Consider the following 47,622-nt stretch of genomic DNA (forward strand, 5'->3'; position numbering starts at 1 on the left):
GGGCATCCACGCTGCGCAGCAGCACGTCCGGGCGCACGCTGATGTCCACGCCCGCCAGCGCCAGCGGCGGCAGGTCCGCGTCCACGGGGCTGGCAATCGCGTGGGTCGCCAGGTCCCCCGCGGACACCAGGCAACGCTGGAGCGCCTCCGCGCACAGGGCCAACCGGTGCGCGTCGTAGTCGGATTCCGGCTGGGCGTTGAGGAGCCGCCGCTGGTGGTAGCGGAGGATGACCTCGTCCCGGCCTTCGCACAGGAACTCGATGATGGCCTGGGCGGCGGCGGGGTAGCGCAGGTACTGCGGGTCCACCGGGTGCTTCTGGCCCTGGATGATGCGCTTTCGCAGTGACGGCGTCGCGGTGAGGTACTGGCCCAGCTTGTTGACGGAAACGCGCGGACTCTCACGGGTGACGGTCATGGTTCGGCCTTCCTTTCCGGCTTCGGGAATGAAGGCAGACTACCGGAAGGGTCTGACATTCCCGGGGCGGCCAGACGGGCCGGCCGCCCCATGGAAATCACACCCGTGGGGTAGGTCATGTCAGGCCCGTCGTGGTGGGCCCCGGTTGGACATGGAGGCGATGACGGCCATCAGCTCCACCGGTTCGATGGGTTTGGGCACGTGGGTGGTGAAGCCCGCGAGCAGCGCGCGCGTCCGGTCCTCCATGCGGGTGTAGGCCGTGAGGGCCACCGCGGGGATGCCGCCACCCTGTTCCTCGGGCAGGGCCCGGACGCGGGCAATGAAGCGGTACCCGTCCTCCTCGGGCATGCCGACGTCGGAGACGAGCACATCGAACGATGCCTCGCGGAGCTCGGCCAGCGCATCCTCCGAAGAGCTGGCCGTGGTGACGATGCCGCCACACGTCTCGATGATGCTGCGAAGCAGCTCGCGCGTGTCCTCCTCGTCGTCCACCACGAGCACCCGCAGGCTCGCGAGCTGGGGCGGGCAGGGGATGTCCTGCTCCTGCAACGGGCCGCGGAGGGTGGAAGGCACCAGCACCTCCCGCCTCAGCGCCACGGCCTGCGGCAGGCTGACGATGAAGGTGGCCCCCCGGCCCTCGCCCTCGCTGGTGGCCATCACGGTGCCGCCGTGCAGCTCCACCAGGTGCCGGACGATGGCCAGTCCCAGCCCGAGCCCACCGGCCTTGCGCGTGGTGCTGCCGTCGGCCTGTCGGAAGCGCTCGAACACGTGCGGCAGGAACTGCGGGGAGATGCCCTGGCCCGTGTCGGCCACCGTGATTTCCACCGAGGAGTTCCGCCGCTCCACCAGCACCTGGACGCGGCCTCCCTTGGGGGTGAATTTCACGGCGTTGGACAGCAGGTTCCACACCACCTGCTGCAGGCGGCTCATGTCGCCCATGATGGTGCCGCCCGAGTCGAGCGCGGCCTGGATGCGGATGCCCTTCGCCTCGGCGGCGGGCCGCAGTGACTCGAGCGCGGCCTCCACGACCTGGCTCACGTCGACGGACGACACCTCCAGCTTCAGCTTGCCCGTCATGATGCGGCTCACGTCGAGCAGGTCCTCGACGAGCTGCCCCTGGGCGCGGGCATTGCGCTCCACGGTGGCCAGCGCCCGCTCCCGCTTCTCTGGCGGCAGCATGCCGGTCCGCAGCATCTGCACCCAGCCGAGCACCGCCGTGAGCGGCGTGCGCAGCTCGTGGGAGACGGTGGCGAGGAACTCGTCCTTGAGCCGGTTGGCCTCCTCCGCCTCCTCGCGCGCCACGCGCTCCCGGGCGAGCAACCGCTCCCGCTCCGCTTCCAGCCGCTTCTGTGCGCGGATGTCGCGGCCGACGGTGGCGATGCCCATCTGCCGCTGGGTGTCGTGCTCCACCAGGGCGAAGGTGTGGTACTGCGCCGCGATGGGCTCGCCCGTTGGGAAGTGCCGGAAGCGGAACTCTCCTTCCCGCCGGCCGCCCTGGAGGATGGCGGCCGCGATGTGTTCGTCGACGTAGGTCTGGTCTTCGGCCAGGAAGAAGTCCCGCAGGTGGTACCGGGTGATGTCTTCATCGCGCTCCAGGCCCAGCAGACGCCGCCCCGCATCGTTCACCCACACCGCCCGGCCGGATGGGTCTCCCACGCCGATGACGTCGGGGGATTGCTCGACGATGGTGGCCAGCCGCTCGCGTTCCCGTTCAGCGCTCCGCTGCTCCGTCACGTCCTGCAGGGCGCCGACGACGCGGTCAGGCTGCCCCTGGGCGTCGAAGTGCGTCTTCACCATGGCCAGCAGGAAGCGCTGCACGCCATCCCAGCCCTGCACGCGGCACTCCAGGCGAATCGCCCCCGCGCCCGGATGCAGCGCCTGTTCGATGGTGCGCCGTGCGCGGTTCACGTCGTCGGGATGAATACGGGCCGCGGCTTCCGTCAGCGTCGGAGACTTGCCGGGGGGAAGTCCCAGGTGCTGCAGGGCCCGCTCGTCCCACGACAGCACGCCGCGCTCATACTGAAATTCCACGACGCCCAGCTGACCGGCGGCCAGGGCCATCCGCAGGCGTTCCTCGCTGGCCCGGAGCGCGGCCTCCGCCTGGGCCCGCCGGGCCACCTCCGCTTCGGCCTGGGCCCGGGCTTGCTTGGCGTGTGTGTAGGCCTCGCGCTCGGCGCGCTTCTCCTGCTCCACGGCCAGGTGGGTGGCCAGCTCGCGCGCCAGGTCCTCGAAGAACTGGCGATAGGTGTCGTCGAAGCGCAGCCGGGGGCTGATGCCCAGGATGACCACGCCCCGGAGGCTGTCCGTGCTGGTGCGGCGCAGGGGCAGCACCAGCGCCTTCTCCGTCGGCTCGGGCCAGGGGCCGAACTGGCGGGCTCCCAGGATGGATGGCACCGACTCCAGGAGGACCGGGACGTTCGCCGCCACGGCCTGCTTCGAGGCCTCCGTGATTCGTCCCAGGTCCACGACGGCGTGCTGCGCCAGCCCGTCGAGCCCCGTGGACTCCGTCAGCTCCAGCCGCTGTTCGCCCTCGTCCCAGTGGTAGATGAGGGCGAAGGGGATGTCCTTGGGGTTGTCCGCCAGGGCCCGGATGGCATCCGTGGTGGCGCTCTCGGAAGGCCCGTTCACTCGGGGCGCCAGCGCGCGAATCGTGGCCAGCCGGCGTTCGCTGAGCACGACGTCGGTGACCTCGAAGACGACCTGGAGGATGCCCGCGATGGTGCCCGCGTCGTCCCGCAGGGGACTGAAGTCGAAGGTGAAGTAGGCCTCTTCATTGAACCCGTAACGGGTGAGCATGAAAAAAGTCTTCGCCACCTGCGTCACTTCGCCCGTCGCCAGGAGCTTGCGCATCCAGGGCGAGATGACGGGATAGGTGTCGGGCCAGCACTCGCGGTAGGTGGCGCCCAGGTAACGGGGATGGCGCGGGCCCATGATGACCGCGTAGCCGTCGTTGTAGAGCTGGATGAGCTCGTGCCCCCAGAAGATGATGGCCGGAGCCGGCATCTCCAGAATCATGGCGACGAAGGTCTTCAGCGGGCGGGGCCACGATTCGTAGGGGCCAAGTTGGGTGCGGCTCCAATCGTGCGAGCGCAGCAGTTCGCCCAGTTCGCCACCAGGGACAGGGAGTTCAGTCTGGGAAGTGAGTTGTTTCACGCGGTCGGTGGGGTGCAGGGCGGGTGCGTAATCTAGGGATGCAGCCTGCCGCGTCCTGGCTGTATGCGTTCGGCCGAATCGCGGTGAAGCGGGGTGGCAAGCGCTTGAGCCACGCCCAGCGTCGTGCCGTGAACAGCCCTCCGCCGCCCGGGCGCCATCCGTCCCCAGGGCAAGTTGATGGTGGATTCACGACGCGATGCGCTGTGCAATGTCCTGACAGTCTCTGGCTGGACTTTGTACTTTTTATGCAAGGGAGCCATTCGTAGCTTTCGCGAGTGGAGGCGCTCCCGACCACGGGGCGCTTTGGCGACTCGCGCGGGCCGTGAAGGCCCGCGCCCCAGCAACGCACGGAGGCGGCGTCATGGCGGATACGGCAGAGAACCCTCTTGGGCTGAATGGCTTCGAGTTCGTGGAGTTCACCAGCCCCCAGCCCGAGGTGATGGAGCGCCTCTTCGAGCGGCTGGGGTTCACCGCGTACTCCAAGCACCCGTCCAAGGAGCTGGTCCGCTACAAGCAGGGCGGTATCAACCTGCTCATCAACCGCGAGGCTTCCGGGCAGGCCGCTGAGTTCCGCGCGGAGCACGGTCCGTCCGCCAGCGGCATGGCCTTCCGCGTGGCGAATGCGCGCACCGCCTACGAGATGGCCCTGGAGCGCGGCGCCAAGGCGGCGGACCCGGAGCGGGGCTCGCTGGGCGAGGGCTCCTATGTCCTGGAGGGCATCGGTGGCAGCCTGCTGTATCTGGTGGACCGCCACGGGGAGAAGGGGGCGCTCTATGACACCTGGCAGGAGATTCCTGGCGCCGAGGCGGCCGAGGCGAAGAACAGCGTGGGCCTGGAGACGCTGGACCACCTGACCCACAACGTGCGCCGCGGGCAGATGCGCACCTGGTCGTCCTTCTACAACCGCATCTTCGGCTTCACCGAGCAGAAGTACTTCGACATCAAGGGCCAGGCCACGGGCCTGTTCAGCCAGGCGATGATCGCTCCGGACAAGGCCATCCGGATTCCGCTCAACGAGAGCCAGGACGACAAGTCGCAGATTGAAGAGTTCATCCGCCAGTACAAGGGCGAGGGCATCCAGCACCTGGCGCTCACCACGCCGGACATCTACGACACCGTGGAGCGGCTGCGCGCGCGCGGCGTGGTGCTGCAGGACACGCTGGAAACCTACTACGACCTGGTCGAAAAGCGCGTCCCCAACCACGGCGAGGACCTGGCGCGGATGCGCAAGAACCGCATCCTCATCGACGGCAGCGAGGAAGAGGGCCTGCTGCTCCAGATCTTCACCGAGAATCTCTTCGGGCCCATCTTCTTCGAAGTCATCCAGCGCAAGGGCAACGAGGGTTTCGGGAACGGCAACTTCCAGGCGCTCTTCGAGTCCATTGAACTGGACCAGATTCGCCGCGGCGTCATCAAGGTCGACTAGTCCGCTCGCTGCGCTTGTGAGGAGAATCCGGTGACTACCCAGCCTTCCTCCGAGGTGTCGCCGGGGAGCGTCCTCAAGACGGCTCCCGGCGCCTATCAGTCTGGCTTCGGCAACGAGTTCGCCACCGAGGCGGTGCCCGGCGCACTGCCCGAGGGACAGAACTCACCCCAGCGGGCGCCGTTCGGCCTCTATGCCGAGCAGCTGTCGGGCTCGGCCTTCACGGCCCCGCGCCGGGAGAACCGGCGCTCGTGGCTGTACCGCCTCCGGCCCAGCGCCAACCACCCTGCGTTCCAGCCGCTGGCGCAGGGGCTCTTGCGCAGCGGGCCCTTCGACGAGGTGCCCGCCTCGCCCAACCGGCTGCGGTGGAGTCCTCAGCCTCCGCCGGCCCAGCCCACTGATTTCGTGGACGGGCTCGTCACCTACGCGGGCAACGGGGACGCGGCGTCGGGCGCGGGCATCAGCATCCACCTGTACGCGGCCAACCGCTCCATGGTGGACCGGGTGTTCTTCGACGCGGACGGCGAGCTGCTCATCGTCCCGCAGGCGGGGCGGCTGCGGCTGGTGACGGAGCTGGGCGTGCTGGACGTGGCGCCGGGCGAAATCGCGGTGGTGCCGCGCGGGGTTCGTTTCCGCGCGGAGCTGCCGGAGGGCCAGGCCGCCGGCTACGTCTGTGAGAACCACGGTGCGTTCTTCCGCCTGCCGGACCTGGGGCCCATTGGCGCCAATGGACTGGCCAACCCGCGCGACTTCCTGACGCCGGTGGCGGCCTTCGAGGACGTGGACCGGCCCACGGAGGTGGTGCAGAAGTTCCTGGGGCGGCTGTGGTCGGCGCGGTACGCGTACTCACCGCTGGACGTGGTGGCGTGGCACGGGAACCTGGTGCCGTACAAGTACGACCTGGCCCGCTTCAACACCATCAACACGGTGAGCTTCGACCATCCGGACCCGTCCATCTTCACGGTCCTCACGTCGCCCAGCGAGGTGCTGGGCACGGCCAACTGCGACTTCGTCATCTTCCCGCCGCGCTGGATGGTGGCCGAGCACACCTTCCGGCCGCCCTGGTTCCACCGCAACGTGATGAGCGAGTTCATGGGGCTGGTGCACGGCGTCTACGACGCGAAGGCGGGCGGCTTCGCCCCGGGCGGCGGCTCGCTGCACAACTGCATGAGCGGCCATGGCCCGGACCGGACCAGCTACGAGCAGGCCGTCCAGGCGGACCTGAAGCCTCATAAAATCAAGGACACGCTGGCCTTCATGTTCGAGTCGCGCTGGGTCATCCGTCCCACGCGTTTCGCCATGGAGTCGCCGGCGCTTCAGCAGGACTACGACGCGTGCTGGGCGGGCTTCCAGAAGGCGAAGTTGCCTTGAGGGCCGCGTGAGCACGGGTGGTGAGACGGCGGGGCGCAAGCGCGTCTGGTCGACGCCGGCCAACGTGAAGCTGCTCCCGGTGAGCGCCCTGGAGGACCCCGGGGCGCGCAACCTCGTCCTCCAGATTGGGGACGCCTTCTTCCACGGCTTCCTGGTGCGCAAGGGTGACGCGGTCCACGGCTACGTGGACCGGTGTCCCCACGCGGGTCTGCCGCTCGCGCGCGAACTGGACCGCTACCTGACGCCGGACAAGGGGCTCATCGTCTGTGCCTGGCACGGAGCCCTGTTCCAGGTGGAGGACGGGCTGTGCGTGGGCGGGCCGTGTTCGGGTGGCCGGCTCACGCCGTGGCCGGTGACGGTGCGCGACGGCATGGTCGTCACCGGCTGAGCACGCGGCTCAGGCGGGCGCGGCGACGGGCGTGGCTTCCGCCTCCGCGACGGGGGAGACCAGGGCCTGCTTCTCCCAGGCGCGGCTCTTCCAGCGCAGCCACATGGTGATGCCGCGCACCCATTCGTCCGCGGCCACCGCCATCCACACGCCGGCCAGTCCCAGGCCCATGTGGAAGACGAGGTAGTAGCCCAGCGGCAGGCTCATGCAGACCATGGACGCGATGCCCATGTAGACGGTGAACGTCGCGTCACCCGCGGCGCGCAGGGCGTTGATGAGCACCAGGTTGAAGCAGCGGCCCGTCTCCAGGGCCAGCCCGATGACGATGACCTGCGCTGTCAGCCGGACGATGTCGGCGTTCTCGGTGAAGAGCGAGACGATGGGGACGCGGAGGAGGACGACGGCCACGTCCACGACCAGGGTGATGGCCAGGCCCCACTTCAGGCTGCGCAGGGCCTGCTGGAACGCGTCGTCGGCGCGGTTGGCGCCCACCAGCCTGCCCACGATGATGGACGTCCCCATGCCAATGGCCAGGCTGCACAGGAAGACATACTGGGAGATGGCGTGTGCGTACTGCCGGGACGCTAGCGCCACCGCGCCCAGGAACGTCACGTAGTACAGGAACACCGTCTGGCAGCCCTGGTACGTGGCCTGCTCGAAGGCGGAGGGCAGGCCGACCTTGAGAATCTTGCGGACGTAGTCCTTGGAGAACGTCACGTAGTCGCGCGGCGCCATCTTCACCGGCATCACCCGGTACAGGACGTAGACGAAGACGCCCAGCGCGATGGCCCGACTCACCACGGTGGAGATGGCCGCGCCCGCCACGCCCATCGCGGGGAAGCCGAAGTGGCCGGCGATGAGCACGTAGTTGCCACCCACGTGCAGCACGTTCATTCCCAGCGAGACGAACATGGACGCGCGCGTGAAGCCGTAGGTGCGCAGCAGCCCGGCGAAGACGTTGATGAGGGCCTGGAGGAACAGGAAGCCGCCGACGATGTGCAGGTACGTCTTGGCGTACGCCAGCATGTGGCCCTGAAGGTTCATCCCGCCCAGGATGGCATCCCCGCTGAGAAGCAGCCCCGCGCTGACGGTGATGCCGAGCGCGAGGTTCAGGGTGACGGCGATGGCGGAGATGCGCGCGGCCTCTGTCTGCCTGCGCGCGCCCAGGTACTGGGCCACGACGATGGCCGCGCCGTGACCCACGACCTCCATGATGAGGATGCAGATGAAGACGTACTGATTGACGACGCCCACCGAGGCGACGGCGTCATCCGACACGCCGCTGAGCATCAGCGTGTCCGCCGTGCCCATCATCATGAAGAGCAGCAGCTCCAGGAAGATGGGCCACGTGAGCCGGAACAGCCCCAGCGACGGTGCGCCGTGTGGATCGGCATTCGGGGATGCTGCGACTTCCATGGGGCGTCGACTCCGAGAGGCGGGCGCGGCAATGCCTCGGCTCGCGCCAGCGTCTCGCATGTCGCGCAGAGCGCGTCGAGTGACATCGAAGTGTGGGCGCTGCTGCTTGATTTGTGTTCAAACAGCAGGGGCCGCTTGCTCGCCTGCCCGACGGCCGGTGGCGCGGTGAGGCGTGCGGATGATGGCCACGGCTTTCCGTGGCAACGCGGCACTCAGGGCGCGAGCCGCGCGGATGGGGCGTCCGCCCCCTCCGTACGCGTCGCCGTGGACGGCCCGGCGATGTCTTCGATTTGCAGATACGCGGAGGCTTCGACGATGACTTCCGCGGGCGCGCCCCGGTTGGTGCCCCGGCCGTTGACTTCACAGTCTCCGTCGGTGTGGACGCCCAGCAGGTGCCCTTGCCGGTTGAGGACGCCCGCGCCGGAGCTGCCGACCAGCGTGTCCAGGTCCCCGTAGAAGATGAGGTTGTTGCACGCGTCCAGATACCGGCCCTCGGCAATGACCTTGGGGCGTCCGCGGGGGTGCTGGATGATGGCCAGTTGCTCGGTGGCCTGGGCCGTCAGCGGGATGGGCGTGACATCCGGGAGGACGTCGAGCTGGATGAGCGCGTAGTCCGGCTCCATCGACTGCTCGATGACGGTGCCCGCCGTAATCAAAGGGGTGCCGTCCGCGTCGTCCTCGAAGTTGAAGACGATCAGCGGGATGTCCCCGATGTTGACACAGTGGCCCGCGGTGAGCACCACGGGGCCCGCGCTTGCTTGAATCAGCGTTCCGGTGCAGCGCCCGTCAATGAACACGACAGCGTCTTCCCGGTCCTGGATGATGTCCGAGAACTCGCCCACGTAGCTGTTGATGGGGGTGAAGTCGAGCGTCGAACCGCACTGCGCGAAAGCACGAACCTCCGGACTGGCGGGTGGCTCACAGACCGCAGGCTCGGTCGGCTCGGACCGTCCTCCGCAGGCGGTGAAGCCCAGGAAGACGGTCCCAGCGAGGAGCGAACCCCACAGCGTCACGCGGAAGTCTGTGGGGATGCGCGCCATGACTCAGTACAGGTACTGGAGCGCCGTGACGTCGGAGCTCATGAAGTTACCCGTCTCGGACGAGCTGAAGCAGGAGTTCATGAGCGAGCCGCCGCGGGTGGCCGTGCTCGGCGTGCCGGGGATGAGGATGGCGCCCACGCCCGCGGTGCCCTCGTTCTGGGCCGCGCCACCGCAGCTGATGCTGCGGTTGTAGTAGTCAGAGTGACGCAGGCCCACGGCGTGGCCCAGCTCGTGGGTCACGACGTGCTCGACCACGGCCACGCCATAGGTGGCGGTGCCGGTGCCGATGTTGATGATGCCGTAGGGACGGCCGCCGGTGGGGAAGCCCGCCGAGCCGCCAGCGCCGGACGTGGTGCGCGCGGAGATGGTCGCGCTGCAGCCGGTGCCGCCGCGCTGCATGGTGAACGACAGTCCCAGCGCGTTGTAGTTGGCGATCGCCCGGTCAAGGGCGGTCATCAGCGTGGTGTTGCCGGCGTACGCGGAGTTCGGGACGATGCAGATGCGGGTGATGGAGGCGGCGACGAGGTTCGTCGTGCGGTACTGCTCCTGCGTCTTCAGGTCCGTCTGGAGCATCTCGCGGGACGCCTCGAGCGTCACGTGCGCGTCGCGACCCACGTACACCTGGCCGTCGGAGACCAGGATGTCGTCCGCCGGGAAGCCGGCCTCGACCAGGTTGGAGATGATCTCATCGTTCTCGTGCTGCGAATCGGCCTGCATGTCGGTGCCGCAGCCCGTCAGCATCATGCTACCGGTCACCGCGAGGACAGCAGCTCCCTTGAACATCTTCTGGAACATGGGCATCGGAGATTCCTCGTCCGTTTTGACTGCGGGGGGACGCGCCGTCCGCCTGGTATCCACCAGCCGCGGCGAGGCGCGTCCCGGCCCTTGAGCAAATGGTAGGCCAATGAGTCCCGCAGGATGAGAAACCCGAAATCGTTGACTAGCGTGGAGTACCTGCGCTCCAGACGCGCGTCACGGGCACGTAAACCGAGTTGACGCCAGTCGCCGCAAACCCGCGTACTCACTTTGGATTTCCTGGAAACGGCTGGGCGTTGCGAAACCACACAGTGATGTCTGGTTATCGGTCACCTGCCCCATGGGGCAAAGACACCCCAGGCATGATCTGGCGCAAGTGAAAACAAACTACTGCCCTGTAATGGGGTGGGAATGGACACACGCGTCTGACGAGAGGTGCGCGTGAATACACTGTCGGTGTATCCAGTCGCATATGCAAATGCGCCACGTCACCTGTCCTGTCGCCGCGCTGCTGGGCGCGGCCCTGTCGTTCCTTCCTGGCTGTGGGAGCACGATGTCGAGCAATCCCTCGCCCATTGACGCTCAGAGCCAGACCTCCACTTCGCAGCAGGCCGCCGAGGCCTGGAAGCGTGCCCGCGTGGGCGATCGCGTCACCTATGCCTTCTCCGCGACCCAGGGCCCCACACCCGGTGCCGCTGACGCCGCGCGCACGCTCGACGGCCAGTTGACGCTGGAGGTCGTGTCCGTCCAGCAGCCCTGGGTCTATGTGCGGGTGGCCTTCACGGACGCGGCGGGCAATCCGTTGACGCAGACGCGGCTGGCGCAGGACCTGGTGGTTCCCGTGCGCTCGGACATGACGCGCTCGCTGGACGTGCCGCGTCCAGGGCAGGTGACGGCGGAGCGTCCTTCCTTCTCCGGGCGCAACTGGGAGGCCACTCGCTATGTCAGCGATCAACGGCCCGTGGATGGTCCGCTGCGCACGCGCGTGTATGCCAATGATTCGGCATTGCTCTACCTGACGCGCGGCCTGCTGGAGGCCAGCACCGAGTCCGCCGGGTTCCGGACGCCGGGCGGTGTCAGGCTGTCGCTGAGCGAGTTCCAGGAGGGCTCCACCGAGGCCAGCGCCCCCGCGCCCGCGCTGGCGCGGCTCCTGGGACCCGGCGCGTACTACGACAGGAAGGTGGACATGGCGCCCACGCACGAGGTGCTGCGCGTGTGTTTCACCGCGGAGCGCGGCTACATCCTGCGCGCGGAGGGCCCCTTGGGCACTGGGAGCGAGCCGTGCGCCGACTTCTCCAAGGCGGAGCCTGAGTCCCTGGAAGAGGTGGTGATGGGCCTTCCTTGGGAGGCGCTGGTTTCGGGTGAGTGGCCTCCCTCCAAGGACGGCGCCCGTGGCACCTTCACCGTGGGAGACCGGAACGTGCCCTCCATTACGGAGCAGCGCACGGAGGACCTGGAGGGCACGCAGCACGTCTTCATGGACACCTACGCGGCGGAGCCCTGGGCCCCGGGGCTCGCGGGCCTGCCGTATGAAGCGCGCTTCCAGTCGCTCTCCAGCGGCTCCGAGCGCGTGGGCCCCGGGGGGCAGCGTGAGTTCGCGGGCGGCAGTCGGATCGTCCAGTGGGGCCCGTGGCTCGGCGGGCAGCCGTGACGGTTCGGTAGCCTCCAGAAAGAGGCCCCGGGGCCATTTGGCCGAGCGGAGCTACACTGGGTGCGGACTGGAGGCGTCATGCACCTTGAGAGATTTCGTCGGCTGCCCGCGCTCGTGCTTCTCGGACTTTCCTTCGCCGGTGGGATGGGGTGCTCGGAGGACGATGGGGGCGTGGAAACGCCCAACCCCCTGACGAATCCCAAGGACGGGCCTCCCGCTGGGAATCAGAACCCGGAGGCCACGTGCGCCATCCCCGCCGAGGCTGGCCTCGCGGACGTCTCCCGGCCCACCACGGTTGTCGGCACGGGCAGTCCGGAGAGCTGTACCAGTGACGCGTTCATCCAGGCCGTGGCGCGGGGCGGGGTCATCACCTTTGACTGCGGTCCCGAGCCCGTCACCATCACCTTGGAGCGGACGGCGAAGATCTTCAACAACACGGGGCCGGAGATCGTCATCGACGGCAAGGGGCTGGTGACGCTGAGCGGGGCGGGGCGGCACCGCATCCTGTACATGAACACCTGCGACCGGGAGCAGGTGTGGACGACGGCGCACTGCCAGGACCAGGACCACCCTCGGCTGACGCTGCAGAATCTGACGTTCGTGGACGCCAGCTCCAAGGCGGAGGCCGAGTTCGACGGCGGCGGCGCGGTCTGGGTGCGCGGCGGGCGCTTGAAGGTCATCAACTCCCGGTTCTTCAACAACGTCTGCGCGGATGTGGGACCGGACGTGGGCGGCGCCGCGCTCCGTGCGTTCAGCCAACACCGGAACCAGCCCGTGTACGTGGTGAACACGACCTTCGGGGGCAAGGCTGGTTACGGCGGTGCCTGCTCCAACGGCGGTGGCATCAGCAGCATTGGCGTGTCGTGGACCATCATCAACAGCCTGTTCTCCCATAACCGGGCCGTCGGCAATGGCGCCAATCCCGCGCGGCCGGGAACTCCGGGTGGGGGCAGTGGCGGGGCCATCTACAACGATGGGAACACGATGACGCTGTCACTTTGTGGCACCCGGATTGAGCACAACGAGGTCAATGCTCACGGAAGCGCCATCTTCTTCGTGAGCAATGACCATTCGGGGGACATCCGCATCGACCGCTCTGTGATTCGGAACAATGTGGGCGGGTCGTGGTACCCGACGCATCCACAGATTTCGAATCACGATGACACGCCTATCGTCGTGACGAACTCCACGATTGAGTGACGAATCGCCCGCCTGCCGCGCAGCCACTCCGCATCGCATCTGAAGCGCTCAGGGCGGAGAATGCAGATGGTCCCCCCGTCGTAGGCCACCCAGCCACAACAGCCTTGACGCTCACTGCCTGGCGGCTCAGCGCCGCTTCTTTCCCGGTGCCTTTCCGTCGATGAATACCGCCAGTCCATCGAGCACTCGCTCGAGACCGAAGGCAAACGCCCCCCTGGGGTCGTGCGCCCCGTAGGTCTCTCCCGCGGTCTTCCCGACGCGGGACAGGACGGGGTAGGGCGTGAAGTCGATGGTTTCGAGGAAGGGGGCGACGCGGTACCACCACTCCTCGTCCGTCATGCCGGTCAGGTCCTTGACCATCTTCTCCCGGGCCGCGTTGCGGACCGCGCCGTGGACGTAGTCGAGGACCAGGGTGATGATCCGGTCCATCTCAAGGTCCGTGAGCCCCAGGCCTTCAATGGCACTCAACGCGATGTCGGCGGAACGGAAGGTGTTCGGGCCCAGTACGGTGCGGTGTGTCGCGAGCGGAATCACCCACGGGTGGGTCAGATAGAAGTCGCGATAGTCCGTCGCCACCCGCGTCAGGTTGGCGCGCCAGTCGGCGGGCTTGAAGACGGGCCGGTCCTTCAGGATTTCGCCGGACACGACATCCATCATCAAGTCCAACAGCTCGGCCTTGCCGGGGATGTGCGTGTAGAACGACATGGGGGAAATGCCCACCGCCTCCGCGACGCGGCGCGTGCTGACCGCTTCGAGCCCCTCGGCATCCGCGAGGGTGACGGCGGCTGACACCAGCTCCGCGACGCTGGCCTTCGCCTTCGGGCCGCGCTTCGGTGCCTCGGTCCGTCCCCATAGCAACTGCAGTGATTTCAACGGGTCGCCTCGACCGGAAATCTCGTCGCTCATCCGTACCTCGGGATAACTATTTACAGCGTACGGGGTTGTTGTGCTAAACCTCGTGCGCTGTACGAAGTTACGGCGTGGCTGAAAAGATGTCGAGCGATTTGCGGGAAGCCTGTTTGTGGACGTGCCGCGTCCGCGGGCAGGGCATCACTCTAAGGAGAAGCCAAGCATGTACGGCTCCATCAAGATTCGCGGGGCGCGCGAGAACAATCTGAAGAATGTCTCGCTCGACATCCCCAAGCGGAAGATCACGGTCTTCACGGGCGTCTCGGGTTCGGGCAAGTCGTCCCTGGTTTTCGGCACCATCGCGGCCGAGAGCCAGCGGCTCATCAACGAGACCTATCCGGCCTTCGTGCAGCAGTTCATGCCGCACTACGGCCAGCCGGACGCGGAGAGCCTGGAGAACATCTCCGCCGCCATCATCGTGGACCAGCAGCGGCTGGGCGGGAACTCACGCTCCACGGTCGCCACCGTCACCGACGCCGCGCAGATGCTCCGCGTGGTGTTCTCACGCCTCGCCGATCCGCACCTGGGCAGCCCGGGCTTCTATTCCTACAACGACCCTCGGGGGCTTTGTTCGGAGTGCGAGGGAATCGGTCAGGTCGCGTCCATGGACATGGACGCCGTCATCGACAAGTCCAAGTCCCTCAATGAGGGCGCCATCCTGCCCAAGGACTATGCGGTCGACAGTTGGTACTGGGCCATCTACGCACGCTCGGGCTTCTTCGACGTCGACAAGAAGCTGTCCAAGTACACGAAGGAGGAGATGGAGAAGCTCCTTCACCTGGACGACGGCCGGAAGATCAAGCTCGACAAGATGAACCTCACCTACGAGGGCCTTGTCCCCAAGCTGCGCCGGACGCTGGGTGCCAAGGACCCTGAGACGGTCCAGCCGCACGTCCGCGCCGAATACGAGCGCATCTTCACCCGAGCCACCTGTCCTTCCTGCAAGGGTGGGCGGCTCAACCAGGCAGCGCTCGGCAGCCACATCCAGGGCAAGAACATCGCGGAGTGCTCCGCGATGCAGGTGTCGGACCTCGCCGCGTTCGTCCGGAAGATTGCCGCTCCGTCCGTGGGGCCCATGCTGGAGGCCCTGGCCCACCGGCTCGACAACCTGGTGACCATTGGCCTGGGGTACCTCAGCCTTGACCGCGAGAGTTCGACGCTGTCGGGTGGAGAGAGCCAGCGGGTGAAGATGGTGCGGCACCTGGGCTCCAGCCTCACCGATGTGACGTACATCTTCGATGAGCCCAGCGTGGGGCTCCACCCGCACGACGTAGGTCGGCTCGCGGGCCTGATGCAGCAACTGCGCGACAAGGGCAACACCGTGCTCATCGTGGAGCACAAGCCGGACATGATTGCCATTGCGGACCATGTGGTCGACATGGGGCCCAAGGCCGGCAACAAGGGTGGACAGGTCGTCTTCGAGGGCACCTACGAGGGGCTGCTGACCTCGGGCACGCTCACGGGCAACCACATGAAGAAGCACCAGCCGCTGAAGACCACGCCTCGAAAGCCCACGGGGCAGCTTCAAATCAAGGGCGCCCGGCTCAACAACCTCCAGGACCTGTCCGTTTCGATTCCGCGGGGTGTGCTCACGGTGGTGACGGGCGTGGCGGGCTCGGGGAAGTCGTCGCTGATTCAGGGCTGCCTGCCCAAGGCGTACCCGGAGACCATCATCATCGACCAGAACCTGGCTCGGGGCTCGCGCCGCTCCAACACCGCCACGTACACCGGCATCCTCGACAACGTCCGCAAGGCCTTCGCCAAGGCGAACAAGGTGGATGCCGCGCTGTTCTCCGCCAACTCGAAGGGGGCCTGCCCGGACTGTAGTGGCCTGGGCGTCATCTACACGGACCTGGCGCACCTGGACCCGATGGTGACCGTCTGCGAGACGTGCGAGGGCAAGCGGTTCACCGAGGAGGTGCTGGCGCACCGGCTGCGCGGCAAGTCCATCAGCGACGTCTACGAGATGGCCGTCAGTGACGCGGTGGCCTTCTTCACCGAACCGGCGATTGCCAAGATCCTCCAGGGACTGGATGACGTCGGGCTCGGCTACCTCACGCTGGGGCAGCCGCTGTCAACGCTGTCGGGCGGTGAGCGCCAGCGGTTGAAGCTCGCCGCCGAGTTGGGCCGTTCCGGGAACATCTACGTGCTCGATGAGCCCACCACGGGTCTGCACATGAACGACGTGGACACGTTGATTGGCCTGTTCGACCGGTTGGTGGATGCCGGGTCGACGGTCATCGTCATCGAGCACAACCTCGACGTGGTGTCTCGCGCGGACTGGGTCATCGACCTGGGGCCGGGGGCCGGGCATGAGGGCGGCCAGGTCGTCTTCGAGGGGCTTCCGGCTCAGCTCGCGGCGCACACGCGTTCACTGACCGGGCAGCACATGGCCCGCCGAGGCAAGGCGTAGCGGCGGGCCCGCCGGAGCGGCGCGAGACGCCTCGCACCGCTCCGGTCGACGCGTGCGGCTCCGGCGGCAATGAACGTCTACCGGCGGCGGCGCTGCTGCATCGCCCGGCGAGCCGCGGCCCGGGCCTCACCGCGCGCCGCGACTTCCTTGAGCGCTTCTTCCTCGCCGCTGTCACCCGACAGGAACCCGGAGAGGGTGCGGATGGTGGGGTAGCGGAACAGGTCCACCAGCGTGAGGGGCTTCTCCACCTGGGCCTTGAGCTTCTCCAGCACCTGCACCATCAGCAGTGAGTGGCCGCCCAGGTCGACGAACTTGTCCTCCACGCCGACCTTGTCGAGCTTGAGCACGTCCTGCCAGATGCTGGCAATCAGCGCCTCCGTCTCGCCTTCCGGCCGGACCAGCTCCCCGCGCGCCTGCGCCTGCTCCGGAGGTGGCAGGGCCTTGCGGTCCACCTTCTTGTTCGGCGTCTGGGGGAAGGTGCTCAGCGTCACGAAGGCCTGCGGCACCATGTACTCGGGCAGCCTCGTGCGCAGGAACTCGCGCAGCGCGTCTGCCGCGGGCGGCTCGCCCGGCTTCGCGATGAGGTAGGCCACCAGCCGCTTGTCGCCCGGAATGTCCTCGCGGACGATGACCACCGTCTCCCGCACGGCGGGGTGTTCGCCCAGCCGGGATTCGATTTCGCCCAGCTCGATACGGAAGCCGCGCACCTTCACCTGGTGGTCCAGCCGGCCGATGTACTCCACCAGACCGTCGTGCCTCCACCGCGCGGCATCGCCGGTGCGGTACATCCGCGCGCCCGGCTGGGAGGAGAACGGGTCCGGCACGAAGCGCTCGCGGTCCAGCTCCGGACGGTGGTGGTAGCCCCGCACCACGCCCTCGCCGCCGATGTACAGCTCCCCCGCCGCGCCAATGGGCAGCGGACGCTGCTGCGCATCCAGGATGTAGAGCTGCGTGTTCGCGATGGGCGTACCGATAGGGACGCCTTCGCCCACGTTCTTCACCGGCTGGGTCGAGGACCAGATGGTCGTCTCGGTGGGGCCGTACATGTTGATGACGTCGCCGGACACCGTCTCGGAGAGCTGACGCGCCAGCGGGACGGGGAAGGCCTCGCCGCCCACCATCATCTTCGTCAGCCGCTTGAGGCCCTCGCGCGAGCGCTCTTCGGCCAGCAGCATGCTCGCCTGGGACGGCGTGCACTGGAGGTGCGTCACCGCGTGACGCTCCATCAGCGCGGGGATGGAGCCGTCGAGTTCGGGCTCGGCGCCCGGCTGGCCCACGCCCGAGTTGGCGCGCTGGCGCACCTCGGCCAGCAGTGGCAGGTGCTTCATCACCAGCTCCGTGGGCACACCGAAGTCCACGAGGCAGGCAATCTCGTCCACGTCCAGGCCCTTGAGCCGGTCCACGAGCGCGACGCATGCATCCACGCTGCCGAACAGGCCGGAGGACTGGAAGTAGCGCTCGAAGGAGAAGTCGAGCAGCGCGTCCATCTCCTCGGCGGACAGGTGGTCGGTGCCGAAGTTGCCGTTGGCCAGCGTCGTCTGCGCCTTGAAGGCCGGGAAGCTCCAGGCCGCCTCCTTGATGAGGCCCACCGACGACTTGAGGTACGACTTCATCGGCTCGCGGACGACCTCCTTCACGGAAGCCTCGGAGTCACCGACGAAGGTGTGCAGCATCAGCGACACGGTGCCCTTGCCGGGGTGGCCGACCTTGGCCCACGTCTCCCGGTAGAGGGCAATCTTCTGCGCCACCTCTTCCACCGACTGGCCCAGCAGGTGGGTGAGGACGTGGCAGCCCGCGCGCGCCGCTTCCTCGAAGGTCTCGGGGTTGCCCGCGGTGGTGACCCAGATGGGCAGCTCTTTCTGCACCGGGCGGGGCAGGGTGCGCAGCTTCACGGTGTGGCCCGTGCCGCTCTTTGTCTCCAGCGCCTCGCCACGCCACAGCCGGCGCACGTCTTCAATCTGCTGGAACATGATGCGCTTGCGGTCCGGGAAGGTCTCCGGACGCAGCGCGAAGTCGTTGGGCTGCCAGCCCGCGGCGAACGAAATGCCCACGCGGCCGTGGGAGATGTTGTCCACCACGGACCAGTCCTCGGCGATGCGCAGCGTGGGGTGCAGCGGCGACACGAGGCTGCCGGCGCGGAGCTGCACGTTGCGCGTCACCGCCGCCAGCGCGGCCGACGTCACTGCCGGGTTGGGGAAGAGTCCGCCGAACGCGTGGAAGTGTCGCTCCGGCGTCCACACGGCGCAGAAGCCGTTCGTGTCCGCGAAGCGCGCGCTCTCCATGAGCAGGTCATAGCGGCCCTCAGGACGCTCGCCTTCATCACTGGAGAAGTAGAAGAGGCTGAACTCCATCGCGCGCGAGGCGTGCTTGCCGGCCTGCGCCGCGTCGTGCCGCTCCGCATGCAGCACCACCGTGAAGCCGCGCGTGAGCGTCCAGAGCAGCTCCAGCACGGAGATGTCGAAGTTGAGGCTCGTCACCCCCAGCCAGGTGCCGCGCTCCGTGCCCAGGCGCTCGTCCATGCCAACGCCGAAGTTCACGACGTTGCGGTGTTCAATCATCACCCCCTTGGGCTTGCCCGTGCTGCCCGAGGTGTAGATGACGTAGGCGAGGCTGTCCGGCGTGGCCGGCGGCGTCTGGGCCTCCGGCGCGGCGGCGATGCGCTCCCACTGCTGGTCCACCGCGAGCACGGCCTTCGCCGTGGACGGCACGCGCGACAGCAGCCGCTCCTGGGTGAGCACTAGGTGGCAGCCCGCGTCCTCCTCCATGAACGCGATGCGCTCGGCGGGATAGGCCGGGTCCAACGGCACGTAGCAGCCGCCCGCCTTGTGCGTGGCCAGCACGCCCACCATCATCTCCAGCGAGCGCTCCATGAAGATGCCCACGCGCACGTCGCGACCCACGCCCGCGCCGCGCAGGTGCCGTGCGAGCACCTCGGCGCGCGCGTCCAGCTCGCGGTAGGTCAGCGAGGCGCCCCGGCAGATGAGCGCGGTGTCGTCCGGTGTGCGCCGCGCCTGGGCCTGGAAGAGCGAGGCCAGGGTGGCGTCACGGGGGAAGTCCCGCCGCGTGTCGTTCCACCGGGCCAGCAGCTGGCGCTCCTCCGCGCCCAGCAGGTCATGCTCGCCCACCGCCTTCCCCGGCGCGTCCCGGAGCGAGGCGAGGAACGCGTTGAGCTGCCGCGCCACGTCGTCCACGCGGGCCTTGTCCACGCGCGTGGCATCGAAGTGCACGTGGGCGTGTCGGCCCTGCGCGTCCACGTCAATGACGAGCGCCGCGCCACCCACGGCGGGGTTCGCCGCTCCGATGCGCAGCGCGACGGGATACGCCACTTCGCCGCCGTGGCGCTGGAGGTTGGAGAGCTGGGCGGAGCGGCCCAGGACGTCGCGCGCGAGCACGCCCTTGTCGCGCAGTTGCGTCAGCGCCTTGCGGAAGGCACCCGCGGCCTGCTCCGGCGCATCCTTCATCGGCAGCTCGATGCGCAGCGGGAGCTGCGAGGCGAAGAATCCTTCCACGCCTTCGATGCGGGCGCGCGTGGACGCATCCGCGTAGCCGACGTCGAAGCGGGGCTCGGGGGACAGGCGCGCCAGGAAAGCGATGGCGGTGAAGAGCAGCCGCTCCTCGGGAGGCAGGTCCGTGACCCAGCCAGGGGCAAGGTCGCTGGCCTCGAACTTCAGCGTGTGCGTCCCCATGTCCTTGGAGCTGCCGCCCAGGAAGGACAGGTCCGGTGGCGCGAGCGTCTCCAGGCGACGGAGGAAGAACGACTCCGCCTTGCCCGCCTGCGTGCCCACCTCGGTCAGCCGGGCGCGCAGCTCCGGAGCGGCGGCGGGCAGGACGTCACCCCGGGCAAGCATTCGAGCGCCGAGCACGTCGGCCCACGACAGTGGCGCGCCGCACAGCCCCTTGGGGCCCTTCAGCGTGAGGTCTCCGCCCTGGAGCGCCACCGTCAGCGCGTCACCCTCGATGTCGAGCACGGTGCCCGGGGCGGACTCGGATGCCGGCTCGGAGCGGCGGGCCTCGGAGATGGCGATGGGCCCGTTGCCCAGCCACACCTTCGCGAAGGACAGCGGGTTGGGGTAGCCGCCGTAGTCGAGCGCCGACACCAGCGCGTGCGCCACGTCCACGTCTCCGTGGAGGTCGAGGACGCCCGCGGCCTCCGGACGCTGCGCGAGGCCGAAGTAGCTGCGCTGCGCGAAATCCTGTTCCTTCGCCTCGGACGTGCCCGCGACCAGCTCTTCCGCGAGCTCCGCGAAGGTCTCCATGCCCAGCGTGTAGCAGCGGGCGTTGAGACTGAAGGCCGTCTCACCGGGGGCGATGTCGAAGAGGCGCTGCTTGAGGATGCGGCCCTCGTCCGCGCCCTTCGTCATCTCGTGCCACGTGACGCCGTGCTGAGGCTCCCGGTTCAGCAGCGCCCACGACGTGACATTGAGTCCGGCGTAGCGGGGCAGCGGGCCGTCATGGAAGTTGATGGCCATGCGCCGGGGCAGGCGCAGGATTTCGTCCTTCACCATGCTCAGGTTGACGATGCTGAAGAGCCAGTCGAAGGGCGCCTGGGACAGGAAGGGCAGCACCTGCTCGCCGGGCGGCACGTGGGGCACGCCCTGCTCCTCCGCCCACTTCTGGAGCGCGGGCTCGCGCGTGACGAGCCCGAGAATCCGGACGCCGCGCTCGGTGAGGGCTTGTGCACAGGGAACGACGAGGGTGCCCTCGCCAATGATGAAACAGCTGGGCGACTCCGGAGCCGCGCTCATTCAGTGCCTCCTGCGTTGCTGCGATTCGGGTGTTCCCCGCTCACAAGCCCAGGCCCTGCCGGGCGTCGGCGAGCGCGGGGGGATGCTTCAAAAGCTCGGCGTGACCGATACCGGGGTACGTCTTGAGGGGGACGCGAAGCCCGCGGCTGACGCGCTCGCCCTGGACGGGGGGCAGCGCGCTGTCGGCGCCTCCATGCAGCACGAGTGCGGGCGGGAGTCGCTTGGGTTGCAGCAGCGGCTGGTTGTCGTACCGGTGCCGCCCGACGAGGCTTCCGATGAGCCCCGTGCGCCCCACCTTCATCGCCTGGAACGGCGCGAACAGCACCAGTCTCCGAGCGGGCGTCTCCTGCGCCCGAAGCGCGTGGGCCGCCGCGAGCGCCGACATGGTTCCCATGGAGAAGCCCACGAGGTGGATGTCCTGCGCCGCGGCAGGATGCGTCTCCGTCAGCCAGCGCATGGCGCTCGCGGCGCTGTCACGCAGTGCTTCGGGGGAGGGCTTGCCCGGCGAGCCGTCGAAGCCGGGGGGCGCGATGGCGGCCAGCCCGAGCCCGCGGCCTTCGTCCAGCGAGAGCAGGACGGACTTTGCCTCCGCGAGGTACCCCGGGGTGTTGCCGCCGAAGTACACCAGCCACCGCGTCTCACCCGCGGAGGGCGGCCGCGTCAAGGCGACGAGCCTGGGCGGCGCGTCGGGGCCTGTCACCGTCCATCCATCCGAGGCCAGGCGCGCCCGTTCCTCCGCCGATAGGGGCGCGCCGGTGTAGGGGAACGGGCCCGGGAGATCCGCGTCGTCTCGAGTCAATCCCACCATGAGTATCCCCACCGCCAGCACAGCGGCTGTGACCAGCGGGAAGCGCTGGTTCACCCTGAAGCGCGCCCCTCTCACTTCGTGCCCACCCGGCGCGCCTCGTCACGCGTGCCGCGCTGTGCATCGTCCAAGGCCTCACGGAGCAACCGCCCCAGGACATGGACGTTGGGCTCGCGCACCAGGCTGTCGTGGTCGCCCGGCACCTCGCGGATGTTCAGCGCCGGCACCAGCGGCTCCCAGCCGAGGCTGGTGCCCATGTGCGCGTAGATGGCGTGAATCTCCTGCGCGCGGAACAGCGTCACGGGACCGGCATAGGGGCTGGGGACGTAGCGGCTGGACAGGGCCTGGAAGCGCTCGGTGAGCTGGAGGTTGCGCAGCTCGATGGGCAGCGCTTCGCCCCGCTGCTCGTACCAGCGCAGCTTGAGCTGGCTCAACAGCCGGGTGCCGTCGCGCTCCACCTTGGTGCGCAGCTTCCGGCTGACGTAGCTGGCCGCGCCTTCCCGGCGCAGCTCCCGCAGGCGCTCATTGAGGGACTGGCGCCGCTCCTGGGTGGACGGGTGGAAGGTATCCAGGAACGCGACCAGCGCCACCGGCTCGCCCAGTGCGTGCAGTCGCTGCGCCATTTCGTAGGCGACCACGCCGCCGCCGGAGTAGCCGCCGAGCAGGTAGGGCCCGTGGGGCTGCACCTGGCGGATGCCCTCCAGGTAGATGGACGCCATCTCCTCGATGCTGTCGGCCGGAGGCAGCTTGCCGTCCACGCCACGCGCCTGGAGCCCGTAGAAGGGCTGCTCCTTGCCGAGCGTCTGCGCCAGCTCGCGGAAGTTGAGGACGTTGCCGCCCGCGCCGTGCACGCAGAAGAAGGGCAGGGCATTGCCGCCCTTCTGGATGGTGACCAGCGGAGACCATGCCTTCGGCGTCGCCTTGACGCCTGGGGCTTGCGCGGCTGGCGTCGCGTCACCCGGAGCGGCGTCTGGCGTGAAGGGAATCCCGGCGGCCTCACGCACCAGCGCGGCGCACTGCTCCAGCGTGGGGGCCTCGAACAGCGTGGCCAGCGTCAGGTCCGCGCCCAGCGTCTTCTTGATGCGCGCGAACAGGCGCACCGCGATGAGCGAGTGTCCGCCCAGCTCGAAGAAGTTGTCCTTGAGCCCCACCTTCGGCGCACCGAGCAACTGCTGCCACAGCTCCGCCAGCTTGCGCTCCACGTCGTCGCGCGGTGCGTCCGCGGCCGCCACACCGGACGGCGCGCCTGGCTGGGCCGTGGCCGCCGCCGCCGCGGGCTTCGCCTCCTGCTTCGGGCGCATGCGGGCCGCGAGGGTGTGCAGGTCCATGGAGCTGACGAAGAGCGCGGGCGTGTCCTTGAGGGCCAGCGCGCGCAGGAAGGCGTCCTGGCCTTCCGCCGGCTTGATGCCCAAAGGCAGCCAGCTCTCCAGCAGTGAGCCCTTCTTCTGCGGCGAGCGGCCGAAACGCCGCGCCTCGACGGACGCGACGAGGTAGCCCTCGATGGCGCAGAAGACATTCCCGTCCGTGTCGGTGAGCGTGACGTCGAGCAGCGCGCCGCGGCCTTCCTCCTGGCGCACCCGGACGTGGCTCAGCGCCACCTGGGGCCAGGGGCCCCAGACCTGGAGCTGCCGGTAGGAGACGGGCACGTGCAGCTTCCCCGGCTGTCCCGCGTCGGGGAGCAGGGAGAAGGCAAAGCCGGAGGCGATGTCCAGCAGCCCGGGCGGAATCCCGTACGTCGACAGGTCCTCGCGGTAGGCAGCGGGCAGCTCCAGACGGCCCAGGGCCTCGGACGTGCCGAAGCCTGCGCTGCGCAGCACCTTCCAGCGCGGACCGAACGCGATGAGCGCGTCCTGCGGCAGGGTCTGCTCGCCCTCGCCGAAGGTCAGCGGCCGCTCACCGCAGCGGGCTTTCGCCGCGGGCACGTTCAGCGCCGCGGGACGCTGGCCCGTGGCCTGGTGGAGCCGCGCGGTGGCGTGCTCCGTCCAGGCGTTTCCGGCCGCGCGGCTGCGCACGCGGAAGGTGAAGCCGTCGCCCTCCGGCGCCAGCCCGATCTCCACCTCCCGTACCTCGCCGTCCGGGACGTCCAGCGGTGACACCAGCGAGAGCTGCGACAACTCCAGCGGCTCGCCAGGACGCGCCAGCGCCCAGGCGGCGCGGGCCAGCTCGACATAGGCCGTGCCGGGGAGGACGGGGCCTCCGCCGCGCATGCGGTGCTCATCCAGCACCCAGTGGGCCTTCGCGTCGTAGATGGCGCGGAAGACGTGGTGCCCTTCAGGGGACTCCACGCGCCGCTGGAGCAGCGGATGGCTGACGGACTCACCGGGCGGCAACTGTGGCGCGAGCTGCGCCGCGGCCATGCCGACCTCCTGCCAGACACCCCAGCCCAGCGCGAGCGCACGCTTCGCGATGCCCGTGGCCTCCAGCCGCGTCGCCTGTGCCAGCAGGTACGCGTTGGCGGCGACGTAGTCCACCTGTCCCGGAGGCCCGAGCCACGCGCTCGTCGACGCGAAGCTGACGAAGAAGTCCAGGGCCGCGCCTTGCAGCGCCTCTTCCAGCGAGAGCGCGCCCAGTGCCTTGGGCGCGAGCACCCGCAGGGCCGAGTCGCGCGTCTTCGCCTCCAGCGGCCCGTCCTCAAGCGTGCCCGCCGCGTGCACCACGCCGTGCAAGGCGCCGAAGCGCTCCCGCACCTGGGCGATGGCCGCGCGCAGTTGGCCAGCGTCCGTGGTGTCCGCCTTGAGCAGCAGCACCTGCGCGCCAAGGCCTTCCAACGTGCGCTGAAGCTCCGCGTGCGACGCACTGGCCGCCGACCGCGACACCAGCGCGAGCCGGGCCTTCACCTTGCGAGCGAAGAGCTCGGCGAGCGTGCGGCCGATGCCGCCCAGGCCGCCCGTGATGAGGTAGACGCCCTGCTCACGCAGCGGTGTCGGGCCCTCGTCCAGCGCCGTCCGCTCCACCACCTGCACCAGCCGGCGTCCACCGCGCAGCGCCACCGGAGCCTCGACGTCCGGGCGCAGCAGCTCGTCCGCGAGCTCTCGCGCCTGCCCCATCACGTTGACCACCAACTGCAGGTCCACCACGCGGGCCTTGAGCTCGGGAAGTTCCTTCGGACCCACGAGCAGCGGACCGAAGCTGAGCGCCTGCTCGGGGCTCGTGGCGTGCCCCTCGGCGGGCAGGGCCTCCTGGGTCACCCGCATGTAGCGCAGGCCCGGAGGCAGCGACTCGGAGGTCAGGGACTGCATCAGCGCCAGCGGCGTGAGGAAGTACCGCGACACCGCGCGTTCCCAACCCAGCGGGGCCATGTCCCGGCCGGTGATGTCCACGATGCGAGGTGGCACGCGCCCCTCGGCGCCCAGCGCATCCCAGAGCGCCTCCCAGTCCTCGCGCGCGTCGAACCGCAGGGTGAAGTGCCCCTCGTCCGCGCGGCCAAAGGCATCGCCCGGAAGCACGCGCATCACCTGGGCGCCGCGCGCCGACAGCTCGCGAGCCAGCTCGCTGAGCAGCAGGTGCTGCTCGCCCACGAGGAGCCAGCGCTCGTTCTCCGTTGGTGCCTCCGGCGCCGCGCCGGCCTGCTCGCGGAAGCGCGGCACGTAGCCCCAGCGCGACACGTTCTCTTCACGCACCAGCGGGCGCTCACCCTCGCGCCGAGCCATGAAGGTGCCGCTGCCCGGCTCCACCCAGTGGCGCTCGCGCTCGAAGGCATACGTGGGCAGCGCCACGCGGCGCCGCTTCTGGCCGTCGAAGAGCGCGGCGGCGTCCAGGTCCACGCCCGCGGCCCAGAGGCGGCCGAGCGCGAGCTGGAAGAACGCCAGGTCCGCCACGGTGTCGTTGGGGTGCCGCAGCGACGGCACCAACTGCTCGGCCTGCGGCTTCTCCACCTGGGCGCGCAGCAGTTGCGTCAGCGTCTGGCCGGGGCCGACCTCCAGGTAGACGCGCGCCTTGTCCGCCAGGAGCACGCCCGCGCCCTCGGCGAAGCGCACCGGCTGGCGCAGGTGCCGCACCCAGTAGTCGGGCGACGTGGCCTCCTCCGGCGTCACCCAGGTCCCGGTGACGTTGGAGATCCACGGGCCGGTGGGCTTGGAGAAGCGCACCGTGCCCAGGAACTCACGGAAGGGCGCGAGGATGGGCTCCAGCATGCGTGAGTGCGCGGCCACGCGGATGTGCAGCCGCCGCGCCTCCACCTCGCGAGCCTTGAGCTGCGCCTCCAGCGCCTCGATGGCGGCCACTTCACCGGAGACGAGGCACAGCCCCGGCGCGTTGTGCGCGCCCAGGTCCAGGCCCTCGCCCAGCAGCGGCTTCAGCTCCGCCTCGGGCATCTCCACGCTGAGCATCGCGCCGGCGGGGAGCTGGTCGAAGAGGCGGCCACGGCAGGCGACGATGCCCAGCGCGTCCTTCACCGAGAACACGCCGTTGAGCTGCGCGCAGGCGTACTCGCCCATGCTGTGGCCCATGCAGGACTGCGGCGTCAGGCCCCGCGCCTTCCACAGCGCGGCGAGCGACAGCTCCACGGACAGCAGCGCTGGCAGCGCGTACGTGGCCTGCTCCAACTGGGCGCGGGCCTCCTTCTCGGCGCCGGCCTCCGGGAAGAGCAGGGGCCGCAGCTTCAACGACTGGTGCTGTTCGAGCAGCGACAGGCACTCATCCAGCGCGCGGCGGAACACAGGCTCCTGCTCGTAGAGACCCTTCGCCATGCCCGGGTACTGCGCGCCGCCGCCCGGGAAGAGGAAGACGACGGAGCGGCCCTCCGCCTCCGTCTGTGCCTGGGCCGTCCGTGCGGCCTCTGGCTGCGACAGCAGGCGCACGGCGTCCTCGCGGGACGATGCCACCACGGCGCGGCGATGCGCGAAGCGGCGGCGGCCCTCAAGCAGGGTGTACGAGGTGTCACCCAGGTTGGGCGCGTCGGCTTCACCCAGCCGCTGAGCCAGCCGCTGCGCGGCGCGCTCCAGGGCGGCGGGGGTGCGCGCGGACAGCCACAGCGTCTCGAAGGGACGCGCAGCGGACGTCTGCGGCTGCGCGGGCGCCTCCTCCAGGATGACGTGCGCGTTGGTGCCACCCACGCCCAGCGAGTTCACCGACGCCCGGCGTGGCCGGCCCTTGGCGGCGGGCCAGTCGCGCAGCGCGGCGTTCACGCTGAAGGGCGAGCGCGCGAAGTCGATCTGTGGGTTGGGCTTCTCGAAGTGCAGCGTGGGCGCCATCTGCTTGTGGCGCAGCATCTGGACGACCTTGACGAAGCTCGCCACGCCCGCGGCCGTGTCCAGGTGGCCGATGTTCGTCTTCACCGAGCCGATGCGGCAGAACCCGCTCTTCTGCGTCTGCGTACGGAAGGCCTGGGTGAGGGCGGTGATTTCAATCGGGTCGCCCACCGGCGTGCCGGTGCCGTGGCACTCGATGTAGTCGATGGAGTCGGCGCTGATGCCGGAGACGTTGAGCGCCTCCACGACGGCGTCCGCCTGCCCGTCCACGGACGGCGCCAGGTAGCCCACCTTGCGCGCGCCGTCATTGTTCACCGCGCTGCCCTTCACCACCGCGTAGATGGTGTCGCCATCCGCCAGCGCGTCCTCCAGGCGGCGCAGCACGATGACGCCCGCGCCACTGCCGAAGAGCGTGCCCTGGGAGCGGTGGTCGAACGCGCGGCAGTGCCCGTCCGGTGAGAGGATTTCTCCCTCCTGGTACAGGTAGCCACGGTAGTGCGGCAACTCCAGCGTGACGCCGCCCGCCAGCGCCAGGTCGCACTCGCGCGCCAGCAAGCTCTGGCAGGCGGAGTGGATGGCGACGAGAGACGTGGAGCACGCCGTCTGCACGTTGAGGCTGGGCCCGCGCAGGTCCAGGCAATACGAGACACGGGTGGTGAGGAAGTCCTTGTCGTTGCCCGTGTGCCGCACGAGGAACAGCCCCACCTGTTCCATCAGCTGCGGGTTGGTGAAGAGGTTGTAGGGCATGTACGCGTTCATGCCCGAGCCGCCGAACACGCCGACGGGCCCCTTGAATCGCTCCGGCGGATGGCCGCTGTGCTCCAGCGCTTCCCAGCACACTTCCAGGAAGTGGCGGTGCTGCGGGTCCATGAGGGACGCCTCGCGCGCGCTGAAGCCGAAGAAGCCCGCGTCGAAGTCCTCCAGGCCCTCGTACACCATCCCCGACTTCACGTAGTTCGGGTCCTGGAGCAGCGCCGGGTCCACGCCCGCGCTCAGGAGCTGCGCGTCACTGAAGTGCGTGACGGACTCGACGCCGTCGCGCACGCGGCGCCAGAACGTGTCCACATCGCGCGCTCCAGGCAGTCGCGCGGCCATCCCCACCACCGCGATGTCTGGCGAATCCGCAAGCCCTTCAACGTCTTCCGTCATGACAGTAGTCCTGAAAAGTACCGCTTCCAGCAGTTCAAATCAGCACAGTTTGAGGAGGGTCGAACCCGCCCCAGCTTTGGAACCGGCGTACCTAGGTCTGTCATGACATCCCCCCGCTGCGTTCAGCCTACTCGTGTGTGGCATTGAGCCCGAATATCTGGCGCAGCCGTCCGAGTATACGGCCGACCTCGGCGGGAATGGCGTCGTTGCTCGTTCCGCTCGCTTCGGCCACCGCGCGCAGCTGGGTCCGCCGCTGGGCAAGCATGGAGGAGAGCTGCCGGGCCAGGCCGGGATACTCCGTGAAGAGGCGGGCGAAGGTGGGACGGTCCACTTCGAGGAGCAATGAATCCTCCACGGCCACCACCGTGGCCGAACGGCGCTCTCCCGTCAGCAGGCACATCTCTCCGAAGTAGCTGCCCCGACCCAGGCGGGTGACTTCTGACTGGGACTTCCCCGTGCGCACGCTCACCTCTCCGGAGGCGAGCACGTAGAAGGTCCGGCCCTCGTCGCCCTCCTGGATGATGCGCTCGCCGGCGCCGAAGCGGCGCACCAGCGACTCCTGGCGCAGCCGGTCCAGCTCCTCCGTATCCAGGGACTGGAAGAGGTCCACGGCGCCCAGGAGGCTGCGGATGGTGTCCTCCGACAGCTCCGTGCGCGCCAGCTCCTGCCGCACGTGCACCGTGCGCTGGGCGTAGGGAATCTCGATGTTCGCCCGGCGCAGCCGGTACCACAGGCGGGTGTGGAGGTCCTCTTTCACCGCGTCGGCCAGGCCGTAATCGCCGATGAAGAACCGCACCATGTAGCGGATGGCGGAATCCTCGTAGCTCAGCGTGCGAGCGATGGGAGACGGCTCCGGGAGGATGAGGGGGGTCTCCCGCATCGTCTCCAGCAGCGCGTGCTTGACCTGGTTGGGCGCGGCGTCCCGTGACAGGCGGAACTCCACGTCGATGCCGACGGGGTTGGGGTCCTGGGTGAAGTTGAGGACCAGCTCCTTGGCCACCATGCTGTTGGGCAGCGTGATGACCTCGCGGCGGAAGTTGGCCAGCCGGATGGAGCGCCAGCCAATGAAGACCACGCGTCCGGTGTGTGTGCCGATGCGGATGAAGTGGCCGACCTCGAATGGGCGGTCCAGTTGGAGGGACAGGCCCGCGAAGAGGTTGCCCAGCGTCTCCTGGAGCGCCAGACCGATGACCACCGACAGCACCGCGGACGTGGCCACCAGGCCCGCCAGGTCCACGTTGAACTGGGTGCGCAGGAGCGGCAGCACCGCCAGTGGGTACAGCGTGAAGTCGATGACGTTGCGCAGGATTTTCGGCGTGCCCACCGCCGGTGCGCGCAGCCGGATCACCTTCAGTGCCAGGGCCACGCTGGCGCGGATGCCACCGAAGGTGAACATCAGCATCCAGCCGACCTGGAGCGTCTTCTTGAGGCCTTCGGGGGCGGTCGCCGGCAAGGCCCACGTCGCCAGCCGGAGCACGATGAACGCGATGAGGAGCCGGATGGCGCTCTTCAAATCCTGCCGAAGGTCGGTGTCATGGGCGGCGGCGCGCACCCCCATCAGCACGACGATGAGCAGCGCACCCACGGCCAGGGACAGGTTGCTCTGAAGGAAGGGCAGCAAGGCGGGGGGAATGTCTCCCGCCATCTCCATGGGGGTCAAGGCGGCCGTTGACGCGTGCCGCGTGAGCGGGGATACACGCGCCATGACGCTCGCAACGGTACTGGGACAGCCTCGCGCGGTGGACGCCCTCCTGGCGGCCCTGCGCAGCGGCGCGGTCCACCACGCGTACCTCTTCGCCGGGCCGGAAGGGGTGGGCAAGGAGCTGGCGGCCGTCGGGCTGGCCCAGGCCCTCACGTGCCCCGAGCAGCCAGACGTGGGCTGCGGTGCCTGCGCGAGCTGCCAGCGGGTGGAGAAGGGCCTCCACCCGGACGTCACCTGGGTGATGCCAGACGATGAACGGGTGTCCCGAGGACTGGCGGGCCGGTCCGACTTCACTGGGACACCTAGTCGGGAGCTGCGGGTGGAGCAGGTGCGCCAGCTTCAGGAGCGCATCGCCCTGCGCGGCCTGGAGTCGCGCCGCAAGGTGGCGCTCATCGTCTCCGCCCAGACGATGAACGTGCAGGCGCAGAACGCGTTCCTCAAGACGCTGGAGGAGCCGCCCTCGGACACCACGCTCATCCTGGTGGCCAGCGCGATTGATCGCCTGTTGCCCACCATTCGCAGCCGGTGCGGAAAGGTGCACTTCGGCCCGCTGCCGGTGGACCTGGTGGCCCAGCGCGTGGCGGAGGCGCGCAAGCTGGACGCGGAGACGGCCATGCTCGCGGCCGTCATGGCGGGCGGCAGCCTGGGCCGGGCCATGGCGCTGGACGTGGACGCGCTGTCGCGGCGCAAGGACATCGTCACCGCCTTCGAGACCCTGCGCGGCGAGGACGCCGTCGGCCTGCTGCGCTTCGCGGAGGCCCATGGCGGCTCGCGCGAGGAGGCGGAGAGCACCCTGGAGCTGCTGGCGCTGTGGACGCGCGACGTGGCGCTGGTGAAGTCAGGCCTGGAGTCGGGGCTGGCCAACCGCGACCTGGCGGAGCTGGCCCGGCAGGTCGCGGCCTGTACGTCCGACATCCTCCTGCACCGCCGGCATTCGCTGCTGGATGCGGCGCGGGCGGCCATTGCCCGGAATGGTGCGCCCCGGCTCCAGTTGGAGCGGATGCTCATCGACCTGTTCACGGAGACGTCGCGATGAGCGCCAGTGACCTGGATGACGTGCTGGCCAGTGTGAAGGGGGGCAAGGTCGCCCCGGTGTACCTGTTGGTGGGCGAGGAGTTCCTGGTCCGCAAGGGCGCTGACGAGCTGGTGAAGCTGCTCGTCCCCGACGCGGCGATGGGCCTCAACCTGGCCGTGTTGGACGCGGGCAGCCCGCGCGAGGTGGCGCAGGAGTTGGCTACGCTGCCGCTGTTCCCCGGCCGCAAGGTGGTGCTGGTCCGCGACCCGGAGTTCCTGGCGCCCAAGAAGGGGCGGGGGGACGCGCTGGGCAAGGCACGCGAGGCGTGGAAGGCGGGCAAGCGGAAGGAAGGCGCGCGGCGACTGTTGGCGCTGGCGGCCCGCGCGGGCTGGGGCGTGGACCAGTTGGACCCGAGCACGCCCGGGGCGCCGTCGGTGGAGAAGTGGAGGGACGAGCTCAACGTCGAGCTGGCCGACGTGGACGTGGCCTTCCTCAAGGAGGCGGCCGCCTTCTGCCGCGAGGAGCGTATCTCCGCGCCGGAGGGGGATGCCTCCGCGCTGCTGGACCTCATCCAGAAGGGCGTGCCGGCGGGCCATGCGCTGGTGCTGGCCGCGTCCGACATGGACGCCAAGAATCCGCTGGTGAAGCTGGCCCACGACAAGGGCTACGTCGTCGAGCGGAAGGTGGCGGCGCGTCACAAGGACCTGGACCTGACCGACATCGCCAAGGAGTTCCTGGCGCCCTTCAAGAAGAAGCTGGGGCCTGGCGCGCTGGACGAACTCAAGGAGCGCATCGGCGGGAACATCCGTCTGCTTCAGTCGGAGCTGGAGAAGCTGGCCACGTATTCGGAAGGGCCCGCCATTGAACGGGCGGACGTGGCCGCGCTGGTCCACCACGCGCGCGAGGAGGAGTTCTTCGAGCTGTCCGAGGCGCTCCAGAAGCGCGACTTCGGCGGGGCGCTGTCCTACGCGGATGACGCCATGGGGCAGGGGACGCACGCGTTGCAGTTGCTGGGCGCGGTGGCCTCCATCGTCCGGAGCCTGCTGGAGAGCCATGAGTGGCTGTGGCGCTATTCGGGAGGCAATCCGCCTCGCACCGCGAAGGACGTGGAGGCGCGCGTCTTCCCCCGGCTGGAAGCGGAGCTGAAGGGCAGCAAGCGGAAGATGCCCAACGCGTGGGCGCTCACGTTCAGCATGAAGGCCGCGGCGGGCTATGAGCGGCGGGAGTTGCTGGGCGCGCTGGTGGCCTGCGCCGAAGCGGACCTGGCGCTGAAGTCGTCGGCGAACGGCCGGTTGGTCATCGAGCGGCTGCTGGCCACGGTGTGTGTGCGCCAGCACGGCGCGGGTTACTAGAGGAGGCGCATATGGCGGACAAGCGTCGTTTCGACCTCTTCGCGGACTTCCTGGTGGAGCGCTTCAACGCGCCGCGCGTCTTCGACGTGGCGGGCGGGCAGGGAAAGCTCAACGAGGCGCTGACGAAGCGGGGCCGTGCCGTCACCACCTTCGACCTTCGGCACAAGCATCTGCCCGTCACCTACGCCCAGCGCATCTTCACGCTGGAAGAGCCGTGTGAGGCGGAGCTGGTGGTGGGCATGCACCCGGATGGCGCCACCCGCATCATCATCCAGTACGCGGCGGCGCACCGGCTGCCCTTCGCCGTGGTGCCGTGCTGCTCGGACAACGGCATGCCCTACAACCCGTGGATGCGGCACCTGGCCGAGCTGGCTCGCGAGTCAGGCTTCACCACCGTGGAGGAGGTGAAGCTCTCCATGGACGGGCGGGCCCGGGTCATCGTGGGCGAGCATGGCGCCGCTGCGTCTTGAAGGCGTCGGAGTCCCCGCCGACTGTCACTCGGTGGGCCCGGTCAGCAGGCCCGTGACGTCCTTCCACGGGCCCTGGCAGGGCGGCGTGTCCGAGGCGAGGTAGTGCCCGACGCGCCCCGGCGCCAGCGCCACCACGGCGGATGAGCGTGTCCCGTAGAGCGGCGTGTGGATGCAGAGCGCCTGGAGCCGTTGCAGGAAGTCGCGGGGCAGGTCCTCGCCCGCGCCTGGGGGCGGAATCAGCTCCTCCGCGGGAAGGGTCGGGTCCGACAGCACCGCCTTCAAGCCCGCCTCCAGCTCCGGCCAGGGCTTCTTCGCCACCTCGGTCGTCAGCAGGCGGGCCCGCTCCACCTTGGGCAACTCGGGGGCGTTCAGCACGTCATTGGGCAGGACATGTATCCCCAGGGGGACGTCCTCCCGCCGCAGCTGCCGGTCCGTCCTCCGGGCGTACGCCACGCGCAGCCGCTGGGCGTCCCCATAGAGGAGGTTGAAGGGCATGAATTCGTCGCCGGGCAGGGTATCCAGGTATCGGTCCACGCCGTCCACGCTGCCGGCCTGGAGGGCGCGCAGCACCACCTCGCCCCGCGAGCGGGGGGCCGGGCCCTGGCCTCGCTCGCCCCGCTGGTTCGTCAGGCCGACGAACAGCCCTCCGTGGGTTACACCCATCCACGTCCCACCGCGCTCTTCGTCCCGGCCGCCCACGGCGAGCGGGGACTCCAGAAGAACTTGGGGGCCAGTAGCAGGGCGGGCGTAGAACTCGTCCCGGTTGGCCGCGAGCACCAGCGGCCATTCGGGGTGGACGTGGCGCAGGATGATGATGGTGCACATGCGTATCCGGTCGATAACATCTCCGGCTCCGTGGCGCATTCGTGCCCGCGGTCCTCACGCCGTCGATGACCTCGGCCATCCGAGCGGCTAAGGTCCGCCGCCCTCAGGAGAGTCCATGGCTGAGAGAATTCTCGTCACCAGCGCGCTGCCCTACGCGAACGGCCCGGTCCACATCGGCCACGCCGTCGAGTACGTGCAGACCGACATCTACGTTCGTTTCCTCCGCTCGTGCGGCAGGGACGTCGTCTACTTCTGTGCCGATGACACCCACGGCACGCCCATCGAGCTGAACGCGGCGAAGCAGGGCCTCAAGCCCGAGGAGTTCATCGCCCGCTTCCACGAGGAGCACCAGCGGGACTTCCGCGACCTCGATGTCCGCTTCGACTACTTCCACTCCACCAACTCGCCGGAGAACCGCCAGTACGCGGAGCTCATCTACGGGCGGCTGAAGGAGAAGGGCGACATCGAGCGCCGGAACATCGAGCAGACCTACTGCGAGAACGATCGCCGCTTCCTGCCGGACCGCTTCATCAAGGGGACCTGTCCCAACTGCAAGGCGGTCGACCAGTACGGCGACGCCTGCGAGAAGTGCGGCAAGGCCTACGACCCCACGGACCTCATCGACGCGCGCTGTGCCCTGTGTGGCACGCCCCCGGTCCGCAAGCACTCCGAACACCTGTTCTTCAAGCTGTCGCGGCACGCGGACTTCCTCCAGGACGTGCTGCGCAAGCCGGGCTTCCTCCACCCGGGCCTGGCGACGCAGCTCCAAGGCTTCTTCGAGAAGGGCCTTGCGGACTGGGACATCAGCCGTGACGGGCCGTACTTCGGCTTCGCCATTCCGGGTGAGACGGACAAGTACTTCTACGTCTGGCTGGATGCGCCCATCGGGTACATCGCCACCACGGAGAAGTGGGCGAAGGAGACGGGCAAGGCGAAGAGCGCGCTGGATTACTGGGCCGCGGACGCCGACACCCGCATCATCCACTTCATCGGCAAGGACATCGTCTACTTCCACGCGTTGTTCTGGCCGGCCGTGCTCAACGTCGCGGGCTTCCACGGCCCCAGCGAAATCAAGGTCCACGGCCACCTCACGGTGAACGGCGAGAAGATGTCGAAGAGCCGCGGCACCATGGTGCCGGTGCGCGACTACCTGGACCAGTTGGACCCCAGCTACTTGCGCTACTTCTACGCGGCCAACCTGGGCCCGGGGGTGGAGGACCTGGACCTCAACCTCAAGGACTTCCGCCAGCGCGTGAATGGCGAGCTGGTCAACAACGTGGGCAACCTGGCCAACCGCGCCCTGTCGCTGCTGGCCGGTCCGCTGGAAAAGCGCCTGGCGCCCGGCCGTGCCGAGGGCCCGGGCCGCGCCCTGGTGGAGGCCGCGCTCGCCCGCGTACCGGAGGTTCGCGACGCGTTTGACAAGCTGGAGTACCGGTCCGCCATCCGCGTCATCACCGAGATTGCCTCGGCCGCCAACGGCTTCCTCCAGACGGCCGCGCCGTGGGCCCAGGTGAAGAAGGACGCGGAGGTCGCTCGCGCGGACCTGTCCGACGCCGCGGACGTGGCCTACCTCCTGGGCGCGCTGCTCGCCCCGGTGACGCCGCGCCTGTCGGAGAAGCTCTTCGCTCAGCTCGGCGCGGAGCCGCTGACGTTCCAGGCCCTGGAGGGCGCGAAGTACCCGCTGTTGGATCGCAGCCGTCCCATCGGCACGCCCGAGCCGCTGCTACCGCGGCTGGAGGAGGAGCGCGTCAACGCCATCATCAAGCTGCCGGAAGGCGCCGTGGCGCCGCAGGCAGCGGAGGCCAGTCCGGCCAAGGGCGCCAAGGCGGAGAAGAAGCCCGCCGAGGCTCCTGCAACCACGCAGGCGGCTCCGAGCGCTGGCGCGGCCGAGTCGTCGGGTGAAATCGAGTACGACGACTTCGCCAAGGTGGTGCTGAAGGCCGGCAAGGTGCTGGCCGCGGAGAAGGTGCAGAAGGCGGACAAGCTGCTCAAGCTCACGGTGGACGTGGGCGAGGGGAGCCCGCGCACCATCGTCTCCGGCATCGCGGAGGCCTTCGCGCCCGAGGCGCTCACCGGGCGCAACGTGGTGGTGGTGGCCAACCTCAAGCCGCGCAAGCTCAAGGGTATCGAGTCACGCGGCATGCTCCTGACGGCGGGGCCGGGCGGCAAGGAGCTGTCGCTGCTCGACCCGGGCGATGTGGCTCCTGGCAGCGAGGTGAAGTGAGGTGACGGACTGGCGTGCCGATCGGGACCGGGCCCTCCTGACGCTGGAGCGCGAGAATCGCCCGGCGTTCAGGACGGAAGCCGCGCTCCGGCTCTATCACCTCGCGTCGGAGGTCCCCGAGCACGCCGCCGAGTTCCTCGAGGCGCTCCCCCGGCTGCTGGCGGATAAGCAGGTGGAGGTGCGCCGCGCGGGGGTGAGCCTGGCCTCCGTGGTGGTGCCTCCGGCGGAGCTGCCGGACCTGCTCATCGCCCGGCTTCGGGACGAGGAGTGGCAGATTCGCCTGGAGGCCACCGGCCGGTTGGCGGATCTGGCCCGGCCGGAGCTGCGTGGGGCGCTGGCCTCCATGCTGGAGGACGGCACCTTCGAGGTCCGCTTCGAAGCGGCACGCGGCATCGCCAGCCTCCATCACGCAGCGGGGCTGGAGGTGTTGCTGGAGGCGCTGGACGCGGACCTGCTGCGCTTCCGGGCCCTGGGAGCGCTGGCGGAGCTGGGGGACGCGCGCGCGCTGCCCCATGTGAAGAAGCTGTTCGGCCGGTGGCTCCTGCCCGCCTTCGACAAGACGCAGGCCGCCGGGGTGCTGGCGAAGCTGGGCGATTCGGACGGCTCGACGTACCTCATCCAGCGGACGGCGAAGAAGCGGTGGAGCCCGGACCGGGCCCTGGCCGTGGAGCTCTGCGGCGAGGTGAAGGTGCCCGGCGCGCTGGAGCGGTTGAAGGAAGTCCTGGACGACGTGAAGGACCCCTGCCGGGGCGCAGCCGCGAGAGGCCTGGGCCGGCTGGGGGATGCGCGGGCGCTGCCCTGGCTGGTCGGGCTGCTCCAGGACGCGCAGGCCTCCGAGGACAGCCGATTGGACGCCGCTGACGGGCTGTGGCGCCTGGGCGGGGCGGAGGCGCGTGAGGTCGTTCGCAACGCGGTGAGTACCTTTCCCTCACCAGAGGCCCGCGCCGAGCTGGAAGAGCTGTTGCAGGAGGAGCCATGAAATTCGTCGACGCCCACTGTCACCTCGAGGTGAAGGACTACCCGGACGTCATGGCCGTGCTCGACGCGGCTCGCGCGGCGGGGTTGGTCCATGCCGTCGTGGTGGGGCAGTTCCACGGCCCGGGCAACTGGGGCAACGCGCTGGAGGTGGCGGCGGCGCACCCGGAGTTCCTGTCGCCCACGTTGGGCATCCACCCGCACGAGGCCGCTCGGGCCACCGAGGAGGACCTGGCCACGCTGGAGCGCACCTGCGCACGTCCCGAGGTCCGGGCGGTGGGGGAGGCGGGCCTGGACTACTACTACGACCACTCACCGCGCGAGGCGCAGGCGGAGGTGTTCCGGCGGCAGTGCGCGCTGGCGCTCCGGCTGGGCAAGCCGCTGGTGGTGCACGTGCGCGACGCGCATGACGACTGTGACGCCATCCTCGGCGAGACGGGCGTAGCGAAGGGCGTCATTCACTGCTTCACCGGCGACACGGACGCGGCGCGGCGCTACCTGGACCGGGGCTTCCTGCTGTCGCTGTCGGGCGTCATCACCTACAAGAAGACGGAGGCGCTCCAGGACGCGGTGCGCTTCGCGCCGTTGGACAGGCTGATGGTGGAGACGGACAGCCCGTACCTGGCGCCGGTGCCGCACCGGGGGCGGAAGAACCAGCCCTCGCACGTGGTGGAGACGGCGAAGAAGGTCGCCGAGCTCAAGGGCGTGACGCTGGAGGAGGTGGCCGCGGTCACCACCGCCAACGCCGCCGCCCTCTTCAACCTCAACCTGCGTTGAGGCCGCCGGCCAGGGCCGCGAGGTCCTGGTCCATCTGCGGCACGTCCAGCAGCAACGCGTCCGGGTCGTACTGAAAGTCCGCCTGCTTCAGCTTCAGCAGCGCCTGTAGCGCGGGCTCTCCTGAGTGACCACCGAAGGACGCGAAGACGACGCGGCCCCGCTCCAGGTGCAGGTAGCCCTCCAGCGTGTGCTGGCGCAGGTTGAGCCGGCCGCTCTTGTGGCCTCCGCCCAGCGTGCGCAACAGCTCGCGCGGGGGGAGCTCGTCGAAGCTGCCGCGTACCACGCGCCCTGGGCCGTTGTGCTGGACCCGGTCGTCGTAGAGGGCCTGCACCGTCTTCGCGATGGCGGGCTTGTCCGCGGGCGACAGCACGTCCGTGGCACCCGCCATGAGCAGGCGCTCCCGCGTGGCATTGTCGGGCTCGCCCACCACCGCGATGGGCAGACCCGCCGTCTCCGGCGCCGAGCGGGCCTGCGCCAGCAGGTCCATCACGTCCTGCAGTCCCAGCCGCAGGCTCACCACCAGCACGTCGCAGTCCTGCCGCGCCAGTCCGTCCTGCGCGCCCTCGACGGTGGACAGCGCGTGCGCCACCAGGCCCTGTTTCAGCACCGCCTCCAGCAGCTCGCCGCGAGCCGTCTCGTCCGGCTCCACCACGAGCACCTGGCGGCCTTCGCTCTCCAGCCGGTGGCGCAGCAGCTCACCACTCTGGAGCTGGATGACGATGTCCGCCACCACCGGGTCATAGAGCACGCCCGCGTACTTGCGCAGGTGCTCCAGGGCCTGCTCCTTGGGCAGCACGCGGCCCAGGGCATTGCCCGGGTTCTTCGTCAGCTCCAGGAAGCTGTCCACCGCGGCGAGGATGCGCGCGCCCAGGGTGATGTCCTCGCCCTTGGCGCCCTGGGGCGTGCCGGAGCCGTCCCAGGCTTCGTACATCTGCGCGAGGATGGTGTTCGTCTGCGCGGGCAGGTGCACCGTCTCGAACATGCGGGTGGGGATGCGGCAGGCCTGCTTCGCCTGCGCCTTCCACTCCGGGTTGACGGCGTTGCTCGCCAGCGAGAAGTGCCGCTCCGCCGGCTTGCCCAGGTCGTGCAGGTAGGCGGCGATGGCCAGCGCGGCCAGTTCCTTGTGGGGCATGCCCATGCGCTGGCCCACGATGCCGGCCTGTCGCGCCAACTGCGCGGAGTGCCCGCGGTGGCGCTGGCGGTCCTGCTCCAGCAGGCCGACCATGATGCCCAGCGTCTCCACGTAGTCGCTGTCGCTCACCAGCCCGCGCGGCCCGCCGGGCTCGCGCCGCTGGGTGGACGGGCGGACCGCGGGGGTGCCGGTGCTGCTGCCGCGTTGCAGCCGCATCCGCGCGTCCGTCTCCACGCGGAAGTTGAGGCTGAGTCCGCCACGGTTGCCCGCGCCCGTCCCGGTGCCGCTGCCCGCGTAGGTGCGTCCGTGCTCCGGGGCGCCCGTGCGGGACGGCGCGGCCGGGGCCTGGCCCTGGGCGTTGGCGCCTTCCAGCAGCGCGGCGAAGGCGGTGGGATCGCCGTAGTAGTGCTTGCGGATGGCGGCGGAGATGGCGCTGCGCAGGCCCACGTACGCGTAGACCTCCGACATGCCCGTGACGAGGGCAATCTCGTCCATCAGCGACTTGTTCTGCGGCTCGGCGGCGACCACGGAGAGCAGCTTGCGCTCCGGGTCCACCGCCAGCGGCAGCACGTTCTGCGCCTCGGCCAGGCGCACCGGAAGCCGGTCCAGCACCTCGGTGGCGATGCGCGCCTTCGCCAGCTTGTCCGCGCTGACGAAGCGCGTCTGGAACTCCGCCGCCAGGAAGCGCAGCAGCGCCGCTTCCTGGAGCAGTCCCAGCTCCACCAGACAATCACCGACCTTGTGGCCGGTGATTTTCTGGTGCTCCAGGGCCTGTTCCACGGCCCCGGCGTTGACGAGTCCCGCCTCGATGAGGCGCTCTCCCAACCTCTTCACCATGTGCTGCCTCAGCTCTCCGAGGAACCCTCACCGCCCTTGTTGCCGGAATCGGACGGTAACGACGTCAGCGCGCTGAACGGCTTGAAGGTCAGCTCCTTGGGCAGCGAGCTCGCGTCACGCGGCGGACGCTCCTCGCGGGGCGGACGGGGCGGACGCTCCTCACGCGGACGCTCTTCACGCGCGCGCTCCTCGCGGGGCGGACGCTCCTTGCGGGGCGGGCGCTGGGCCTGCTCCTGCTGCGGGGCGCCCTCGGCCGGGGTGCCCGGCTGCTGCGGCTTCTCCGCCCGGGCCTTGCGCTTCTCCTCGCGGCCCTTGCGGCGGCCCCCCCCCTCCACCGGGGCGCGGCCCCGCGAAGTGGGCGAGGGGCCCTTCCACAGCTGGCGCTCGTAGGGGCGCACCACGTCCGTCCACTTGTCGTGCGAGTCGCGCTGCATGGCCTCCAGCCACGAGGCGATGCGCGCGTCCAGCGACTCCAGCGAGTGGATGATCTGCGCTTCCAGCGTCACCGGTGACTTCGGGCTGCCGTGCTGCGTGTCGCCGTGCTGGGAGATGACCAGGTGCGTGAGGTGCTGCTCCAGGAGCGGCGGGAAGCCGGGGATGGCCAGCGCCTTCTCGCGCAGCTTCTGCGCCGTCAGGACGAGGTTGCCCACCAGCCGGCCCTCGTCGGAGGACTCGGAGGCGTCCGCCGCCTTCAGCACCTGCTGCAGCAGCGCGCCGGCCAGCAGCAGGTCGCGGTCCGCCATGGGGTACTGGTCCGCCACGCGGAGCGTCAGCCGCATCACCGACAGGATGTGCTCCGCCAGTCCGCCACGCCACGCGTGGTGCGTGCCCCGGGCGCCCTGGGCCACCGGCAGGCCGGCCGCAATCTTCGGGTCGTCCAGGAAGGCCAGCAGCAGCTGCTTCACGAAGGTGTCGCCGATGCGCTCGGTGACCATCTCCCGGATGAGGCCGGCGGCGCGCGCGCCACCCGGGCCCTCGTTGCCGCGGGCCTCGCCCTTGTCGGCCTTCTCGGGCTTCTCAGCCTTGGCTTCCGGGGCGGCCTTGGCCTCCGGCGCGGGCTTCGCCTCGGCGGCGGGCGGGGCCGGGGGCGGCTCGAACTCCTTGGGGTCCAGGGGCTCGGGGTCCAGGCGCTCCAGGGCCTCGACGACGACCTGGGTGCGGCCGTGGAACTGGATGACGTTGCCCTGGACGAGCACGAAGTCGCCCGGCTGGAAGACGGGCTCGAGCGCGTCGACCTTGTCGAAGACGCGCGCGTCCACCTCGCCACTCTTGTCGACGAGCGTGGCGGCGACGAACACCTTGCCACTGCGGGCGGTCACCTTCTCCTTCTTGGTGACGCGGAAGACGGTATGGACGCGGTCCTTCTCCCGCAGGTCGGCCGCATACACCTTGCGGACGGTCTCCACGGAACCTTCCTGGGCGGGGGGCGCGGACTCGGGCACGTTTTCGTTGGTCATTGCGGCGGCGGACACTAGCACTCCATCGGCCGCGCGGGTGGACGGCTTCAGCTGACTTCCAACGCCATCGCGTGGAGGTGCTCGGCCCCATGGGACCCGGCCAGGGTCGGGTGGTCCGGCGGCAGGCCAGGGCGGGACAGCCGGGTGGCGATCCGGGCCTCGCCCTCGCAGGCGGTGGCCACCAGGTCGTCAAAGCCCTCCTGGGGGAGGGGTGGATGGTACCCGGTGACCATCAACCAGCCACCGTGGCGCGTCCTGCGAAGCGCGTGACGCAGCAACTCCACGAATTCCTCGTCGGTCGCCACGGCCGGTGTGTCCAGCAGGACCAGGTCGAAGGTGTCTCGCACCGCACGGAGGACCTGGAGGGGCTTGCCCGTCTCCACCATCACCCGGCCCAGCAGGCCGTTGGCCTCCGCGTTCTCACGCGCCAGGTCCGCGGCGTCCGCGTCGGCGTCGAAGGCGAGGATGTGCCGGGCCCCGTGCACCCCCGCGTGGACGAAGAGCCCTCCCACGTTGCAACTGGCGTCCAGCACGCGCGAGCCCTGGGCCATGCGGGCAACGAAGCGGCGGACCTCGCGCTGGTCATACGCGTAGCCCGTGCCCTGGCCGTACGTGAGGTCCACGGTGAAGCGGGCCCCCATCTCCAGGAGCCGGCACCAGCGGGGTGGGGTGCCGTACAGGACATGGGGGCGCTGCGTGGGCAGGCCCAGCGCTTTGCGGCGAAAGGTGTCGTTGCGCAGCAGCACCGCGCCCGCGCCCGCCACCTCCACCAGCGCGCGCGTCAGCTCCTCATGGCGCGCGTCCATGGCACGGGTGAGCGTCTGCACCACGAAGTGTGTGTCGTAGCGGTCCACGATGAGGCCGGGCAGGCCGTCCCCGTCATCGTTGACGACGCGGCAGAAGCGCGGGTCGTCCACCAGCCGGGCCCGCCGCTCGAAGGCGTGGCGGAGATGGCGCGGGATGAGTCCCTCCACCGCCTCGTCCGGCTGGCCGAGCCGCCGCACCGCGTAGGGCGCCTCTAAATCCACGTCTCCCAGGCCCAGCACCGAGCCGTCCTCGTCCCGAAGCTGTACGGGCTCTCCGGGCTGTGGCGTGCCTTCCATGGAGACGATGTCTTCCCGGCGCAGCCATGGCGCGCCATGGCGCAGTCGGCGGGCGGCGTCGCGGGACAGATAGGTGCTGAGCACGATGGGTTCTCCTCTCGCGGCGACCCGAGGGCACCGGCGCCCGGGCGTGCTGCCAGGGGAGAACATGGGGTGCTGGCCTGCGGATGGCTGCCCGTCCCGGAGCGCCACGTCGGGGGGCAGCCGGGCGGGCGGGCCCGCGCGCCGTCGCCCCGTCGCTTCAGCCGCCGTTGGGGGTGCGCTTGAAGGCCTTGGTGGTGACCTGGAAGAGCAGGGTGCTGGCCACCAGCGCCAGGACGATGCCGATGCCACGCAGCCGCAATTCGTCGCGGAACACCAGGGACAGGGCCAGCGCGCTCAGCAGCACCACGGCCGCCACGCGAAGCACCTGTCCCCGCTGCAATGCCCCCGAGCGCGCGGGTTTCGCCTGGGCAAGAACGGGGATGCTCGCCGCCTTGCGCCAGGTGGTGGCGGTCTCCTCCCGGACTTCGTCCTCCGCGTCCACCAGCCCCTGGACGTAGGCCCGCTCCACATCCAGCAGGCTGGGGTAGACCAGCTCGCCCTCCGGCGTCCGCACGACGTATCGCATGCGCCCTCCTCCCGGCCGTCCGTCAGGACAGTTCGGTGGCAATCTGCTCAGCGATGCGCAGTCCATCAACGGCGGACGACACGATGCCGCCCGCGTAGCCGCAGCCCTCGCCCGCCGGGTAGAGGCCCTTCATGGACACCGACTGCAGGTCCTCGCCGCGGGTGATGCGCACCGGTGAGGACGTGCGGCTCTCGATGCCGATGAGCTTGCCCTCCTCGCTGATGAAGCCGCGCATCTTCCGCTCGAAGGTGCGCAGGGCCTGCTTCAGCGACTCGGTGAGCCGCTCCGGGAAGAGTTGGTTGAGGTCCGTGTGCGCCAGGCCGGGACGGTAGCTGGTGCCGCCCGGGTCCTTCTTCACGCGCCCGGCCAGGTAGTCCGGAATCGTCTGGGCCGGCGCGTAGAAGCGGCCTCCGCCCAGCTCATACGCCTTGCTCTCCCAGTGGCGCTGGAACTCCAGGCCCGCCAGCGGCCCGCGGAAGCCTTCGCGCTCGAAGTCCGCCACGGACACGGACACGACGATGCCCGAGTTGGCGTAGCGCGCGTTGCGCCGCGAGTTGCTCATGCCGTTGGTGCACTGGAGCCCGTCCTGCGTGGGCGTGGGCACCACGATGCCGCCGGGGCACATGCAGAACGAGAAGACGCCGCGCACCTCGCCGTCCACCTCCAGGTTCTCCGCCAGCTTGTAGTCCGCCGGGGGCAGGCGCGGATTCTTGGCCGCGTTGCCGTACTGGATGCTGTTGATGAGCGCCTGCGGGTGCTCGGCGCGGAAGCCCAGCGCGAAGGGCTTGGCCTCCACAATCACCCGGCCGTCGGCCGCGAAGCGCTCGTAGAGCTCGCGCGCGGAGTTGCCGGGGGCCAGGATGACGCGGTTGCTCTCCAGCGTGCGTCCGTCGGACAGCTTCACGCCCGCGATGTGGCCGTCCTTGTAGAGCAGGTCGTCCACGCGCGTGCTGAAGTGGACCTCGCAGCCGCCGGCGATGAGCTCCTCGCGCAGCTTCGCCACCGCGCCGGGCAGCAGGTCCGAGCCGATGTGCGGCTTGCCCTCGATGAGGATGTGGTCCGGCGCGCCGTAGCGGGCGAAGGCCTCGATGACCTTGCGCACCATGGGGTGGTTGATGCGCGTGGACAGCTTGCCGTCCGTGTACGCGCCCGCGCCGCCCTCGCCGAAGTTCATGTTGCTTTCGGGGTCCAGCGTCCCGTCGCGCATGAGCTTCGCCACGTCCTTGCGGCGCGACACCACCTCGCGGCCCCGCTCCAGCAGGATGCTGCGAACGCCGCGCTCCAGCAGGCCCAGCGCGGCGAAGAGCCCCGCGGGGCCCGTGCCGATGATGATGGGCCACTGCTCCGGCGCCTTCACCGGGCCCAGCGCTTCGGGAGGAGGGGGCGTCTCACCCACGTCCGGTGGCAGCTTCGCCGGCTTCTTGCCCTGGGCCAGCTCCACCTCCAGCGTGTAGATGTAGCGCGGGCTGCCCTTCTTCCGCGCGTCCAGCACGGAGCGCACCACCCGCACGGACGCGAGGTCGGAGCGGGTGACGCCCAACTTCTCCGCGGCGCGCTGACCGAGCAGCTCCTCTGGCTCGTCCAGCCACAGCCCGATGTTGTTCACCCGATACGCCATCGCATCCGCTCCTGGTGGGGCGCGTATCTCGCCGCCCTGTTGAAAGATTGCAAGCCCTTGAAATCCGGGTGCGAACCGGCTGATGCACCCCCCCACGCCAATCCCCCGTACCGCCGAGGACTGCGCAAGGGCGTTCGCACTGCCCTCCAGGGCCGTTCGGGGCCCTGGTCTACTTCAACCCTTGGGAAATGTTGAGGAATCCGTGAGGAAGAGTACGGCTGGCACGGGGGTTGAAACAGGGCCGTATCGTGATTAGGCGGCGTCGCTCCTTCCCGGCCGCGTTCTTTATGGAGGCACTGACCTTGAGCACCGATCAAAAGGGCACCCGGATCCTGGCGCGCACGTTCTTCAACCAGCTGCGCGCGAGCGGCTACACCCCGCACCAGGTGATTGGCATCGCCACGGAGCTGCTCGAGCTGGTGACGACGGACATCAAGGAAGGCGAGAAGGCGACAGCCGTCCAGGCGGCGCAGGAGCAGGCCCCGGAGCGTCGCCCGCACGCCTGAGGTTCTCAGCGGGTTCTCCCCGCGGGCGCGTGGGCTCCGGACGGGTTTCCGGGGCGCCCGCCCGCGTGTGGAGGCAGCGAGGTGGTGAAAGGACCGGCCTTGGCCGGTCTTTTCGTTTCGGCTGATTGATGAGTCAGGCGCGGGGCGCCCTTTGCTCCCGCCTCCGCTGGTACGCAGCCGCGCCGGCGACAAAGAGCAGACCCGCGGTGAGGGCGCTGAAGACGCTGCTGGCCGTCTGCGTGGCCTGGAGCGCCATCAGCACGCCGCCCGCGGTGAAGGCGGCCACATCCACCCACGCGGGACGGCGCTGCGGCAGCACCAGCACCAGGATGCAGGCGGTCAGCGGCAGACCCAGCGCCACCTGGCGGATGATGGCGTCGGTGCTCGTGCGCACCGTGTCCCAGTTGTGCACCAGGATGGCGGCGAAGATGACCACCGTGCCCAGCGCGAGCACCAGCACGCCCGCGGCGGCCGCGTCCTTGGCCAGCCGGGCCTTCTCGTCGAACTGCTGGACGGCCAGGTCCACCAGGTGCTCCAGCGCGCTGTTGAGGATTTCGGCGAAGAAGATGAGCAGGACGCAGAAGATGAGCGTCACCTTCTCCGCGAGCCCCAGCGGGATGCCGCTGCCCACCAGCCCCACCAGCACGGCGGCGATGAGGTGGACGCGCATGTTGCGCTGGTAGATGACGGTGTGGATGAGCCCCGCCCACGCGTGACCGAACGAGGCGAGCAGCCCCGAACCGTGACGGGGAGGAAAGGACGTGGGTGGCCGGGGAGGTGCGTTCATCGATGGCGAAAGCGCGGGGGAGGCTAACACCCGCGGGACGGATTGCCCCGTCGTCGTGAAGGGGTATGGTCCGCCCCTGTGAATGCCCCTTCCTACCCTCTTCGTGTCCGTCTGGGTGGCGCACTTCTCGCGCTGTTGTTGACTTCCCCCCTGGCCCGCGCCGAGTCCCACGCCGCGCACGACCATGCACTGGATGAAGGGGCGTGTGGCCTGGAGCCGCCGGGCGTGGAGTACGTGCCGATGCCCGGGCCCCGTCCGCATGAGACGCGCCGCCTGTCCGCAGCGGAGCCACCGGTCGTCCGGCGCGAGCTCCGGACGGGGGCTTCCGGGACGAAGGCGGGCGTGCCGCAGACGCGGCAGCGCACGGGCGCGCTCTCCGGAAAGGTGGTGTACCTGAGCCCGGGCCACGGCTTCACGCGCAGTGCGCCGCTGAACCGCTGGGCCACGCAGCGGCCGAACACCTGGGCCGTGGTGGAGGACCTCATCTCCGCCGAGGTCCTCAACCAGTACCTGCTGCCCATGCTGACGGGCGCCGGCGCCACCGTGGTTCCCCTGCGGGAGCCGGACCTCAACGGGCACATGGCCATCGTCGACGACGGGCAGGCCGGCTATTCGGAGGACGGCGACGTCTTCGAGTCCTCCGCTCAGCCCGGCTGGGGCACGCCGCCGAAACCCATGGGCAACGGGGTGGAGCCCTTCTCGCTGGGCACGACGCGGGTGATGGCCTCCGCGCGCAGCGCCACCGCGAGCGCGACGTGGACGCCGGAGATTCCCGCGGAGGGCAGCTACCACGTCTACGTCTCCTACTCGGCCGACCCCACGCGCGCGCCGGACGCGCACTACGTGGTGAAGCACGCGGGCGGTGAGAGCCACTTCCGCGTCAACCAGCGCCGTCACGGCGGGACGTGGGTGCTGCTGGGGCGCTTCTATTTCAAGGCGGGGCAGCACCCGGATTCCGGCGCGGTGGTGGCGCTGAACGACACCGCGGAGGGCGGCACGCTGTCGCTGGACGCGGTGCGCTTCGGCGGTGGCAGCGGCGTCATCGGTGACGCGGCGATGGCGCCCCTGGCGCGGCCCCGCTACGAGGAGTCCGCGCGCTATCACGTGCAGTTCAGCGGCGCGCCCCTCACGGTGTACGCGCCCACGGGGGCCAACGCGCTGACCAACGAGCGCAACGCGGACGTCACCGCCCGTCCGCGCTTCGCCGCGTGGCTGCACGAGGAGGGCGAGGACGCGGTGTACGTGGCGTGGCACACCAACGCGTCCACCACGGGCAACGTGTCGGGGACGGAGGCCTACGTGTACGGGCCCAACCCGGTGGACGGCACGCTCAACTTCACCGGCTTTCCGGGCAGTGACGTGCTGGCGCGGGCGCTGCTGGACGAGCTGGCGCAGGACATGCGCCGCGAGGTGGACCCGAGCTGGCGCGTGCGCAACCTGCGCTCGGCGAACCTGGGCGAGGTGAACCCCACGCACAACAACGAGATGCCGTCCGTGCTGCTGGAGGTCGCCTACCACGACAACGTGACGGATTCGAACCGGCTGAAGGAGCCCGTGTTCCGCCGGGTGGCCGCGCGCGCCATCCTTCAGGGACTCATCAAGTACTACGCGGCCCGGGACAGCGTGCCTGTCGTCCTGCCGCCCGAGGCGCCCGAGGCGGTGGCCGCGCTCAACGGCAGCGGCGGCACGGTGGAGTTCCGCTGGGCGGCGCCGCCGGCCAACCCGGATGAGGCGGGCCGCGACGCGCCCACGGGTTACCGCGTCTACCAGAGCGCGGACGGGTTGGGCTGGGACGACGGTACGGATGCAGTGGGCACGTCCTTCCGCACCACGTTGGTGCCGGGCACCGTGCGCTACTTCCGCGTGGCCGCGTACAACGCGGGCGGAGAGGGCTTCCCGTCCGTCACCGTGGGCGTTCGGACGCCGGGCGGCGCGGAGTCCCCGGTGCTGGTGGTCAACGGCTTCGAGCGGCTGGATGCATCCCAGGCGTGCGCCGAGCCGCTGGACGCCTATGACCTCCATGCGCCTGTCCGCCTGCTGGTGGAGACGATGAACGACGGCACCTACGTGCGCCGCCACGGCGCCGCGCTGGCGCACGCGGGCACCGCCTTCGACAGCGCGACGCGCGCGGCGGTGGCGGCGAACCTGGTGACGGTGGGCGCGCCGTACCGGCTGGTGGACTGGTTCACCGGCCGGGGTGGGGCGGGAG

General features: G+C 69.6%; 31 protein-coding genes (1 of these 31 running past the window's edge). 14 read left to right on the forward strand and 17 right to left on the reverse strand.

Annotated elements, in window-relative coordinates; translation table 11 throughout:
* Both F8M74_RS12140 and F8M74_RS12145 read right to left on the reverse strand, forming a co-directional pair.
* Positions 1–415, reverse strand: the 5' portion of a protein-coding gene (locus tag F8M74_RS12140; protein ID WP_141255222.1) for a hypothetical protein. It extends 266 nt beyond the left edge of the window; the window shows 415 of its 681 coding nt (coding positions 1–415); its start codon is at positions 413–415; its stop codon lies beyond the left edge, outside the window.
* 120 nt (positions 416–535) lie between these two features.
* The gene (locus tag F8M74_RS12145) at positions 536–3,430 is read right to left on the reverse strand and encodes an ATP-binding protein (RefSeq protein WP_228560252.1); all 2,895 of its coding nucleotides are present in this window, start codon (positions 3,428–3,430) and stop codon (positions 536–538) included.
* 499 nt (positions 3,431–3,929) lie between these two features.
* Between F8M74_RS12145 and hppD the strand changes: the two genes are divergently transcribed.
* From hppD to F8M74_RS12160, 3 genes are read left to right on the forward strand one after another with little or no spacing between them, the layout of a single operon-like run.
* Positions 3,930–4,994: a 4-hydroxyphenylpyruvate dioxygenase gene (gene hppD, locus F8M74_RS12150; protein WP_141255223.1), complete on the forward strand. Its 1,065-nt coding sequence runs from the start codon at positions 3,930–3,932 to the stop codon at positions 4,992–4,994.
* A gap of 30 nt (positions 4,995–5,024) precedes the next feature.
* Positions 5,025–6,362, forward strand: a complete 1,338-nt coding sequence (gene hmgA, locus F8M74_RS12155) for a homogentisate 1,2-dioxygenase (protein ID WP_141255224.1) — start codon at positions 5,025–5,027, stop codon at positions 6,360–6,362.
* A gap of 7 nt (positions 6,363–6,369) precedes the next feature.
* A complete protein-coding gene (locus tag F8M74_RS12160) occupies positions 6,370–6,750 on the forward strand; it encodes a Rieske (2Fe-2S) protein (RefSeq protein ID WP_140798074.1) in 381 nt (126 codons plus the stop codon).
* 9 nt (positions 6,751–6,759) lie between these two features.
* Here F8M74_RS12160 and F8M74_RS12165 read toward each other — a convergent pair whose 3' ends face one another.
* The 3 genes from F8M74_RS12165 to prtB form a co-directional block, all read right to left on the reverse strand.
* Positions 6,760–8,166 (reverse strand): MATE family efflux transporter, encoded by a 1,407-nt coding sequence (locus F8M74_RS12165; protein ID WP_141255225.1) that lies wholly within the window; start codon positions 8,164–8,166, stop codon positions 6,760–6,762.
* A gap of 212 nt (positions 8,167–8,378) precedes the next feature.
* Entirely contained in the window at positions 8,379–9,206 is an 828-nt protein-coding gene (locus F8M74_RS12170) for a serine protease (RefSeq protein ID WP_141255226.1), read from the reverse strand.
* Positions 9,207–9,209: 3 nt separating this feature from the next.
* Positions 9,210–10,007, reverse strand: a complete 798-nt coding sequence (gene prtB / locus F8M74_RS12175) for a M57 family metalloprotease PrtB (RefSeq protein ID WP_141255227.1) — start codon at positions 10,005–10,007, stop codon at positions 9,210–9,212.
* A 427-nt stretch (positions 10,008–10,434) separates the two neighbouring features.
* Here prtB and F8M74_RS12180 point away from each other — a divergent pair, with 427 nt between their 5' ends.
* Together F8M74_RS12180 and F8M74_RS12185 are read left to right on the forward strand one after the other, a co-directional pair.
* A complete protein-coding gene (locus F8M74_RS12180; RefSeq protein WP_141255228.1) occupies positions 10,435–11,613 on the forward strand; it encodes a DUF6068 family protein in 1,179 nt (392 codons plus the stop codon).
* Between the two features lie 78 nt (positions 11,614–11,691).
* Complete coding sequence (locus F8M74_RS12185; RefSeq protein ID WP_171410307.1) at positions 11,692–12,813, forward strand: hypothetical protein; 1,122 nt, start codon at positions 11,692–11,694, stop codon at positions 12,811–12,813.
* 126 nt (positions 12,814–12,939) lie between these two features.
* On the opposite strand, the gene F8M74_RS12190 is transcribed toward F8M74_RS12185, so the two are convergent.
* On the reverse strand, positions 12,940–13,719 hold the full coding sequence (locus tag F8M74_RS12190; protein WP_141255230.1) for a TetR/AcrR family transcriptional regulator: 780 nt from the start codon (positions 13,717–13,719) through the stop codon (positions 12,940–12,942).
* 166 nt (positions 13,720–13,885) lie between these two features.
* Between F8M74_RS12190 and F8M74_RS12195 the strand changes: the two genes are divergently transcribed.
* Positions 13,886–16,135, forward strand: coding sequence for an excinuclease ABC subunit UvrA (locus F8M74_RS12195; protein ID WP_141255231.1), 2,250 nt, complete (start codon positions 13,886–13,888; stop codon positions 16,133–16,135).
* 77 nt (positions 16,136–16,212) lie between these two features.
* On the opposite strand, the gene F8M74_RS12200 is transcribed toward F8M74_RS12195, so the two are convergent.
* From F8M74_RS12200 to F8M74_RS12215, 4 genes are all read right to left on the reverse strand, one after another.
* Positions 16,213–20,880 (reverse strand): MupA/Atu3671 family FMN-dependent luciferase-like monooxygenase, encoded by a 4,668-nt coding sequence (locus tag F8M74_RS12200; protein WP_141255232.1) that lies wholly within the window; start codon positions 20,878–20,880, stop codon positions 16,213–16,215.
* A 40-nt stretch (positions 20,881–20,920) separates the two neighbouring features.
* A complete protein-coding gene (locus F8M74_RS12205) occupies positions 20,921–21,742 on the reverse strand; it encodes a S9 family peptidase (protein ID WP_228560250.1) in 822 nt (273 codons plus the stop codon).
* A gap of 17 nt (positions 21,743–21,759) precedes the next feature.
* Entirely contained in the window at positions 21,760–28,023 is a 6,264-nt protein-coding gene (locus F8M74_RS12210) for a type I polyketide synthase (RefSeq protein ID WP_141255234.1), read from the reverse strand.
* A 127-nt stretch (positions 28,024–28,150) separates the two neighbouring features.
* Positions 28,151–29,728 (reverse strand): mechanosensitive ion channel family protein, encoded by a 1,578-nt coding sequence (locus tag F8M74_RS12215; protein ID WP_141255235.1) that lies wholly within the window; start codon positions 29,726–29,728, stop codon positions 28,151–28,153.
* Here F8M74_RS12215 and holB point away from each other — a divergent pair.
* The 3 genes from holB to F8M74_RS12230 are packed head-to-tail and all read left to right on the forward strand — an operon-like array spanning position 29,727 to position 32,562.
* Complete coding sequence (holB, locus tag F8M74_RS12220) at positions 29,727–30,761, forward strand: DNA polymerase III subunit delta' (RefSeq protein ID WP_141255236.1); 1,035 nt, start codon at positions 29,727–29,729, stop codon at positions 30,759–30,761. The genes F8M74_RS12215 and holB overlap by 2 nt on opposite strands.
* Entirely contained in the window at positions 30,758–32,092 is a 1,335-nt protein-coding gene (gene holA, locus F8M74_RS12225; protein WP_141255237.1) for a DNA polymerase III subunit delta, read from the forward strand. Before holB ends, holA begins: the two co-directional genes overlap by 4 nt.
* Positions 32,093–32,103: 11 nt before the next feature.
* Positions 32,104–32,562: a hypothetical protein gene (locus F8M74_RS12230; RefSeq protein WP_140854096.1), complete on the forward strand. Its 459-nt coding sequence runs from the start codon at positions 32,104–32,106 to the stop codon at positions 32,560–32,562.
* 24 nt (positions 32,563–32,586) lie between these two features.
* On the opposite strand, the gene F8M74_RS12235 is transcribed toward F8M74_RS12230, so the two are convergent.
* Entirely contained in the window at positions 32,587–33,387 is an 801-nt protein-coding gene (locus F8M74_RS12235) for an NRDE family protein (protein WP_141255238.1), read from the reverse strand.
* Between the two features lie 115 nt (positions 33,388–33,502).
* On the opposite strand from F8M74_RS12235, the gene metG reads away from it, so the two are divergent.
* From metG to F8M74_RS12250, 3 genes are read left to right on the forward strand one after another with little or no spacing between them, the layout of a single operon-like run.
* Entirely contained in the window at positions 33,503–35,611 is a 2,109-nt protein-coding gene (metG, locus tag F8M74_RS12240) for a methionine--tRNA ligase (protein WP_141255239.1), read from the forward strand.
* Position 35,612: 1 nt separating this feature from the next.
* Positions 35,613–36,590 (forward strand): HEAT repeat domain-containing protein, encoded by a 978-nt coding sequence (locus tag F8M74_RS12245; protein WP_141255240.1) that lies wholly within the window; start codon positions 35,613–35,615, stop codon positions 36,588–36,590.
* Positions 36,587–37,363, forward strand: a complete 777-nt coding sequence (locus F8M74_RS12250) for a TatD family hydrolase (protein ID WP_141255241.1) — start codon at positions 36,587–36,589, stop codon at positions 37,361–37,363. Before F8M74_RS12245 ends, F8M74_RS12250 begins: the two co-directional genes overlap by 4 nt.
* On the opposite strand, the gene F8M74_RS12255 is transcribed toward F8M74_RS12250, so the two are convergent.
* The 5 genes from F8M74_RS12255 to F8M74_RS12275 all read right to left on the reverse strand — a co-directional run bounded on the left by F8M74_RS12255 (position 37,350) and on the right by F8M74_RS12275 (position 44,120).
* Positions 37,350–39,332 (reverse strand): HD domain-containing phosphohydrolase, encoded by a 1,983-nt coding sequence (locus tag F8M74_RS12255; protein WP_141255242.1) that lies wholly within the window; start codon positions 39,330–39,332, stop codon positions 37,350–37,352. The two genes, F8M74_RS12250 and F8M74_RS12255, sit on opposite strands and share 14 nt — an antisense overlap.
* A gap of 8 nt (positions 39,333–39,340) precedes the next feature.
* The gene (locus tag F8M74_RS12260) at positions 39,341–40,789 is read right to left on the reverse strand and encodes an OB-fold nucleic acid binding domain-containing protein (protein WP_141255243.1); all 1,449 of its coding nucleotides are present in this window, start codon (positions 40,787–40,789) and stop codon (positions 39,341–39,343) included.
* Positions 40,790–40,836: 47 nt separating this feature from the next.
* Positions 40,837–41,976 (reverse strand): class I SAM-dependent rRNA methyltransferase, encoded by a 1,140-nt coding sequence (locus F8M74_RS12265; protein ID WP_141255244.1) that lies wholly within the window; start codon positions 41,974–41,976, stop codon positions 40,837–40,839.
* 157 nt (positions 41,977–42,133) lie between these two features.
* Entirely contained in the window at positions 42,134–42,502 is a 369-nt protein-coding gene (locus F8M74_RS12270) for a hypothetical protein (RefSeq protein WP_141259035.1), read from the reverse strand.
* 22 nt (positions 42,503–42,524) lie between these two features.
* Complete coding sequence (locus F8M74_RS12275) at positions 42,525–44,120, reverse strand: NAD(P)/FAD-dependent oxidoreductase (RefSeq protein ID WP_141259034.1); 1,596 nt, start codon at positions 44,118–44,120, stop codon at positions 42,525–42,527.
* A 302-nt stretch (positions 44,121–44,422) separates the two neighbouring features.
* Between F8M74_RS12275 and F8M74_RS12280 the strand changes: the two genes are divergently transcribed.
* Positions 44,423–44,626: a hypothetical protein gene (locus tag F8M74_RS12280; protein ID WP_225888821.1), complete on the forward strand. Its 204-nt coding sequence runs from the start codon at positions 44,423–44,425 to the stop codon at positions 44,624–44,626.
* 133 nt (positions 44,627–44,759) lie between these two features.
* Here F8M74_RS12280 and mprA read toward each other — a convergent pair whose 3' ends face one another.
* Positions 44,760–45,413 (reverse strand): MprA protease, GlyGly-CTERM protein-sorting domain-containing form, encoded by a 654-nt coding sequence (mprA, locus tag F8M74_RS12285; protein ID WP_141259032.1) that lies wholly within the window; start codon positions 45,411–45,413, stop codon positions 44,760–44,762.
* A gap of 240 nt (positions 45,414–45,653) precedes the next feature.
* Here mprA and F8M74_RS12290 point away from each other — a divergent pair.
* The coding region (locus F8M74_RS12290) for an N-acetylmuramoyl-L-alanine amidase (protein WP_228565790.1) at positions 45,654–47,622 on the forward strand (1,969 nt) is incomplete at its 3' end.

The sequence above is a fragment of the Myxococcus sp. CA023 genome (genome assembly GCF_010998615.1).
GTDB lineage: Bacteria > Myxococcota > Myxococcia > Myxococcales > Myxococcaceae > Myxococcus.

Bases quoted from the DNA above. Each gene is read 5' to 3' on its own strand.
- F8M74_RS12145 (WP_228560252.1), bottom strand. From the start codon at position 3,430: ATGATTCTGGAGATGCCGGCTCCGGCCATCATCTTCTGGGGGCACGAG.
- hppD (WP_141255223.1), top strand. From the start codon at position 3,930: ATGGCGGATACGGCAGAGAACCCTCTTGGGCTGAATGGCTTCGAGTTC.
- F8M74_RS12165 (WP_141255225.1), bottom strand. From the start codon at position 8,166: ATGGAAGTCGCAGCATCCCCGAATGCCGATCCACACGGCGCACCGTCG.
- F8M74_RS12170 (WP_141255226.1), bottom strand. From the start codon at position 9,206: ATGGCGCGCATCCCCACAGACTTCCGCGTGACGCTGTGGGGTTCGCTC.
- prtB (WP_141255227.1), bottom strand. From the start codon at position 10,007: ATGCCCATGTTCCAGAAGATGTTCAAGGGAGCTGCTGTCCTCGCGGTG.
- F8M74_RS12180 (WP_141255228.1), top strand. From the start codon at position 10,435: ATGCAAATGCGCCACGTCACCTGTCCTGTCGCCGCGCTGCTGGGCGCG.
- F8M74_RS12185 (WP_171410307.1), top strand. From the start codon at position 11,692: ATGCACCTTGAGAGATTTCGTCGGCTGCCCGCGCTCGTGCTTCTCGGA.
- F8M74_RS12190 (WP_141255230.1), bottom strand. From the start codon at position 13,719: ATGAGCGACGAGATTTCCGGTCGAGGCGACCCGTTGAAATCACTGCAG.
- F8M74_RS12195 (WP_141255231.1), top strand. From the start codon at position 13,886: ATGTACGGCTCCATCAAGATTCGCGGGGCGCGCGAGAACAATCTGAAG.
- F8M74_RS12200 (WP_141255232.1), bottom strand. From the start codon at position 20,880: ATGAGCGCGGCTCCGGAGTCGCCCAGCTGTTTCATCATTGGCGAGGGC.
- F8M74_RS12210 (WP_141255234.1), bottom strand. From the start codon at position 28,023: ATGACGGAAGACGTTGAAGGGCTTGCGGATTCGCCAGACATCGCGGTG.
- holB (WP_141255236.1), top strand. From the start codon at position 29,727: ATGACGCTCGCAACGGTACTGGGACAGCCTCGCGCGGTGGACGCCCTC.
- F8M74_RS12215 (WP_141255235.1), bottom strand. From the start codon at position 29,728: ATGGCGCGTGTATCCCCGCTCACGCGGCACGCGTCAACGGCCGCCTTG.
- holA (WP_141255237.1), top strand. From the start codon at position 30,758: ATGAGCGCCAGTGACCTGGATGACGTGCTGGCCAGTGTGAAGGGGGGC.
- F8M74_RS12230 (WP_140854096.1), top strand. From the start codon at position 32,104: ATGGCGGACAAGCGTCGTTTCGACCTCTTCGCGGACTTCCTGGTGGAG.
- F8M74_RS12235 (WP_141255238.1), bottom strand. From the start codon at position 33,387: ATGTGCACCATCATCATCCTGCGCCACGTCCACCCCGAATGGCCGCTG.
- metG (WP_141255239.1), top strand. From the start codon at position 33,503: ATGGCTGAGAGAATTCTCGTCACCAGCGCGCTGCCCTACGCGAACGGC.
- F8M74_RS12250 (WP_141255241.1), top strand. From the start codon at position 36,587: ATGAAATTCGTCGACGCCCACTGTCACCTCGAGGTGAAGGACTACCCG.
- F8M74_RS12255 (WP_141255242.1), bottom strand. From the start codon at position 39,332: ATGGTGAAGAGGTTGGGAGAGCGCCTCATCGAGGCGGGACTCGTCAAC.
- F8M74_RS12260 (WP_141255243.1), bottom strand. From the start codon at position 40,789: ATGACCAACGAAAACGTGCCCGAGTCCGCGCCCCCCGCCCAGGAAGGT.
- F8M74_RS12270 (WP_141259035.1), bottom strand. From the start codon at position 42,502: ATGCGATACGTCGTGCGGACGCCGGAGGGCGAGCTGGTCTACCCCAGC.
- F8M74_RS12275 (WP_141259034.1), bottom strand. From the start codon at position 44,120: ATGGCGTATCGGGTGAACAACATCGGGCTGTGGCTGGACGAGCCAGAG.
- mprA (WP_141259032.1), bottom strand. From the start codon at position 45,413: ATGAACGCACCTCCCCGGCCACCCACGTCCTTTCCTCCCCGTCACGGT.